Genomic DNA, 55,315 nt, shown 5'->3' with positions numbered 1-55,315 from the left:
CCCGATGGCGTGCTCGCTCATCGAAGCGGCATGTTCCGGATTGTCGCGCACCGCCAAAAGGCCGCCATGCACCTTGGGGTGGAGGGTCTTGACGCGGCCATCCATCATTTCGGGAAAGCCGGTGAGGTCGGCAATCTCGCGCACCGGCAGGCCGGCCTCGGCGATCAGGCGCTGGGTGCCGCCAGTGGACACCAGTTCCACCCCCGCTTCGGCAAGGCCCGAGGCAAACTCGACCATGCCGGATTTGTCGAACACCGATAGCAGCGCCCGGCCGATCTTATGTGTGTTGCCCGCGTCCATCGGTTTTGCCCCTATATCTGGTGTTTGCCGGGTGCTCGCTAGCATGAAGCGCCCGCATGCGCCAACCGCCTGTCAGTTCTGGCGGGTGAAGATCCAGGCGATCTCCGTGCCAGCAGCGGCCTGTGCCTCGAGCACGAGTTGGCGTGTACGCACCAAGCCCAAGGAGGCAGACTGGCGCACGGAATCGTCTTCGTAAAGGCTCGCGCCTTCCCACAAAAAGCTCCACACTTCGCCATTGGGGAGAACAAGCCGCGCAACGCTTTCTTCCGAAACCCGGTGCACCACCGTGCCGGGCCCGAGATGAAAGCGCAGGCAGAGCACGCCACTGGGCGTGCCCTGCGCAATCAGGCGATCCTGGCCGACCAGGGTTTCGCCATCCCCAATCAAGGTGATCTGGCGTTCGATGTCGACCCCGAAGCGGCGGCGATAACCGGCCGTGGTGAGGGTGAGCGCGTTTTCCGCCAGTTCCAGCTTTGGCTTGGGAAGGGGCCCGCGACGGCCGACGGCACCGGATGGTTCGGGATCCTGGCCGTCAATGGTCGGGCCCGAATGGGCAACGGCTTGCCGGAACGAAGCTTCGCCGCCGGGCAGATCGGCAGGAGCTGGGCCGCAATTGCCCACCAGCAGCGCGTTGCCGGTCGAGAACTCGAAGGCCAGCGGGCTGCGATGCGCCTGGGCGGCAAAGTCCGGTGCAGGCGCGGGACCGGTATCGGCCACCAGAACCGCGTCGCCGGCGCGCAAAATGCCGTAGCCGCCGAGCAGCATGCTGCGCCGCCGCAGCGGCGGGCCGTCGGATTGCACGGCGATCAGGATGTCGTGGGGCAGCTGGCCGCAGCCCTGGAAATAAGCCGGCTCGCCCGTGCCCAGGGTCAGGGCATCAAGGCACATATGCATGCGATCGATCTGAGCGGCCAATTCGGCCGTAGCTTCGGTCTTGGGGCCCAGGGGCGCGCGGCGCACGCTTGAAAGCTCCACCAGCAATTGCAGCTGAAGCCGACTATTACGCGAGCGATGCAGCCCGTCCCGGTCGAGCTGTTCGGCCAAAAGCGCGTTGAGCCGCCGCAGCCGCGCGGCCAGATCGGTGCTGCCCTCGGCATCGCAGGCGGCGGCGCCCAAAAGCGCAATGCCCGCAAACAGCGCATCAACCGGATCGCTCGCCAGCCCTTCGCGCACCTTGAGGCTCTGGATCTGGGCGCCAAGGGCGCGCTGGATAGTGCGGGACTGCTCGGGGGTGGCGCCATCGAGCAGCATATTGAGGTGGCGCAGCCAATTGAGCACGCGCTGCGCGCAGATCGTGGGAGCCCAGCTCGGGCGGGCAAAGCCGCCATCGCGCTCGATCCAGTCCAGCACCAGGGTGCGGGCGAAAAACCGCTCGCCGGGGTCGCGCAGGTCACGGAAATGGCGCAGCCAGGAAAAGCTCTGCAGGTTCTGCCACCATTCCAGGTGCTCGGGCGGCTCGGCAAAGGGCGAGGTGCCGCCGGTCTGCACCAGCTTGGAGGCCAGCAGATAACGCCCCGCCATCATATCGCGTACGGCCTCCGCATCGGCCGGACGCAGTTCGGGCAGGTTGCCGCTCCAGCTATTGTCGGCCAGGCTGCGCCAGGTCCAGCGCACAGCCGGAAGCGTGACAACACGGTCGGCCAGCCCAAGAGCCGCACGGCGGGCGTGATGAACCAGTGGAATCACGGCGGGGCGCTCCCTTGTGGCAGGGAGCGATATGGGTCCGCCGGGGCGGCTAATGGCTGCAACGAGTTCATGCCTCAAAGGCGCTAGGTGATTTGCGCGACTTTCCGGCGGCCATTCTAGGAGCGGCGGCGGAATCGCGCCACGAAGAAACCGTCCATTCCCCCGTTTTGCGCGCCTGGTGCCATGCCCGGATGCGTGCGCACCGTTCCTTCTGACGTGATGGCTTGGGGCAAGCCAGGCAATTGCTCTGCTGTAACCGGCAGCAGTTCAAGTTCGGGCAGGTTGGCCAGCACCCATGCGGCCTGTGCTTCGCCTTCGTCAGGTTCGAGCGAGCAAACGCAATAGATCAGCACGCCGCCGGGCGCGAGGCACTTGGCGGCATTGCGCAGGAGATTGCGCTGCAAGCGGACGCGCCCGGCAATGTCGCTGAGCGAGCGGTGCCACAGCACTTCGGGGTGACGCCGGAAAGTGCCGGTCGCCGAACAGGGGGCATCGAGCACGATGCCGGCAAAGGGCTCTTCGGGCGCATAGGTGGTGGCATCGGCCACGACGGTTTGCGCGCTATAGTCGAGGCGCTCGAGATTGCCGGCGAGGCGCTCCATGCGTTTGGCATCGGCGTCGAGCGCGGTGACTGCATAGCCGGCCTTGACCAGCTGGGCGGTCTTGCCGCCCGGCGCGGCGCAAAGGTCGAGCACGCGCGAATTCGCGGGCAGGTCGAGCAGGCGCGCTGGGATCGCGGCGGCAGCATCCTGCACCCACCAGCGCCCGTCGCTATATCCTGGCAGGGCTTCCACCGGCTTGTCGCGCGCATCGATCCGCACGCTGTCGGCCATCAGGGGGACGGCGCCCAGCGCATCGCGCAGTTCGGGGTCGTCATGCTTGAGCGTCAGGTCCAGCGGTGCGCCGGCCAAAAGCGCGGCTTCAAAGGCAATGATGGCGTCTTCGCCATAGGCGGCCAGCCAGGTGTCGCCAAAGGTCTCGGGCAGCAGCAAATCGTCCGACAGCATGCTGAACTTGGCCGAATTGGCCTGCGCGGTGCGCAACACGGCATTCATCAGCCCGGCCAGGTGGCGCGCCTTGGGATCACGCTTGACCGCCTCGACCGCAAGAAACAGCGCGCTATGGGCGCCCAGATCGGGCAGGAAAATCAGTTGCGCGACCGACAGGCGCAGCACGGCTTCGAAGGTGCCTGATTTGCCCGGCATGCCCTTGTCGAGCAGGGCATGGAGAATGAAGTTGAGCTGGCCGTGGCGGCGCAGCGCCGTGGTAATCAGCCGGTTGGCGAGAGCGCGGTCGCGCCCGTCAGCCAGATCGGCAGGGCCCAGGGGCGCGAAATGTTCGCCCGCGAGCACGCCCCGCAGGCGCTGCGCGGCAACGAGGCGAAGCTTGAGGCCGGCCGGTTCAGGTTTGTGCGTCTTGATTTGTTTTATCCCCAGGGGCCGCGATCACCGGGATTGTCCCGGCCGGCCGACGGCGCGCGCCAGGTGGCACCGCCAGGCGCCGGACGGCGTGGCGAAGCCGACCAGGGCCCGCGCGCCGGCCGGGGGTCCTTATCAACCACCTGAAGCTGCGCTGCAAGCTGCTGGAGCGGGGCAATGCGGTTGCCCGTATCGGGGTGGGTGGAGAAGAGATTGTCCATGCGCTGCCCGGACAGGGGATTGATGATATACATATGGGCCATCGCGGGGTTGCGTTCGGCTTGAACATTGACCTGCCGCCCGGCAAGGGTGGCGATCTTGGCCAGCGCCGAAGCCAGCGCCAGGGGATCGCCCGAAATGGCGGCGCCATCCTTGTCGGCCTCGTATTCGCGGGTGCGGCTCACCGCCATCTGCACGATCATCGCCGCAACCGGCGCCAGGAACACCATCAAGAGCGCGCCGATGCCGCCCAGCGGATTGTCGCGATTATTGCCGCCGCCGAAAAACAGGCCGAACTGGGCCAGGGCCGAAATGGCGCCGGCAAAGGTGGCGGTGATGGTCATGGTCAGGGTATCGCGCGAGCGGATATGGGCCAGCTCATGGGCGACCACGGCAGCGACTTCGCGGGTATCGAGTTGCTGCAGGAGGCCCGTGGACACCGCCACGGCCGCATTCTGCGGATTGCGCCCGGTGGCAAAGGCATTGGGCTGGTCGGTCTGGATCACATAAACAGCGGGAGTGGGGATGCCGGCCTTTTGCGAGAGGATGTCGACCATCTCATAGAGTTGAGGCACCTGGCTGCGCTCCACCGGAACGGCGTTCTGCATGCGCAGCACCATTTTGTCGGAGTTCCAGTAGCTGAACAGATTGGTCAGCAGCGCAAAGCCAAAGGCCATCATCATGCCCGAGCTGCCACCAATGAAATAGCCGACCACCATGAACAGCGCCGTCAGCGCCGCCAGCAGGCCAAAGGTGCGAAGCGTGTTGTACATGGTGCCTCTTGGGTTTGCGTGTCTGGCCAATTATGTTGGGTGCGATCCGGTTGCATGCAAGGCGCCGGGGCCCAAGCCTTGGGAGAAGCGCAATGAACGACAATGAGCCAAATGCCCCAGAGCCGTCCGCGACTGCCCCCGAGCCCGCGCCGCGCCCGCCCCTGTCTCCTGCCGCGCAACGGGCTCTGGCGGAAGCCGAAGCGCGCCGCGCCGAGATCGACCGCCTTGCGGCCCAGAACCCGGCCGAAAAAGGCGGCCGCGGCGGCCTCGAGCCGGTGCGCTACGGGGACTGGGAGATCAAGGGTTTAACCAGCGATTTTTGAGGGTGCTTTCCTGAGGTTCAAACGCTTGGGTATGGCGGCACGATAGTGCGCTTCACCACGACCCCCTCCCTCGATCCCTCCCTCCCCCGTGAGGGGAGGGCCGGGCGACTTCTATCGCGGAGGGCGCTTCGCGACGGATGCAGAACCCTAAACTTTACCCCCGTGCAGCCGCGATCGCCGGCAGCAGTTCCTGTTCGAGGCTGGTGGGGGTCAGGGGGCCGACATGCTTGAAGGTAATGACCCCTTGCGGGTTGACCACAAAAGTTTCGGGCACGCCATAAACACCCCAATCGATCGAGACGCGCCGGTCGCGGTCGGCGCCGACCGCATCATAGGGATTGCCCAGTTCGGCCAGAAAGGCGCGGGCATTTTCGGGGGCGTCGGCCTGGTTGATGCCAAAGAGCCGGATATCGCCACTGTCCTTGAGGCTGGTCAGCAGCGGGTGCTCGGCGCGGCAAGGGATGCACCAGGAGGCAAACACATTGACCACCGTGACCCCGCCGGTGAGGTTTTCGGTGGCAAAGCCGGGCACGCCGAGGTCCGGCACCGCTTCGAGGGCGAAGCTCGGCGCGGGTTTGTCGATCAGCACCGAGCGCACCAGCGAAGGGTCGCGGTTCATGGTGCTGGCGAAGATCGCGACGAGACCGGCGAGCAGCAGCAGCGGCAGGGCAAACAGGAGGAAGCGCATCAGGCGGCCGGCTCGGCCGAGCGGCGACGGATGCCACGCGCTTCGAGGTCCTTGAGCCGCTGCTCGGTGCGGCGGGCGTCCCAGAGGGTCCAGCCGATCAGCGCGGCCACGACAAGCGCAACACCAAGATAGGCGCAAACGATAAAGAGCGCGTGGGGTCCCAGATCGATCATGCGTCTGCCGCTCCCTGGGCTGCCCGGCGCTCGAGCGTAGCGACGCGCCGGCGCTTGATCTCGGTGTGCATGGCCTTGAGCTGGAGCGTGATGAACAGCAGCGTAAAGGCAAAGAACATCACGAAGAGCGGCGTCAGGATGGACGGCGGCATGCGCGGCCCGTCGGCGCGAAAGACGCTGGCGGGTTGATGGAGCGTCGACCACCAATCCACCGAGAACTTGATAATGGGTATATTGACCGCACCCACGAGGGTGAAGACGGCAATCACCCGGGCGCCGCGCAGCTGGTCGTCAAAGGCGCGCCAGAGCGCAATAATGCCGAGATAGATGAACAGCAGGACCAGCGTCGAGGTCATGCGCCCGTCCCATTCCCAGAACGTACCCCAGGTCGGGCGGCCCCAGAGCGAGCCGGTAAAGAGCGCCAGCGCTGTAAAGCAGGCGCCCAGGGGCGCGGCGGTCTTCATCGCCACATCGGCCAGCGGGTGGCGCCAGACCAGGGTGCCCAGCGCCGAAACGGCCATGGTCGCGTAAACGAATTGGCTCAGCCATGCGGTGGGCACATGCACATACATGATGCGCACGGTGTCGCCCATCTGGTAGTCCTGGGGCGAGTTGAACAAGGCGAACCACAGCCCAACCAGGAACAGGAGCGCGGTGGCCACGGTGAGTGGCCAGAGCAGCGGGCGCGTCCAGGCGACGAACTGCCCGGGATGGGCAATCCGGTTCCACCAGCGCTGTTTGGGTGCGGTTGCAAGCGTCATGGGGCTCAACTAATCCTCGCTCGCACTTATCGCAAGACCCGCAGCAAAGGGCGCAGTGGCGCAGGCGATGAGGCTAATCGCCGCGAGAAACAGCAAGGCGCTGCCGGATTGATCCGGTCCAGGCCCAGCCGGAATGGCGCCAACGCCAAAGATCAGCACCGGCACCGAAAGGGGCGCGATGAGGATCGGGGCCAGCAAACCGCCCCGGCCGATCCCCACCGTTATCGCCGCGCCGATAGCACCAAAAGCGGCAAGCGCCGGCGTGCCCACCAGCAGCGACAGCAGGGTGCGCCAAAAGCTCGCAAGGTCCATAGATAACAAGATTGCCAGCAGCGGGCTGGCAAGAAGCAGCGGCAAGGCCGCGAGCAGCCAGTGCGCCAGCAGCTTGGCGGCGATGATCGCCGGCATAGGGAGCGCCGCCTGACGCAAGAGCAGCAGGGTGCCATCCTCATGGTCGGGCCGGAACAGCCGATCGAGCCCGAGCAGCATGGACAAGAACGCCGCGATCCAGATCATGCCCGGCGCAAGCCGGGCGAGCAGCGCCTGGTCGGGACCAACGGCAAAGGGCACAACGACGCCCACGATTACAAAAAAGAGGACGAGCGTCAGCACATCGCCACCCCCGCGCAGAGCGAGGCGCAGGTCGCGCCCGAGCGCCGCCGCAAAACCGCTCATCGGCTCGGCTCCAGGGTCAGGGTGGTGATCCGCGTGGGATCGGCGAGGGCGAGTTCGTCATGGGTGGCGGCCACGACAATGCCGCCGCTTTGCAGTTGCGCATCGATAAGGCCGGCAACCAATGCCTGACCCTGCCGGTCGAGCGCGGCGGTGGGTTCATCAAGGAGCCACAGCGGGCGCGGCGAGACCAGCAGCCGGGCCAGCGCCAGGCGCCGCCCCTGCCCGGCCGACAGATAGCCGGCATCGAGCCGGGCCAGGGCGCCCAGGCCCACCTGTTCCAGCGCATCGGGCACCGGCAGGCCATCGCCGCCGTTCAGCGCGGCCCAGAACTGCAGGTTTTCTTCGACGCTCAGCCGCGGCTTGACCGCGTTGCGGTGGCCGCAGAAATGGAGAAATGGCCCCTCGTCGGGATCAACGCCGTCGAGCGCAAGGCTGCCCGCTATGGGCGCTACTACGCCCGCGAGCGTCAGCAGCAGCGTCGTCTTGCCCGCGCCATTGGGTCCGCGCAGCAGCAGCGCCGTGCCCGGTTCGGCCAAGAGGTCCAAAGGCTGGCCAAGGGGCGTGCCGCCCCGTCCGCATTGAAGGCCTTGGGCGCGCAGATGCAGGGCTGGAAACACTTGCCGAGGGGACATGGCCCCATCTCGTATTGAACTAAAGGCGGCACTGGCAAGGGTAATCTTTGTTGGATATAAGCCCTCTAGATTGGAGTCATTCCAGGAAAGGCGACGTCTTTGGGCGGTTGCCCGGCCCGTTGGCCGCACGCCCCGCGTTCGCCGCAACGCTAGATGACAGGGCGGAACACCGTGACCTCACTGAACAGCTTCAACGCCAAATCGACCCTTGAGGTCGGCGGCAAGCGCTACACCTATTATTCCATCGCCGAAGCCGAAAAGAACGGGCTGGAGGGCGTTTCCGCGTTGCCCCATTCCATGAAAGTGGTCCTGGAAAACCTGCTGCGCTTCGAAGATGACCGCACCGTCACCAAGGCCGATATCCTGGCTGTGGCCGAATGGCTCAAGACGCGCAGCACCGAGCACGAGATTTCCTATCGCCCGGCGCGCGTGCTGATGCAGGACTTCACCGGCGTTCCGGCCGTGGTGGATCTGGCCGCGATGCGCGATGCGACCGCCAAGCTCGGCGCCAATCCGCAAAAGATCAATCCGCTGGTGCCCGTCGATCTCGTGATCGATCACTCGGTGATGGTCGACAGCTTTGGCACGCCGATGGCCTTCGAGCAGAATGTCGAGCTCGAATATGAACGCAATGGCGAACGCTACGAGTTCCTGCGCTGGGGCCAGTCGGCCTTCGACAATTTCCGCGTCGTGCCCCCCGGCACCGGCATCTGCCACCAGGTCAATCTCGAATATCTCGCCCAGACCGTGTGGACCCGCGAAGAGAACGGCGAGATCGTCGCTTATCCCGATACGCTGGTGGGTACCGATTCCCACACCACCATGGTCAATGGCATGGCTGTGCTGGGCTGGGGCGTGGGCGGCATCGAGGCCGAGGCAGCGATGCTCGGCCAGCCCATCACCATGATGATCCCCGAAGTCGTGGGCTTCAAGCTTACGGGCAAGATCAACGAGGGCATCACCGCCACCGACCTCGTGCTGACCGTCACCGAAATGCTGCGCAAGAAGGGCGTGGTCGGCAAGTTCGTCGAGTTCTATGGCCCGGGTCTCGACTACCTCAGCCTCGAAGACCAGGCGACCATTGCCAATATGGCCCCTGAATATGGCGCCACCTGCGGCTACTTCCCCGTCGATGCCGATACGCTGAAATACCTCACCACTTCGGGCCGCGACCCGCAGCGCGTGGCGCTGGTTGAGGCCTATAGCAAGGCCCAGGGCATGTTCCGCGACACCAATTCGCCCGATCCGGTGTTCACCTCGACCCTCGAGCTCGATCTTTCCACCGTCGTGCCCTCGATCTCGGGTCCCAAGCGCCCGCAAGACCGTATCGTTCTGACCAATGCCAAGCAGGCCTTTATCGAAGGGCTGCCCAAGGAATTCGGCAAGACCGAGGACACCCGCGTTCCCGTGGAAGGCGAAGAGTTCAGCATCGGGCATGGTGATGTGGTGATCGCCGCCATCACCTCTTGCACCAATACCTCCAACCCATCGGTGCTGGTGGCTGCCGGTCTCGTTGCCCGCAAGGCACGCGCCCTCGGCCTCAACTCCAAGCCTTGGGTCAAGACCTCGCTGGCCCCCGGCTCGCAGGTGGTGACCGACTACCTCACCGCCGCGAACCTTCAGGCCGATCTTGATGCCCTTGGGTTCAACCTTGTCGGCTATGGCTGCACCACCTGCATCGGCAATTCGGGCCCGCTGCCGGCCGCCATCTCCAAGGCGATCCAGACCGGCGACGTGGTGGCTGCGTCGGTGCTGTCGGGTAATCGCAATTTCGAAGGCCGCGTCAATTCGGATGTGAAGGCGAACTTCCTCGCTTCCCCGCCGCTCGTTGTGGCCTATGCCATTGCCGGCTCGATGAATGTCGACATCACCACTGAGCCGCTGGGCATCGGCTCGAACGGCCAGCCGGTTTATCTGCGCGATATCTGGCCCACCAATCACGAGATCGCCGAGATCGTGCGCACCCATGTGACGCCTGAAATGTTCAAGCGGCGCTATTCGGATGTGTTCAAGGGCGACGACAACTGGCAGGCCATCGCCATCGAAGGCGGCGAAACCTATGGCTGGAACAGCTCCTCGACCTATGTGCAGAACCCGCCCTATTTCGAAGACATGGACATGACCCCCAAGCCGGTGACCGATATCAACGGCGCGCGGGTGCTGGCCCTGTTCCTTGACTCGATCACCACCGACCACATCTCCCCGGCCGGCTCGTTCAAGCCCTCCACCCCGGCGGGCCAATATCTGCAGGAGCACCAGGTCGCCCCGCGCGATTTCAACTCCTATGGCGCCCGGCGCGGCAACCATGAGGTGATGATGCGCGGCACTTTTGCCAATATCCGCATCAAGAACCAGATGCTGCCGGGCGTTGAAGGTGGCTTCACCAAGGGTCCCGATGGCTCGCAGATGCCGATCTATGATGCGGCCATGGCCTATCAGGGCCAGGGCACGCCGCTCGTGATCTTTGCGGGTAAGGAATATGGCACGGGCTCATCGCGCGACTGGGCGGCCAAGGGCACCAATCTCTTGGGCGTTAAAGCCGTGATCGCGCAGAGCTTCGAGCGTATTCACCGCTCCAACCTTGTGGGCATGGGCGTGATCCCGCTGCAGTTCAAGGACGGCGAGAGCTGGCAGACGCTGGGGCTCGACGGCACCGAAACCATCGACATCGTCGGGGTGGAAAACCTGGCTCCCCGTGCTATTGTGCCGGTCAAGATCACCCGCGCCGACGGCACAAGCTTTATCATCGAAACCCGTTGCCGCATCGATACGGCCAACGAGCTCGATTACTACAAGAATGGCGGCATCCTGCACTATGTGCTGCGCAGCCTCGTGGCCGCATAAGGGTTCATTCCCGCGCCAGATAATTCTTGATGGCGGCCCTTGGGGGCCGCCATTTTCGTTTGCTGCTGACAGGGTTTGTCGCAAGGGGCTGCGAGGGTTCCGCCATACGCAAATGGAGTGGAAAAAATGATCGATCATCTGGGCATTGTCACCGGGCAGTTCGAGCCGATGCTGGCTTTTTACAAGGCAGCATTGGCTCCGCTCGGCTATAGCCAGCAAGCGGCCTATCCCGGGGTTGCGGGGCTGGGCGGAACGGGCGAACCCGCCGATCTGTGGCTGACCGCAGCCGACGGCGCGATGCCGGTCCATGTCGCCCTACGCAGCCCCGACCGCGCGACCGTGGATGCATTCCATGCCGCCGCTCTCGCCGCAGGTGGCCGCGACAATGGTGGCCCGGGGCTCCGGCCCAATTACGGTCCCGATTATTATGCCGCCTTTGTGCTCGATCCCGACGGCAATAACCTGGAGCTGGTCTGCCACGCTCCCGCCTAAGGTTAACCGAGCCGGTATTTGTCACCCCGTTTTGACTGGCGGGCCAACCAATCTGTGGCTTACAACTTGGGGATGGTTCCTCCTTGCACCCCCGCCGTAATCATGGCGATGATCGCACTTCTGGCCATGGCCCCCTCTAGCCAGGCCGAAAGCCTGCGCGAGCGGCCCAAGGCTGTGGTTGAATTGTTTACCAGCCAGGGCTGCTCGTCCTGCCCGCCGGCCGATGCGCTGCTGTCGAGCCTGGGCCGAGACGAGGACGTGATCGCCCTCGCCTTTCATGTCGATTATTGGGATTATGTGGGCTGGAAGGACACTTTCGGCAATCCGGCCAATTCCGACCGGCAGCGCGCCTATGCCAAGAGTTGGGGCACGCCGCGCATCTACACGCCGCAGATGGTGGTCAACGGCAAGCAGGATGTGGTGGGCTCGCGCCGCGCCGAAGTGCATAGCGCCATTCGCTCGGCCAGCCTGACCCTGCCGGTGGATATCGAAAGCGATGCCGGCATGCTCGAGGTCGAGATCGGCCCTCGTGCCGGAACCGCCGATGCAGTGGTTTGGCTCGTCACCTATCTGCGCCAGGCGCAGGTGCAGATCGAGCGCGGCGAAAACGCGGGCAAGGCGATGAGCTATACCCAGGTGGTCACCGGCCGACACATGCTGGGCATGTGGGAAGGCAAGGCTGGCGCTCGTTTCAAACTGCCATTGGCCGAACTTGCCGCCGAAGCGGGCGACGGCATCGCCGTGATCGTGCAGGAAGACCGCAATGGGCTGCCAGGAGCCATTCTGGGCGCTGCGTCCTACGAGCGCTGACCCCCAAACAAATCTCCCGCCGCTGGAAACCAGGGACGGGAGAAGTTGACTGCTCTTTGGAGGAACTGGTGGCGGCGTTCTTCGGGGGGCTCGGTCGGCCAGCCACCAGCCTTGGGGCAACGATGACACTGTCGCGGTGCAATGGGGCAGCCAAAGGGAAGCAGTGTGGCCTAAATGGGGTATTTTGGCCTAGGGCGATGGCGGTGCCGTGAAGCGCTTGCATCGCCGGTCGAATGCCGCGATCATGACGGTTCTGCAACAAGGAGTGCGAGGCCAAGCGTGCAAGCGCGTGTTCCAAACAGCAAGCCGGTGAAGCTCGAATTGGTGCATCAGGCCGAGGCGCCGCCCAGTCCGCAGCCCAGCAAGGTCCCAGCCATTGTTGCCTTTGACCGCAAGGAACTGGCGCTGATCCTGTCGGTTTATGGCCGCAAGGTCGGGCAGGGCGAGTGGCGAGATTACGCCATGGACTTCCTGCGCGAGCGGGCAGTGTTTTCGGTATATGCCCGCGTGTCCGAGCGACCACTTTACCTGATCGAGAAAACCCCGCGCTTGCGCAATCGCCAGGGGCAATATGCCGTTACCAACCAGCAGGGCCGCATTTTGAAGCGCGGCCACGAACTGGCGCAGGTGCTCCGCGTGCTCGATCCGCAACTGGCGGTGGTGGGTTAACCGCCTGTTGCCGGTCCGGCGGACTGCAGCCGCGCCTCAGCGGGTGTTGCTCAGGCTCATCGGTTTAACAAGCTGCCTGATTAAAGCGCCAGTTGCAGGTGCACGATGTCGTGCCAGCGGTCGAATTTGAGGCCAACCGCTTCGTAATACCCGACGCGGTGGAAGCCAAATCTCTCGTGGATGCCGACCGAGTTGGCCGTATCGGCGGTGATCACCGCCAGCATCTGCTTGAAGCCAAAGGCCCGCGACTGCGTCAGAAGCTCGCTCAGCATTGCCTTGCCGATGCCGCGCCCGGTTTCGGCAGGATCGAGATAAAGCGAATCCTCGCAGGTGAAGCGATAGGCCGCGCGGGGCCGATAAAAGCTGGCATAGGCATAGCCGATGGGCTTGCCCGCGCGCTCGGCGATGATCACCGGATGACCCAAGCGCAAGAGGCCCGCATATTTCTCGGCGATGGCCGTTTCGTCGGGCGCTTCGGTATCAAAGGTAATGGCGGTGTGATCGACATAATGTCGGTAGATGCGGGTGATCGCGGGCACATCGGACCACTCGAACGGGCGCAGGCGGAAGTCGGACACGATACGTCAACTCGACAAAGCAAAGGGACCGCAGCCTTTATGACTGCGGTCCCCAAACAGTGTCCATCGAAATCCGCGGCCCAGGGCCGCGGGTCGGAATTATTCGCGGTTGCCGAACAGGCGGAGCAGCATCATGAACAGGTTGATGAAGTCCAGATACAGCGAGAGCGCACCCATGATGGCGTTCTTGGCGAGCGTGTCGGCACCATGGTGCTCGGCATAGCTTTCTTTGATCTTCTGGGTGTCATAGGCGGTCAGGCCCACAAAGATCAGCACGCCGACAGCGGAGATGATGAACTCCATCATGCTCGACTGCATGAAGATGTTGACGATCGAGGCGATGATCAGGCCGATCAGGCCCATCATCAGGAAAGAGCCCATCGCCGTCAGGTCACGCTTGGTGGTGTAGCCATAAAGGCTCATCGTGCCAAAGGTTGCCGCGGTGATGAAGAACACCTTGGCGATCGAAGCGTCGGTGTAAACCAGGAAGATCGAGCTCATCGACAGGCCCATGATCGCCGAGAAGGCCCAGAAAGTGGCCTGGGCGGCGGGCACGGAGAGCTTGTTGATGCCAAAGCTCAGCACCATCACGAAGGCGAGGGGCGCGAGCATCACGACCCACTGCAGCGGGCTGGCATAAAGCAGGTAACCCCACTGGGTCACATACTGGCCATTGGCCAGTTGGGCCACGGCGGCATCTGGATTGGTGGTGATGGCAGCGGCGGCAGCAAACCAGGCCGCAAGGCCAGTTACCACCAGGCCAATGCCCATGTAATTGTAGACGCGCAGCATGTAACTGCGCAGGCCCTCGTCGATGGCTAAGGCCGAGCCGGCCCGCGCATTCAGGGTCTGACGGTCATATTCAGCCATATGCACTATCCTTTCACTGACGGATAAGGCGGTTTCCTCCCGCCGAGGGCGTTGTTGGGCGCCACTTGATCGGTAATATGGATGGGGGAGAAGTCCTTTACAACCCTGTTCGCCCAGCCGCGACGATTCGACTGCCCCTCTCAGGCAGTTATGCTAGGCTGGCTGCGATTGTCTTGCCTGCCCGCGGGCAAAGGAGGCCTCATGCCCCGGCTGTTTACTGGCCTTGAAGTTCCCGGCGATATCGCCTTTGCCCTGTCGCTCAAGCGCGGCGGCCTCAGCGGCGCGCGCTGGATCGATGCCGAGAATTACCACATCACCCTGCGCTTCATCGGTGATGTGGATCATGGCACCGCCAATGAAGTCGCCGACAGCCTCGACCGGTTGAGCCAGTCTCTGAGTTTTCCGGTGCGGCTGACCCATCTGGGTGCCTTTGGGGGGGCCAAGCCGCGCGCGCTTTATGCCGCAGTTGAGCCCAGCGAGGCGCTCAGCCGCCTGCAGGCGGCCCAGGAGCGGGTGCTGCAGCGCGCCGGCCTTCCCGCCGAGGGCCGCAAATTCGTGCCCCATATAACCTTGGCCAGGTTGCGCGGCTCGGCGCCCGAGGAGGTGGCCCGCTTTATCGCCGAGGCCGGGCGCTTCGAGCCGCTTGAATTCACGCCCAGGCGCTTTGTGCTGTTTTCCAGCCGTGACTCGGTGGGTGGCGGCCCCTATGTGGTCGAGCAAAGTTATTCGCTCGAAGCGTGAGCCGCTCACGGCAGTGTTAACGCGAGCTTGACCCTTTACCTGCAAAGCACGTCATTGCCGCTGCCCCGCGCCTTTTTAGCGTCACGATTGCCGCTCACTTGATGGCTAGCGCTGGGGCGTGGCGGCGCTTGACACCTTAGTAACCATGTGGGGCTTAAGCTTGCGAGCAGCAAATCCCACTAGATGCGTACCTTCAAAGATGAGGAAGATTTGGCGATGACGTTGAAAACCGGTAGCCTTGTGTTTGGGCTCGCGGTCGGCGCGGTCATGGCTCTGGCCCCTGTCGCGCAGGCGCAGCAGGCAACCGAGCTCGGCAGTTTCAATGCCTGGACCGCCTGGCAGGCGACCGATGCTTCGGGGGTGCTCTGCTATATCTCGGCCGCGCCGCAATCGAGCGAGCCCGCCGGTGTTAATCGCGACCCCGTTCACTTCATGATCATTCACCGTAAGGGCATGGGCACCAAGAACGAGGTGCAGACCATTATCGGCTACCCCTTCAACAGCAGTGACGCCAAGGCTAGCGCTTCGATTGATGGCAAGTCCTATCCGATGGTCACCGAGGGCTCGGCGGCCTGGCTGGCTTCGACCGGCGACGAAGGCGGGTTTGTCCAGGCCTTCAAGGGCGGCACTAAGCTGCAGGTGCGCGGAACCTCCCAGCGCGGCACCAACACGATCGACACCTATTCGCTTTCGGGCGCCACGGCGGCGATGAACGCCATCGACGCAGCCTGCGCCTGATCGGGGCTGGACCCCGCTCGAGCAATCCTCCTATCCGGGCGAGGTGCCGCGTCGCGGCCCTCGTCCTTCCTGTGTTTGATGAGGCCCCTTATGGTTTCGCGCTTTGTTTCGCTTGTGGTCGTGGCCAGCCTGCTTTCGGTTGGCAGCGCTGCAGCCCAGTCGGTGCGGCTGCTCGGTGATTTCCGGGACTGGTCGAGCTATGCAGCGTCCGATGGGGCCGGGCCGGTCTGCTTTGCCATGACCAAGCCCACCACCGTGACCCCCACGCCCGATGGCTATACGCAGGCCTATCTCTACCTCACCAGCCGGCCCGGCGAAAATGTCGCCAGCGAGTTCAATCTGGTTGCCGGCTTCACCTTCCAGCCCGATAGCGGCGCGACCGTCACGGTGAATGGGCAGACCTTCAATCTCTTTACCCAGAACGATGCCGCCTGGCTCGACGATGCCGGGCAAAGCGATGCGCTCGCCAGCGCCATCCGGGCCGGCTCGAGCCTGGTCGTTGAAGGCACCACCAGTGCCGGCATCAAGGTGGCGCAAACCTTCTCGCTCGCCGGCTCCACCGCTGCCACCCAGGCCGTCTCCGCCGAATGCTGAGGGATTGAGCAAGCTCGTCCGCAATGAACAGCGCAAGCTGACCGCCACTTACATGAATGGCGTACCCATGGCGCTGGTGGGGATTGGTGCTTTGGCGCCGATCGTGGCGCTGGCGCAATCGTCCAGTGGCTCGCCCACTGCAGCCTTCGTGGTGGTTGGTTGTTTCATCAGCAGTTTGGGCTTACATTGGCTGGCAAGACGCCATCTGAAAGGACTGGAAGAATGATTGAGTGGGGAGTTGTTGCCAACTTTGCCGTCGTCATCATTGCCGCCTTCTCGGTTGCTCTCACGGCTTCGCTGTTTGATCGCCCCACCCAGGGCAAGGATCATCCCGCGCCTGGCGAATAGCAGCCCCTCAGCACCTCCCGGGCCCGTGACTTTGCGCCGGCGCGCCCCATATGCTATTGGCCACCTGATCCCGCACCTTCCGGACCTTTGCCCCCATGAGCATTGCGCTTAATCTTGACCATTCGTCTGCCGTGCGTTCGCCGGTCGCCAGCCGGCCTTCGCTGATCGGCCTGGGCAAGCCGCAGCTCGCCGAGGCATTGGTGGGCGCGGGCATTGCCGAGCGCGAAAGCAAGATGCGCGCGAGCCAGTTGTGGAACTGGCTTTATGTGAACGGGGTCACCGATTTCGAGCGCATGACCAATGTCGCCAAACCGGTGCGCCAGCTGCTGGCCGACAAGTTCATCCTTGATCGCCCCGAGATCGTTTCCGAGCAGGTTTCGAGCGATGGCACCCGCAAATGGCTGTTCCGCTTCCGCGATCCCGCCAATCCGCTCTATCCACCCGTCGAGGTGGAAACCGTTTATATCCCCGAGCAGGACCGCGGCACGCTTTGCGTTTCCTCCCAGGTCGGGTGCACGCTTACCTGCTCGTTCTGCCATACCGGCACGCAAAAGCTTGTCCGGAATCTCACCGCCGGGGAAATTCTCGGGCAGGTGCTGATGGCCCGCGAGCGGCTGGGCGATTTCCCCGGCGGCAGCCGCCCCGATGATGGCGGTCTTGTTCCGGCTGACGGGAGCCGTGCCATCACCAATATCGTGATGATGGGCATGGGCGAGCCGCTTTATAATTACGAGAACGTCAAGCAGGCCCTGCTGATCGCGTCGGCGGGCGACGGCATGAGCCTGTCCAAGCGCCGCATTACCCTTTCGACCTCTGGCGTCGTGCCCTTTATCGAGCCCACCGGGCGCGAGATCGACGTGATGCTTGCCATCTCCCTGCACGCCACCAACAATGATTTGCGCGATGTGCTCGTGCCCATCAACAAGAAGTGGCCCATCGAAGAACTGCTCGAGGCCTGCCGCAATTATCCGGGCCTCTCCAATGCCCGCCGCATCACCTTTGAATATGTGATGCTCGATGGCATCAATGACAGCGATGCCGAGGCGCGCGAACTGGTGCGGTTGCTGGCGGGCATTCCTGCCAAGATCAACCTCATCCCGTTCAATCCCTGGCCCGGCTCGAACTATGGCACCTCGCCTTCCTCGCGGATCGAGCGCTTTGCCGATATCGTCAACAAGGCCGGCTATGCCAGCCCCGTGCGCACGCCCCGCGGGCGCGACATCTTTGCTGCCTGCGGCCAGCTCAAGAGCGAAAGCGAGCGCTTGAGCCGCAAGGATCGCGAAGCGCTCGCCGGCTAAGGGAGCAGCGATGGGCGGCGATCCGGCATTGATCCCCGAGTTGTCCGTCGCCGATCTCTCGCGCAGTCTGCGCTTTTACTGCGAGCTCCTGGGCTTTGCCGTTCGCTACGAGCGGCCCGCCGAAGGCTTTGCCATGCTGGAGCGGGAAGGGGCCCTTCTCATGCTCGACCAACTCGGCTTGGCTCGAGACTGGAAGACGGGGTCGCTCGAGCCTCCCTTCGGGCGCGGCATCAACTTACAGATCCGCGTCAGCGCCCTTGATCCCGTGCTCGAGCACCTTGCGGCGGCCGGCGTCGCGTTGTTCCTGCCCGTTGAAACCAAGATCTATCAGGCGGGCAGCGGCGTGGTGCGGCAACGCCAGTTCTGTGTGCAGGATCCGGACGGGTATCTGCTGCGCTTCGCCGAAATCGGCTGATGCCAAGACCATCGCAACGGCGCATCGATGCGGCCATCGCGGCAGCGGAGCGCTTGGCCGCGGCGAGGGCGCCTTTGATCTGCCCCCTGTGCGAACGCCCCATCCCGCCCGAAGCCAAATCCAGCCGCCATCATCTGACGCCGCGCCTCAAGGGCGGTACCCATTTGGGTACGGTGCAGCTGCACCAGATCTGCCACAGCGCCATTCACGCGCGGTTTTCCGAAACCGAGCTGGCGAGCAAGCTCAACGACGTCGAGGCGCTGCGGGCCGATCGGGAACTGGCCGAGTTCATTGCGTGGGTGCAAACCAAGCGGCCCGACTTCCACGCCCCCACTCGCATGACGCGGGAGCGGCGCGCCAGCCGCAAGCCGCGCGACTAGTTCTATTTGCGCAAGATCACCCACACGGCGTGGATCAGGCCGGGGAAATAACCCAACAGCGTTAGCAGGATATTGAGCCAGAACTGCAGCCCGAGCCCCACCTGAAGAAAGACGCCGACCGGTGGAATGATCACCGACAGGATAATGCGCAGAACGTCCATGCCTTGCCCTCTTGTTTTGCCGGGCTAACGAACAAACGCGGCCAGCCGTTCCTAGCGGCGCCCTTCGGCAAGGAGGATGGTCAGGGCAAAACCGGTGAACACCGCCGCAAAGCTCCAGTTGAGCGCGCGCTGCACTAGCTTGTTGGTCGCGAGCAGGCCCGCCATGCGCTCGGCCGCCAGCACCATGGCAATGGCCACCGGAATGGAAACCAGGATGAATTCGCCCCCCAGGAAAAACAGCTTGCCGGGCGCGGCCGGATCGTGCCGGTCGACGAACTGGGGCAGGAAGGTCACGAAGAACAGCACCACTTTGGGATTGAGCAGATTGATCCCGATCCCGGTGGCATAGCTTTCGCGCAGCGTTGGCGTCCGGGCCGCCCGTTCGGCCAGGCGCAGCCCGCCTCCATGCATCACCGCGCCATAGGCCAGCCACAATAGGTAAAGGGCGCCAGCGATCTTGAGCACGAGAAATGCCGTCGGCGCCGCCACGATCAGCACCGAAATGCCAAAAGCGGCCAAGCCCGTATGCACCAGGATGCCGCTCATCGCCCCCGCTGCCGTGGCAAAGCCATGCCCACGCCCGTAATTGATGGCGCGCGACATCTGTAGCGCCATGTCTGGTCCGGGCGTGATCGCCAGCACGAAAGCCGCCAGCGCAAAGGCGAGCAGCACGGAAAGATCGGGAACAAAGGCGGGCATAGGGGTGCTCAAGAAATTCGGCCCGGACAATTGCATGCCCGGCCCGGGCTGAATAGGGTGCGCCCGATTTGTGGCGCCAGCTGGCGCCAACCCCCAAGCGCAAGAACCAAAGTTATGGCAAAAGACATCAAGAAGGTCGTGCTCGCCTATTCGGGCGGCCTGGATACCTCCATCATCCTCAAATGGCTGCAGGAAACCTATAACTGCGAAGTGGTGACCTTCACCGCGGATCTCGGGCAGGGCGAAGAGCTTGAGCCGGCGCGCCGGAAAGCCGAGATGTTCGGCATCAAGGATATCCGCATTGAGGACCTGCGCGAGGAATTCGTGCGCGACTTCGTGTTTCCCATGTTCCGCGCCAACGCGGTGTATGAGGGTCAGTATCTGCTGGGCACCTCCATTGCCCGCCCGCTGATCGCCAAGCGCCTGGTTGAAATCGCCCAGGAAACCGGCGCCGATGCCATCTCCCATGGCGCCACAGGCAAGGGCAATGACCAGGTGCGGTTCGAATTGACCGCCAATGCGCTCGACCCTTCGATCAAGGTGATCGCTCCCTGGCGCGAATGGGACCTGCGCAGCCGCACCCAGCTGCTTGATTATGCCGAGCGCAACCAGATCCCGGTGTCCAAGGACAAGCGGGGCGAGGCCCCGTTCTCGGTTGACGCCAATCTGCTGCACACCTCCTCGGAAGGCATGGTGCTGGAAGATCCCGGCGTGCCTTATCCCGATTATGTGCCCCAGCGCACGGTTGATCCCGAACAGGCCCCCAACGAGCCCGAGATCATCACCATCGGCTACGAAAGGGGCGATCCGGTTTCGGTCAATGGCGAAAAGCTGTCGCCGGCCGCGCTGCTGACCAAGCTCAATGAGCTCGGTGGCAAGCATGGCATTGGCCGACTTGACCTCGTCGAGAACCGCTTTGTCGGCATGAAGTCGCGCGGGCTTTATGAAACCCCCGGCGGCACCATCATGCTGGTGGCCCATCGCGGCATTGAATCGATCACCCTCGATCGCGGCGAAGCTCACCTCAAGGACGAGCTGATGCCCAAATATGCCGAGCTCATCTACAACGGCTTCTGGTTCTCCCCCGAGCGCGAGATGCTGCAGGCCATGATCGACAAGAGCCAGGACTATGTGTCGGGCGAAGTCACGGTGAAGCTCTACAAGGGCAGCGCCAATGTGATTGCGCGCACATCGCCCAACTCGCTTTACTCCATGGACCTCGTCACCTTCGAGGAAGGCGCGGTCGCTTATGACCACCATGATGCCGAGGGCTTCATCCGCCTCAACGGCTTGCGGCTCAAGACTTGGGCGGCGCGCAATCGCAAGGCGGAGCGCCCATAAGCCTTCCGCGTTAATCGGGCCTTAAGAGCCGACCTCTAGCGTTAGTCCGTTGTGCGCAAAGCACCGCGGAAGGGGTCGGCTCGTGCGGGCATTGGACGCTGGAAGTTTGAGCGAGATGTCCGGGGCGCTGCTGCTGGATGCGGCGCTCCAAAGCATGCCCTATGGATTTTGCGTGTGGAGCCCCCAATTTCGCCTGGTGCTGTGGAACCAGCATTATTGCGAAATCTATGGTTTTGAGCCCGAGCACCTCCAGGTCGGCATGACGCTCAAGGCGGTGGTGGGGATCTCGTCGAGCCTGGGCAATCACCCCGACCAGACCCCCGAGGCCTTTTACGCGGCCTATGCCGGCGAATTGCTGGCCAATCGCGACGGCGCGCGCCATAAAAGCCAGGAAGCAGTGCGGGGCGGGCGCATCATCGAAACCGCCCATGTGTTCAATCCGGCGCTGGGCTGGGTGATCACCCATGAGGACGTGACCGAGGAAATCGCGCGTACCGAAGTGATGCAAAAGCGCGGACGCGAGCTCGAGCGCCAGAACATCCGGCTCGACGCGGCGGTCAACAATATTTCCCAGGGCCTGTGCATGTGCGACGCCCAGGGGCGCCTCGTGATCTGCAACGAGCCCTATCAGCGCATCTACAATCTGCCCGAGGCGCTGGTGCGGCCCGGCACCCAGCTCGAAGAAATTTTGGGCCACCTGTTCGATAGCGGCATGAGTTCGGGCACGTCCCGGCAGCAATATATCGCCTGGCGCCGCGACATCATCGCGCGCGGCGAATACGGCAAGAACGTGCATGAATTCAACGGCCGCGTCATCATGATGCAGCACCATCCGATGAAGGATGGCGGTTGGGTGTCGAGCCACGAAGACATCACCGAGCAGCGCCAGATCGAGGCGCGCATCCGCTATCTCGCCCGCCATGACGCCCTGACCGATCTGCCCAACCGGGTGCAGTTCCTCGAGGAAATGGCCAATGCGGAAGCCGCGATCGGGCGCGGCGAACAGGCGGCGGTGCTGTATATCGATCTCGACCACTTCAAGGGTGTCAACGACACGCTGGGCCATGCGGTGGGCGACGAGCTGATCCGGGAAGCCGGGATGCGCTTGTGGCGCACGACGCGCGACAACGACCTGCTGGCCCGTCTGGGTGGCGACGAATTTGCCTTGCTGCTGCGCTCGGTGTCGAGCGAGGCCGATGCCGCCAAGGTGGCCAACCGCATCGTCAAGGCAATGGCGGCGCCCTTCACCATTGGAGAGCACCAGATCGATATCAGCGCCTCGGTTGGGATCGCCATGGCGCCCCAGGATGGGGTGAACACCGATACCCTGGTCAAGCATGCCGATATGGCGCTCTACAAGGCCAAGGCGGATGGCCGCTCCACCTTCCACTTCTTTGAAACGGGTATGGACGAGGAGTTGCAGCAGCGCCGCAGCATCGAGGCGGGCCTACGGGCCGCCCTGGCGCGTGACGAGCTGCGCCTCGTCTTCCAGCCTTTGCTCGATCTGGAGCAAAACAAGATCGGCTGCGTCGAGGCCCTGTTGCGCTGGGATTGCGCGGAGCGCTCGATTTCTCCCGCCGAGTTCATCCCCATTGCCGAGGAAACCGGCCTCATCGTGCCCCTGGGCGAATGGGTGCTGCGCGAGGCCTGCCGCACGGCCACCACCTGGCCCGACGGGGTGCGCGTTGCAGTGAACCTGTCAACCGTCCAGTTCCGCAACAAGGAGTTGGTGAGCGTAATCCGCTCGGCCCTTGCCGATGCGGGCCTGCCCGCGAGCCGCCTCGAGCTCGAAATCACCGAATCGCTGCTGCTCGCCGACAACGAATCCACCCTGCGGGCGCTGCATCAGCTGCGCGCCATGGGTGTGCGCATCTCCATGGACGATTTCGGCATCGGCTATTCCTCGCTTTCCTATCTGCGCTCCTTCCCCTTCGACAAGATCAAGATCGACCGCTCCTTCATGCGCGATCTGACCACCCGCAGCGACAATCTGGCTATCATCCGCGCGGTGATCGGGCTGGGGCAGAGCCTCGGGATGACCACCACGGCCGAAGGGGTGGAAACCCCCGAACAGCTCGAACTGGTGCGCGCCCTGGGTTGCTCGGAAGTGCAGGGGTTCCTGTTTTCCCCGCCCCTGGCCCCGGCCGTGCTCGAGCTGATGCTTATTCGGCAAGTCGAGCACACCCGATTGCTGCGCGCGGCCTCCTGAGCGCCGCTGGTGAGCGGTGGCGTTATCGCGCTGTCATAACTTGAGGCTAAGGGTGCACGGATGAGCCGAGCCGACGCCCCCACCGCCCCGCCTGCCGGCACGCCGGGCGAGGTTTTCGCCGCCTTTTTAGCCCTGGGACTGACCTCCTTTGGCGGCCCCATCGCCCATCTCGGCTATTTCCGCGACGAACTTGTCGCCCGCCGCGGCTGGGTGGATGAGCATGGCTATGCCCAGCTCGTAGCCTTGGGGCAGCTCCTGCCGGGGCCGGCCTCCAGCCAGGTCGGTTTTGCCCTGGGCGTGGTGCGCGCCGGCTGGCTCGGCGGGCTGGCAGCTTTTGTTGGCTTCACCCTGCCATCGGCCCTCCTGATGCTGGCCTTCTTTGCCGGCCTTCTTGCCCTTCAGGGACCAGCCCTGTCTGGGGCGCTCCATGGCCTTGAATTGGTGGCGGTGGCTGTTGTGGCCCAAGCCGTCTGGGGCATGCGCGGGGCGCTCCTCACCACGCCCTCCCGCCTTGGCGTGGCTGCCCTGGCGCTGGTGTTGCTGGCGCTGGTGCCCGGTATTGCCGGGCAGCTTTTGGTGATGAGCCTTGGCGCGCTTTGTGGCCTTCTGCTGGGCTGGGGCAACACCAGCGGTACCAGCGCTTCCGTGCCTGCCGGAGCCTTGTCGATGCGTATGGGCATCGCGCTCCTTGCCGCCTTCGCCCTGCTGCTCCTTGGTCTGCCGCTGCTCGCCGCTGCGGGGGTGGGCGGCTTTGCCGTGCAGTTCCTTGATGCCTTTTATCGCACCGGCGCCCTGGTGTTCGGGGGCGGGCATGTGGTGCTGCCCTTGCTGGAAGACAGCGTGGTGGCGCCCGGCTGGGTGTCGCCGCCAACCTTTCTGGCCGGCTATGCCGCCGCCCAGGCGGTGCCGGGGCCGCTGTTTGCCTTTGCCACCTTCCTTGGCGCTGCCGCCGCCCCGTCCGGCTACACGCTGCTGGGTGCGCTCGGCGCAACGCTCGCCATCTTCGCGCCCGGCTTGCTGCTGATGGGGGCAGCCTTGCCGTTGTGGCGCCGCCTAGCCGCTGTTCCCGCCGTCGCCCACCTGATTGGGGGCGCCAATGTGGCGGTGGTGGCGCTGCTGGCTGCCGCCTTGTTTGATCCCGTGGCCACATTGGCCCTGCGCACCCCCTTGGATTATGCCCTCGCCGTAACCATCTATTTACTACTCGCGGTCGGTCGCGTGCCGCCCTGGATTTTGGTCGGCGCGACCGCGCTTGGTGGATGCCTTTTGGCCCTTGTGTGACGCGGTGCATTGCCGCCCTGCAGTCACAGGGATTGTCCGATGGCGCTAAAACCTGTAATAGCCGCGACAAAAGCGCCGGTCCTGCCTGTTAGCGGGTGGCGTTGTTGTTTTCCTTCATGGTTCAACTCGTTGTCGCCGCGTGGCGGTTTGTGGGCGTGAATCATGCATTCAAAGGCTCCGCCCCTAATGTCCTTGCGCAATATCGCCATCATCGCTCACGTTGACCATGGCAAGACCACCCTGATCGACGTGCTGCTCAAGCAGTCCGGCTCGTTCCGCGAAAACGAACGCGTCGAAGAGCGCGCCATGGACAGCAATGACATCGAGCGCGAACGTGGCATCACCATTCTCGCCAAGGTGACCTCGCTGCTCTGGAAAGACACCCGCATCAATATCGTGGACACCCCCGGCCACGCCGATTTCGGCGGCGAAGTCGAGCGTATCCTCTCCATGGTCGATGGTGTCGTGATCCTCGTCGATGCCGCCGAAGGCCCGATGCCCCAGACCAAGTTCGTGCTTGGCAAGGCGCTGGCCCAGGGCCTGCGTCCCATCGTGGCCATCAACAAGATCGACAAGTCGGACGAGCGGCACCTCGAAGTGCTCGAAGAAATCTTTGATCTCTTCATCGCCCTCGACGCAACGCCCGAACAGCTCGACTTCCCGATCCTTTATGGCGCTGCCAAGCAGGGCTGGATGAGTGCCGATCCCGCCGGTCCCAAGGAAAGCCTCGCGCCGCTGCTCGACAAGGTCATCGAGCATGTGCCCGAGCCCAAGGTCGAAACCGGTCCGTTCCGCATGCTGGTCACCACCATCGAGCGCAATGCCTTTCTCGGCCGCATCCTGACCGGCCGCATCTTTTCGGGCTCGGTCAAGGCCGGCGATCCCATCCATACGCTCAGCCGCGAAGGCAAGATCGTCGAAAAGGGTCGCGTTTCCAAGGTGCTGGCCTTCCGTGGCCTCGAGCGCACCCCCGTGGATGTGGGCGAAGCTGGCGACATCGTCGCCATTGCCGGTCTCGAAACCTCGACCGTTGCCGACACCATTTCCTCGCCGACCAATATGGAGCCGATCGCCTCCAAGCCGATCGATCCGCCGACCCTGTCGGTCACCTTCCGCATCAATGACGGCCCACTGGCCGGCCGCGAAGGCGACAAGGTGCAGTCCCGCGTGATCCGCGAACGCCTGATGCGCGAAGCCGAAGGCAATGTCGCCATCAAGGTGACGCCGGGCGATGACAATGACAGCTTCGACGTGGCTGGCCGCGGCGAATTGCAGCTGGCCGTTTTGATCGAAAACATGCGCCGCGAGGGCTTCGAGCTGACCATCGGCCGCCCTAAAGTGCTGATGAAGGAAGAAAACGGCGTCAAGCTGGAGCCGATCGAGGAAGTCATCATCGACGTCGATGACGAGCACACCGGCACGGTCGTCCAGAAGATGACCGAGCGGAAGGGCGAGCTGGTCGAAATGCGCGCTTCGGGCGTTGGCCGTACGCGTATTCGTCTCCTGGTGCCAACCCGCTCGCTGATCGGCTACCAGCCTGAATTGCTGAGCGATACCCGCGGCACGGCCATCTTCAACCGGCTGTTCCACTCCTTTGCCCCGTTCAAGGGCGAACTGCCCGGCCGTCGCACCGGCGTGCTGATCTCCAATGGCACCGGCCAGTCCGTCGCCTTTGCGCTGTGGAACCTCGAAGATCGCGGCCCGATCATGATCGATGCTGGCGTCGACATCTATGAAGGCATGATCATCGGTGAGCACAGCCGCGACAACGACCTTGAAGTGAACGCACTCAAGGGCAAGCAGCTGACCAATATCCGCACCACCTCCAAGGATGAGGCGGTTCGCCTGACCACGCCCAAGAAGCTTACCCTGGAGCAGTCGCTCGGCTATATCGCCGAAGACGAATATGTCGAGGTGACCCCCAAGTCGATCCGCCTGCGCAAGATCTGGCTCGATCCCAATGATCGCAAGCGCGCGCTGCGCTCCAAGGCCGGTTAAAAACACTAGGGGCTCCGTTGGAAACAACGGGGCCCTTACCCTTTTTTGGCGTTTTGCGGTAATGGTGCGCCCCATCGGAGACGGAGTGAATCATGAGCGAGTGGATCATCGGCACCATTACCCAATGGAGCTATCTGGGGATCTTTCTCCTGATGGTGGCCGAGAACGTCTTTCCGCCCATTCCCTCCGAGCTGATCATGCCCTTTGCGGGTTATGTGGCCGCCAGTGGCGAGCTTAATGGCTGGGGCGTGCTGCTCGCCGGCGTGCTGGGGTCGCTCGCGGGCACGTCGGTCTGGTATTTCGCAGCCCGCCTTTTGGGCCTGCATCGCTTCACCCTGCTTTGCAATCGCCTTGGGCGCATCGCCACGGTCAGCGAAGACGATATCGACAAGGCCGTGCACTGGTTCGACCGCCATGGCATCTGGGCGATCCTGGTTGGGCGCTTGATCCCCGCCATCCGCACCCTCATTTCCGTGCCGGCCGGTCTTGCTGCCATGCCCTTTGGCCGCTTCATCACCGTTTCGGCGATCGGCACCGTGCTTTGGACCGGGCTCCTGACCGCCTCGGGCTATCTGCTCCACGAAGGCTATGAGGCGGTGGAAGCCTGGGTCGATCCGGTCTCAACCGGCGTCGTGATCCTTGCCGTCGTCATCTATCTCTATCGCTTCGCCACCTGGAAGCCGATCAAGGATATCGGCTAGAACAGGCGCCCGGCCAGAAGCCGGACGCCGTTTGGCTGTTTAAAGCAGTTCAGCGGGCACCTTGCCGCCATTGTCGGCGAGCTTCTGGATCACCGCCTTGTGCAGCCAGATATTCATGGCCGCGCTGTCCTCGGTGCTGCCGGTGTAGTTGAGCTCCTGGGCCAATTCCTTGCGCGCGGCAAGGCTGCTGTCGATACCTAGAGCTTTCATCAAATCGACAATGGATTTGCGCCAGTCCAGCGTTTGGCCGCTCTTGGCCACCGCGGCATCAAGGATCGCAGCCACGTCGACCTGCGCCCCGCTGCTGGCGCCAGTCGCCGCCGGGGCCGCTGCAGCATTGCCCTGGGCGGCTGGTGCTGTTGGCACCGGCGAGGAAGCTGCGGCCGGCGACGCGGCAGCGCCGGCCGGCTGGCGGCTTGGAGCTGGTGCGGCCGGGGCAGCGCTTGGGGATGCCTGCGCGGGGGCCTGCGCGACGATTGTGGGCTGCGCCTCGTGCTTGCCGAAGATCTTGTCCTTGATGTCGCTGAAAAAACCCATTGCTTGGTTCCTGTTTGTTGTTGGAGCCACTCAACGTCTCGGGCGCAACCCTGTTCCGGGGATCGTCGCTGCCAGCCTTGCATGGGCACTCTTGCCGGAGCGGCGCCGAAGCCCTAGATAGCGCCTAGTTATTTCGCGAAGGATCATCCGCTCATGGCCGCCGTCCTCGATGTCATCATGGTTGTCCTCCAGCTCTACTGGTGGGTCGTGCTGATCATGATCATCATGAGCTGGCTGATTTCCTTCAACGTCATCAACACCCGCAACGAGTTCGTCGCGGCGGTCTGGCGCATGGTCAACCAGCTGACCGAGCCGGTGCTGCGCCCGATCCGCAACATGCTGCCCAATTTCTCGGGCCTCGATATCAGCCCGATCGTGCTGTTCCTGATCATCTTCTTTATCCAGCAGGTGATCCTGCGCTACGGCTATCCCAACGTCGTTTGAGCCAACGCTCCCCTGGCGGATCGATGCCGCCGGGCTGACCCTACTGGTGCGCGTGCTGCCCAATGCCGGGCGCACCGCCCTCGACGAAATCATGGTGCTGGGTGATGGGCGCGCGGCCCTCAAGCTGCGCGTTGCTGCCATCCCCGACAAGAACAAGGCCAATGACGCGGTGATCGGCCTGCTTGCCGGAGTGCTGGGCGTATCTCGGTCGGCCATTCGCATCACCTCAGGCACCACCGCGCGCCTCAAGACCCTGCGCATCACTGGCAACGGTCCCGCACTTGCTGCGAGCCTCGCTGCCGCCCTGTAGCAAGGCCGCGACAAAACATCGCATTAGCGATTGCCTTGCCGCCCATTCCCCCGCATCATCGCCGTGGAGGGGGTTCGTGGAGGAGCCGGCTCCGCCGATTGGAGGATCGGCGCACCGGGAGCGGATCCCTCAAGGCATTGAGGGGACTTGTGCATGACTTTAGCTTTGTGGCTGATCGTCGTTTGTGGCGGTCTGAGTGTTGTTTATGGCGTGATCACCACGCGTACCCTGTTGGCCGCCGATCCCGGATCGGCGCGCATGCAGGAAATCTCGGCTGCCGTGCGTGAAGGCGCCTCGGCCTATCTCAAGCGGCAATACACCACCATCGCCATTGTCGGCGTGGTGATCTTCATCGCCGCCTGGCTGTTGCTGGGCACCTATGCGGCCATCGGCTTTTTGCTGGGCGCCGTGTTGTCCGGCGCCGCCGGCTTTATCGGCATGAATGTTTCGGTGCGCGCCAATGTGCGCGTCGCCCAGGCCGCCACGACTTCGCTCGCCCGCGGGCTCGATCTGGCCTTCAAATCGGGTGCCGTCACCGGCATGCTGGTCGCGGGGCTGGGGCTCCTCGGCATTACCGTCTACTTCCTGCTGCTGACCGGCATCGGCTATGCGCCCACCAGCCGCACCGTGATCGATGCCTTGGTGGCGCTGAGCTTTGGCGCTTCCCTGATCTCGATCTTTGCGCGCCTGGGCGGCGGCATCTTCACCAAGGGCGCCGATGTGGGCGGCGACATGGTGGGCAAGGTCGAGGCCGGCATCCCCGAGGATGATCCGCGCAACCCAGCCACCATCGCCGACAATGTGGGCGACAATGTCGGCGATTGCGCCGGCATGGCCGCCGATCTGTTTGAAACCTATGTGGTCACCATCGTCGCCACCATGGTGCTCGCCGCCATCATCCTGCCCGAAGCGCTCAAGCTTGCCGGCATGGTGCTGCCGCTCGCCATTGGCGGCGCCTGCGTTTTGACCTCGATCGCCGGCACGTTTGCGGTCAAGCTCGGGGCCAGCAACAACATCATGGGCGCGCTTTACAAGGGCATCATCGCCACCGGCGTGCTGTCCCTGATCGTGCTCGTGCCCGTGCTCTGGATGATCTTTGGCGACATGAACCTTCTGATCGAAGCCAGCGACAAGGTCTTTACCCCCTGGTCGCTGTTCTGGTGCGGGGTGACGGGCCTGGCCATCACCGGGCTCATCATCGTCATCACCGAATATTACACCGGCACCGGTCGGCGCCCGGTCAATTCCATCGCCGAAGCCTCCGTCACCGGCCACGGCACCAATGTGATCCAGGGCCTTGCGGTGTCGCTCGAATCCACCGCGCTGCCTGCGCTGGTGATCATTGCCGGCATCATCATCACCTACTCGCTGGCAGGCCTCTTCGGCATTGCCGTCGCCGTGGCTACCATGCTGGCGCTGGCCGGCATTGTCGTCGCGCTCGATGCCTTTGGCCCGGTCACCGACAATGCCGGCGGCATCGCCGAAATGGCGGGCTTGCCGGCCGAAGTCAGGCACAACACCGACGCACTCGATGCCGTGGGCAATACCACCAAGGCCGTCACCAAAGGCTATGCCATCGGCTCGGCCGGGCTTGGCGCCTTGGTACTCTTTGCCGCCTATACCCAGGACCTGATCTACTTCTCGGCCCTGCCCGATGCCCCCGCGATCTTCCAGGGCATGGGCACGCTCACCTTCTCGCTCGCGGACCCCTATGTGGTGGTGGGCCTGCTCTTTGGTGGCCTGCTGCCGTTCCTCTTTGGTGGCATGTCGATGACGGCGGTGGGGCGCGCCGCCCAATCGGTCGTGGTGGAAGTGCGCCGCCAGTTCAAGGCCGATCCCGGCATCATGGCCGGCACTTCCAAGCCTGATTATGCCCGCGCCGTGGATATGCTGACCAAAGCCGCCATCCGCGAAATGATCGTGCCGTCGCTGCTCCCGGTGCTGTCGCCCATTGTGGTGTTCTTCCTGATCAACTGGATCGCTGGTCCCGCCGCCGGCTTTTCCGCCCTCGGGGCCATGCTGATGGGCGTGATCGTCACCGGGCTCTTTGTCGCCATCTCCATGACCGCCGGCGGCGGCGCCTGGGATAATGCCAAAAAGAGTTTTGAGGACGGCTTCACTGACTCCCACGGCGTCGTGCACCACAAGGGCAGCGACGCCCACAAGGCCTCCGTCACCGGCGACACTGTCGGCGATCCCTACAAGGACACGGCTGGCCCCGCCGTCAATCCGATGATCAAGATCACCAATATCGTCGCCCTGCTACTGCTCGCCGTCCTAGCGCACTGGGGCTAGCAAGGCATCCGCCTCGACCGAAACTCAAGAAGGCCCGGGTGTTTCCCGGGCCTTCTTGCCATCAGCAGGGAACCCGAAGCCCCCTTGCCCCCGGAAAACACCGACTGATCCTTTCGAGCTAAACGGAGGGACCCCCAACAAAATCGCCGCAGAATTGTCGAACTCGGGCCGTTCTGTGCGTCGCAAGAGCAAGTGTCATCCAGATCAGGACAACATCATGCGAAAACTCATAGCCGGCCTGTTTTACTCCGTGGATGGCGTCGCCGAAGCGCCCGACCAGTTTCAATTCGATAGCTTTGACGACGAACTGGGCACCCTGATGGACCAGACCATCAGCAGCATCGACGCGGTGTTGATGGGCCGCGTCGGCTTTGAGCAATGGGCCGGCTATTGGCCCAATGCCAGCCAGGACCTCGATTTTGCCGAGTTCATCAATGGCGTGCCCAAATATGTCGCCTCCGAAACCCTGACCCCGCCGCTTGCTTGGAGCAATGCCGAGCTGATCGAGGGGGACCTCCTCGATTTCGTACGCCGGCTCAAGAACCAGCCCGGCGGCGATATCGCCGCCATGGGCGGGTTGTCGCTGGTGCGCCAATTGCTGCTCGCGGGCCTCATGGACGAGCTGGTGCTGATCATGCACCCGGTGATTGCCGGCAAGGGGCGGCACCTGTTCGGCCCCGATGATCCGACCACCCGCCTCGAGCTCAAGAATATGGAGCGCACCAGCAAGGGCAATGCCATCCTCACCTATAGCCGGCGCGCCGATTAGGCGGTCGATGGGGCAAGGGCTGGATCTTGGTGTTCCAGTGCCGCGATGATCTTGCCGATTGCGGCAAAGAACGCCGCCTGTTCGGCGCTGGAAAGGCTCGCCAGGGCCAGAGCATTGATCGTGTGCACCACCCGCTCCACCTCGGGCAGCAGGGCCAGCCCGGAAGGGGTCAGCACGACGAGCGCGCTGCGCCGGTCCCCCGGGTCGGGCCGGCGGCTGATGAAGCCGTCGCGCTCCATGCGGTTGAGCGTTGCGGCCATTGTCGGTTGCTCCACGGCCGCGCGGCGCGCCAGTTCCTTTTGCGTCAGCGTTCCCCCGTCGCCCAGGGCGAACATCACCGGCATATAGGCGGGCGCAATGCCTGTGGGCTGCAACTGGCGGTCCAGTTCGCGCGCAAACAGTCGCGCGGCCCAGTTGGCGAGGTACCCCGCCGAAGTTTCACGGCTCAGTGCCATTTACATAGCTTGCTATCTTTGTTCATAGTATGCTATGTATAGGCGGTCCCTCCAGCTGGCACAAGGATCACTCCCATGTCGCTCAAGAGTACGCCGCGTCGTTATGGCACTATCGCCATCCTCATCCACTGGATCACCGCGGCGGCCATCGCCGTCATGCTGGGTACCGGCCTGTCTGCCAGCAATGCCAGTGATCCGGCGACCGAAGCGGCCTTGCTGCGCTTTCATGCCATTGTCGGGGTTTGCATCGCCGTGCTGACCGTGTTCCGCATTGTCTGGTGGGTGTTCTTCGATCGCCGGCCCGAGGACGGCGCCAGCCCCTCGCGGCTCGAGCACCTGGCGGCGCGCAGCGTGCACTATGGGCTTTACCTGGTGATCCTTGTCATGGTCGCGAGCGGCATGGGCACCCTGATCACAACCGGCGGTAATCTGGTGCTGTTTGGCGGCGGCGGTGCCTTGCCCGATTTTGCCCTGGCACCACCCTTTACCGTGCATGCCATTGTGGCACGGCTGCTGCTGATCCTGGCGCTTGGGCACATCGCCGCCGCGCTTTACCACCAGTTCATCCGCCGCGACAATTTGCTGGCCCGCATGGGGCTCGGGCGCTAGAGCCGGGCGAGCTGGGGCAGGGCCGTTTTGGGCCGGGTCAGCGCCTCCGCGATCACGGCCACGCAGTCCTGTGGGCTCATGCTGCCCGTGTCCACTTCCCCATCATAGATGCCGGGCTGGTGCACCGCCTCCTGCCAGCGCAGCACCGGTGCGGGAACACCTGGTCCCGCGGCATAGAACCCGTTTTGCGGATCGGCATTGCGGCGCGCCATGATCGTCTCGATCGGGCAGCGCACGCCTATAAGCAGTGCATCGAGCCCCGCTAGCTGCCGCGCCGAACGCGGCAGGATCCCGAGGGGTGCCGAATAGCCGTCGTGGTGCCCGACATCCGCAACCACATCAAAGCCATCGCGGGCATGGGCGGCGATCGTGGCGTAAAGCGCGTGATAAAGCCGGACCACCACCGGCTCGAGATCGGGCCGCTCACCGCCCGGCCGCAACCCAATTCCGGGCCGCAGCACTTCGGGCAGGGTGGCGTTCTGGCCATCCACCCCTAGATTGATCCACTGCCCGGGCAGGCTGTCCTGCATGGCCCGGGCGATGCTTGATTTACCCGAGCGCGGCGCGCCATTGAGGATGACGACCCGGCCGCTCATTGCCGCTTGCCGGGAATATCCTGCCCATTCTGGTGCAGCACGAGACCGGTGACCTGCTCCTCGGCATCGAGCTCGAAGCTGATCTGGGCGTCGACCACGGTGTAAAAGAACTCGGTTTCGCTTTGCGGCAGCACTTCCAGCCGCTCTTGCCCGCTCGCCTGCACGAACAGCCGCCCCCCTTCGCTCGTGACCACCAGGTCAAATTCGGGCCCTAGCCGATAAGTGCCGGCATAGCGCGGCAGTAGCCCTGGATCGATGCTGACCGGCACTCGCCCCTCTGGTTGTGGCGCCAGCGGCAGGCTGGGCTCGAGCAGGTGAAAGCCCAAATCCTCGATCCCGGTTTGCGTCACCGCATTGGCCAGCACCACCGCGCCCGCTTTGCTTTCGGGCGCATAGCCGATGAAGCTGTTGAAGCCCCCCGTGATGCCATTGTGCCAGATCAGTGGGCCGGTTGGGCCATTAAGCACCATCCAGCCCAGCCCAATCCGCATATTGGGCGAACCAGCCGGTCGCTGCTCAGCGAGCATCAGCGCGAAGGCTGGAGCGAGATCGGTCACCACAGCGCCGCTGGCGGCTTGGACGAAGCGAGTGAGATCGGCGGCGGTGGAGCAATAACCACCCGCCGGGGCAAACACGTCAAAGCCCCAATGGGGTACCGCATTGCCGGCCCGGTCATGCCCGGTGGCAAACCGCCCGGGATCGACGGGCACAAGGCCAGTCTCGGTCATGCCCAAGGGCTCAAGAATGCGCTCGTGCACAAGATCGGCGTAGGGTTTCCCCCCGGTATGCTCGAGCGCCAGTCCGAGGAGCGCCGCCCCAGTATTGGAATATTCAAATTGGCTGCCCGGTTCCCGGAGCAGCGTGTAGCCCGTCAGAAACGCCAGCAGCTGTTCGGCGCTGTAGCCGCGATATGGATCGGCGGGATCTGCCACGCCCAGATCGGGGGGAATGGCGGGCAGGCCCGCACTGTGCGTCGCAAGATCAAACAGGGTAATCTCGCGGCCGGCAAGGCTGGGTACCGCCGTGCCGGCCGGCAGGTAGTTGGCAACGGGTGCATGAAGGCTCACCGCGCCATCGAGCACAAGTTGCGCCAGCAGCAGATTGGTGAAGAGCTTGCTGATCGAGCCGATCTCGAAGATCGTCGTTTCGCTTACCGGCGCGCCGCCCTCGGCAACAACGCCATGGCCGGCAAATTGGACCTCGCCATTGTGCAGCCGGGCCGTCGCAATACCCTTGCCTTGCCCGGCGCGATCGAGCCGATCAGCTAAAGCCGCAGCGATGTCGGGCGAGGAGGATGATGCTGTCTGGGCCAGCGCCGGGGTGGCGCAAAGGCCCAGGGTAAGCAGCGTTGCAGTTCGACGATTCATCGGGGCCCTCGCAGGTGCATTGCTCGAAGGCTGCACCCGCGTTGCGGCCAAGATGGGGCAGGGCCTATTGGGCGCCCTTGGCCATCTCGATGGAATCGAGAATCACCTTGCGCGCATCGGCCAGATTGCCGATCCGGTCGATCTTGGCCCATTTGCCGGGCTCGAGATCCTTGTAGTGCGTGAAGAAGTGCTTCACCCGCTCAAGCTGGATTTCCGGGAAATCCTCGATATCGAGGATGTTGTCATACATGCGCGTCAGCTTGGACACGGGCACCGCGATGATCTTTTCATCCTGCCCGCCATCGTCTTCCATGAACAACACGCCAACCGGGCGCGAGCGCACCACGGCGCCGGGCACCAGCGGGCGCGAATTCATCACGATCACATCGAGCGGGTCGCCATCGCCACACAGCGTATGGGGCACAAAGCCGTAATTGCCGGGATAGCGCATCGGGGTGTAGAGGAACCGGTCCACGAACAACGCGCCCGAGGCCTTGTCGATTTCGTACTTGATCGGCTCGCCGCCCAAAGGCACTTCGATGATCACATTGAGGTCTTCGGGCGGGTTCTTGCCGATTGGAATGGCGTCGATGTTCATTGGGCGTTCAGCCTTGGTTCATCTGGGTGGCGAAAAGGTGGCGGCCTTGTTGCCCAGAACCGCCAGCAAAAGCAAGCCTCTTGCCTGTAGTGGCTTATTTCACCACCAAAACCGGCACTTTGGCGCGCGCCAGCACCTCGGCCGCCTGGCTGCCCAGCAATAATCGCCCTAGTCCCCGCCGCCCATGCGAGCCCATCACGATCAGATCACTTCCCTGCTGCTCGGCCGTTTCGATGATGCCGTCAGCCGCTAGATGGTCGGGCAGGTGCAGCGTTTCGGCAGCTATTCCAAAGGCTTGCGCCTGCTCCTGCGCCGCCGCCAGCACCTTGCCGGCACGTTCGCGATAGCCATCCTCGAGCTGGGTGATCAGCGGCCCCGCATCAATCTGGCCAAATCCACCCGTGCCCCCAACCATGGTCGTCACCGGGTCGGTTACGGTCAAAACGGTCACCTTTCCGCCACTGCCCTTGCCTAGGTTGAGCGCCGCAGCGAGGGCCTTGTCGCCCAGTTCGGAGCCGTCGGTGGCGATGAGGATGTTGTTGAACATCGGCGTTTCTCCCTGTGATGGAATGGCTTGCAACGGTTTTGTAGCAGAAACACAAAGGTGGCGAATTTGATCTCGATCAGAATGGCAGGGCTATTTTGCCTCGGTGCGGCATTGGGGGCCAGTGCCTTGGCGACCCCCGCCCTGGCCCAATCGGGTTTCAACAGCGCCTATACCGATCTGGATCTGAACGAGTGCCTCGTGCTTGACGCCGACGATTTCGGCGCCAGCTGGGCCTGCCCCGGCTATAAAGGCTTTCCGCTCAAGGTCATGGAAGGGGACCTGCGCTTTTCCCTGGCCTATGGCTTTGGCGACAACAACGAGAACGGCGCCCAAACCCTGCCGCCCTTCAACCGCCTCGGCCCCAAGCTGGAATGGCGGCTGTCCAACGCCTCCGGCCGCTGGCTGCCTATCGCGACCATCGTGCGCTACCACACTGCCGATGCCGAAACGGGCGAAGACAGCAACGAGATCCTGGTGGTTAGCCAGATTGCCGAAGGCAATTCCTGTCACATCGCCTATGTGGACGCCTTGGCTAATCCCGATGCCAACGAGTTGGCGCGTGCCGCCGCCGACCAGGCTGGCGAGTTCGATTGTGCGCTTGATGAAGCCAAAACCATCGGCACCTTCAAGGCCTGGTAGCTCAAGAGGATCGAGATTTGCCGATCTGGTTGCGCAGCACGGTGCGTTCGCGCGAAGGTACGCCGATCAACTCGGCAATGCGCCAGACCATGTTGTCCTCAAGTTCGTGATTCTTGCCATCGGCAAACACCACTTCCCACATCATGCGGATGATGGCGATGCGATCCTCGAGCTCCAGCGCGGTCAGGGCCGAGGTAAAGCGGTAGAAATCCACCGCCTCGGCATCGCGCATGGCGCCTTGCCGCACCAGTTTATCCACAGCCGCTTCATCGAGTTGGTAGTGGCTCATCAGCGCAGTCTTGATGGCCTGCTGCTCTTCGGGCTTCATCTGCCCGTCCACCGATGCCAGATGCACCAGGAGGGCTGCTGCCGCCAGTTGCGGATCATGCTCGTCCATTGCCGTTTCCGGTTTTGCAAACAAGCGAGTAAGGGCGTCGAACATGCAAAACCTCTGCCGGCATCTGGCCTTTCGGCGTAAGAGGAAAGCGCTAAGGCGCGGTTAGCGTTCCATCCTTCATTGCGAGGGCGGTGGATGGCAAAGGTTAACCTTTTCCCCAACCCCGCAAAAAGACTCGGCTTGACTCCGGAACCCGGTCCGTAGTGTTCTTGTTTTGTTCTGAACCAAGAACCGAAAGCCCCATGAGCGACCTTGACCGCCAAACGCGCCTTGCGGCGCTGCGCACCCGTATTGCCGATCTCGAACGCCGCCCGGCCCTGGCCGAAACGGCGGCACCGGGAGCGATGGCGGGCGGCTTTCCCCTGGCTGGCCCGGGGGTGGTGCATGAAGTGTTCGCCGATGAACGGCGCAATGGCGGCGCTGTGCTGGGGTTTGCGCTGGGGCAGGCGCGGGGATTGCTGGGGGGCACCCGCCAAGCAGTGGTTTATCTGCAGATGACGGCCGATGCTCAGGAAATGGGCCTGCCCTATGGCAGCGGGCTGCAGTTTTTCGGCTTTGATGCGGCTGACCTGGTGCTGATCCGGCCTGCCAATATCGCCGAATTGCTGTGGGCAGCTGAGGAAGCGCTGGGCTGCGGAGCGGTAGCGGCCGTGGTCGCCGACGTCGCGGGCCAGGCCAAGATTCTCGATTTCACCGCCAGCCGGCGCCTCAGCATGCGGGCCCAAAGCGGCGGGGCATCGGTGTTTCTGCTGCGCTATGGGCGCTGGCGCGAATCGAGCGCCGCGCAGTTGCGCTGGCACCTGGCGCCCCTGTTGAGCGCCCCCACCCCCTTTGATGCCCGTGCCCCAGGGGCGAGCCGCTGGAGCGCCCGGCTGGAAAAGGGCGCGCTTGGGCAAGGCCATGGCGGCGAATGGATCCTGGAGTGGACAGAAAATGGCTTTCGAGCAGAGCAAACAGCCCGCCCCGGTGTGGATGGAACAACGGGGAGCACGCCGCTTCCTGGCACTTTACCTGCCCGATTGGGCGACCGACTATCTCAAGCGGGCTGACCGGCAACTCCAGTCACCCCTCGCGCTGTTTGAGCGCATCAAGGGGGGCATGCGGCTGGCAGCGGTGGATCGGGAAGCGGCGGCGGCCGGGCTCAGCCCGGGCCAGAACCTGGCCGATGCGCGCGCGCTGGTGCCCGATCTGCACACGCTGCCTATCGGCCGGCCGCTCCTGGAAGCCGCCTTTGCCGATTTTGCTGATTGGCATTCCAATGCCAGCCCGCTGGTCGCGGTGCTGCCCGACATGAGCCCCTTTGGCGATCTGGTGCTCGATATCACCGGAGTATCGCATCTGTTTGGCGGCGAGGAAGCGATGCTTGCGACCCTGCTCAAGCGGCTGGCGGTTCTGGGCTATCGGGTCCAGGGCGCGGTGGCCTCCACCGTGGGCGCAGCCTGGGCTGTTGCCCATTTTGCCGCCAACCAGGTGGTGGCTGCGGCCGATACCGAGCGGGTCCTGGCGCATCTGCCGGTCGCCGCGCTTCGCCTCAGCCCGATCCAGATTGCCGGGCTCAATGCCATGGGGCTCAAGCAGGTAGGGCAGGTGCGCGGGCGCGAGCGCAAGGCCCTGCAGGCCCGGTTCGGCTTGTCGCTGCTGACCCGGCTCGACCAAGCCTATGGCGCACTCGAAGAACGTCCCGTGCCCCGCCTGCCCCTGGCTGAACGCTATGCCGAGCGCCGCTTTGCCGACCCGATCGGCTTGATGGACGATGTGCTGATGTGTGCCCATGACCTGGCGGTGCAGATTGGGCTGCGGCTCGAAAGCGAAGGGCTGGGTGCGCAAAGCTTTCATCTGTTCCTCTATCGGGTGGACCACAAGGTGATGTGCCTGTCGGTCAATGCGGCCCGGGCCACGCGAGACCCTGCCCATATTGCGCGTCTTTTCGCCCATCGCTCCGAGCGGCTGGGCGGAGATTACGATGCGGGGTTTGGCATTGATGCGATCCGGCTTGCTGCCAGCTCGGTGTCCCCGCTCGATGCCGTGCAGGTGGGCGCCTTTGCCGCTGCCGACGGGGCACAGGATCTGGACCGGCTTTATGACCGCATGGCTAGCCGCCTGGGGGCGCTGGCGGTGCTGCGCACCAAATTCAGCAATACCCATATTCCCGAGCGGGCCGTGCGGCTTGAGCCGGTGATCGCCCGCACCCCCGACGATCCCGAAGCGCTGCCCGATCCCGGCCGGGCGCGGCCTCTGCGGCTCCTGCCGATGCCCGAGCCCATCACCATCACCGCCGCCCAGGTGCCCGATGGTCCTCCCGCCGGCATGATCTGGCGGCGGGTGGGGTACCAGTTCATCAAGACCTCGGGGCCCGAGCGCCTGGCGGCCGAATGGTGGCGCAGCGGCCAGCGCCTGCAATTGGTGCCATCGCAGGGACAGGGGAGCAAGCCGGGGCAGGCTCAGCCCTATCTACCCCAATTGGTGCGCTTTGATCCCGAAGCGCAAACGCGCGATTATTTCATTGCCGAGGATGATGGCGGGCGCCGGTTCTGGCTCTATCGGCAGGGCTTTTATGGCGGCGCCACGGGGCCCTCCTGGTTTCTGCACGGGTTCTTTTCATGAACGAGGTGCTGTCATTCCCCCGTGCGGGGAGCGGGCGGGAGCAGCCGCCGGCGCCGCAATTTGCGGAACTGGTGAGCACCAGCAATTTCTCGTTTCTGCGCAGCGGTTCGCACCCTGAAGAGTTGGTATCAGCCGCCATCCACTATGGCATGACCGGGCTCGGGCTATGCGATCGCAACAGCTTTGCCGGCGTGGTGCGCGGCTACATGGTGGCGCGAGACATGGGGCCGCAGGCGCCCGGCTTTCGTTATCTCGTAGGCGTGCGGCTGGTGTTCAGCGATGGCACGCCCGACATCATCGCCTATCCCAGTGACCGGCAGGCTTATGGCCGCCTGTGCCAGCTGCTGACGCGGGGCAATGGGCGGGGGGAAAAGGGCGCTCCGGTGCTCTATCTCGCCGATCTTCTGGAAATGAACGAGCTAGGGGAAAAGCCGGCGGCGGGGCAGCTCCTTATTCTCATGCCCGATGAAAGCGACTGGGAGCTGACCGAGTGTACGCTGCAAACCCTGGCCGGGCAGGCCAAGGGGCGGGTGTGGGTTGCTGCCGCCCCCCGCTACGCCGGCTCCGATCGGGCCCGGTTCAACCGCATTGCCGAGATGGGGCACCGGCATGGCGTGCCCATGCTCGCCACCAATGACGTTTTATACCACGAGCCCAACCGGCGGATGGTGCAGGATGTGGTCAGCTGCATCCGTCAGCACCTGACCCTTGAAACCGCCGGCAGGCGGCTCGAAGCTAATGCCGAACGCCATCTCAAGCCCGGCCGGGAAATGGCAAGGCTGTTTACCGAACATCCCGATGCCCTCCGGCAAACCCAGCTGCTGATGGACCGGATTGGCTTTTCGCTCGACCAGCTCAAATACAACTATCCCGAGGAAACGGTCGGCAATGGGGAAACCGCCCAGCAGACCCTTGAGCGCTTGACCTGGGCCGGCGCAGCCAGGCGCTTTCCCGATGGGGTGCCCGACGAGGTCAAGCGCATGATCTGGAGCGAATTGTGCCTGATCGCCTATAAGCGCTACGCGGCCTATTTCCTGACGGTCCATGACATCGTGATGTTTGCCCGCTACGAGCGCAAGATCCTGTGCCAGGGGCGCGGTTCGGCGGCCAATTCCACCGTCTGCTTTTGCCTTGAGATCACCGAGGTCAATCCGGTCACCGGCAATCTGGTGTTCGGGCGCTTCATTTCCACCGAGCGCGACGAGCCGCCCGATATCGACGTCGACTTCGAGCATGAGCGGCGCGAAGAGGTGATGCAATATGTTTACCAGAAATATGGGGGCAAGCGCACCGGCCTGACCGCCAATGTGATTTCCTATCGCTCCAAGAGCGCCATGCGCGAAGCCGCCAAGGTGTTCGGGGTTGCCGAGGATACGGTGGCTGCGCTCAACCAGATGCAATGGGGCTGGGGTGCCCCTTTCGATCTGCGCGAAGTCGAGCGGATCGGCATGCATCCCGATGATCCCGTGCTCGCCCAATTGTTCGAGGTGACCAAGGTTCTGCATGGCTTTCCACGCCATCTGAGCCAGCATGTGGGTGGGTTCGTCATCACCCGGGACTCGCTGGAAAGTCTGGTGCCGATCAGCAAATCGGCCATGGAAAGCCGCACCATCATTGAGTGGAACAAGGACGATATCGATGCTTTGGGCATTCTCAAGGTCGATATTTTGGCCTTGGGTATGCTGTCCTGCCTGCGGCGCGGTTTTGAGCTGATGCATCGCCACTACGATCAGGAGATCCGGCTGGTGGATCTCCTGGCCGAAGAAACCGATGCCGATCAATCTAAGAAGGCGCGGGTTTATGCCATGACCCACCGCGCCGACACGATCGGGGTGTTCCAGATCGAAAGCCGGGCGCAGATGTCCATGCTGCCGCGGATGCGGCCGCAAAGATTTTATGACCTTGTGATCGAGGTGGCCATCGTGCGGCCAGGGCCAATCCAGGGTGGCATGGTGCATCCCTATCTGCGGCGCCGGCTGGGCAATGAGGAGGTCACCTATCCCAAGCCCGAGCTCAAGGCCGTGCTGGGGCGCACCCTCGGCATTCCCTTATTTCAGGAGCAGGCCATGCAGATCGCCGTGGTCGGGGCGGGCTTTTCGGCTGGGAAGGCCGACCAGTTGCGCCGGGCCATGGCCGCGTGGCGACGCACCGGCCAGATCGCGCAATTTGGCGAGGAGTTCATCGCCGGGATGCTCGCCAATGGCTATGAGCTGGAGTTCGCCAAAAGCTGCTTTGCGCAAATCCAGGGTTTCGCCGAATATGGCTTTCCCGAAAGCCATGCGGCTTCGTTCGCGCTGCTGGTTTATGCCTCCTGCTGGCTCAAATGCCATTATCCCGATGTGTTTGCCTGCGCACTGCTCAACAGCCAACCCATGGGCTTTTATGCCCCGTCGCAGATTATCCGCGATGCGGTCGAGCATGGGGTAGAGGTGCGGCCCGTCGATATCAATCACTCCGACCTCGAGCATGTGCTGGAAGGCGATAGCCGCCCTGCATCCGAGCATCTTTGGGCGCAACACGCCGACATGGCGGACGATATCCGCTCTACCCATGCCATCCGGCTGGGGCTGTCGGCGATCAAGGGGCTCAAGGAGGATCACGCCAATCGGCTCGTCGCGCGACGCGGGCGGGGCTATGATTCCGTGCGCGATCTATGGCTGCGCACCGGGCTGCCGGTGGCAAGCCTCGAGATCCTGGCTCAGGCGGATGCTTTTGGCTCGTTGGGCCTGTCGCGCCGCGATGCGGCCTGGGCGGTAAAAGGGCTGACGGCCACTGCCGGCGCCGAAACGCTGCCCTTGTTTGCCGCCACCCCAGGGGCGCAATCGCTCGGCGAAGGAGAAGCCGATGCGGGCCTGCCGCCGATGCCGCCCGGCGAAGAGGTGATCCATGATTATCGCCACCTCAGCTTCTCGCTAAAAGGCCACCCGGTGCATTTTGCCCGGCCGCAGCTAGAAAGGCGCGGCGTGGTCAAGGCCAGCGCCTTGCTGGGGCTTTCCCCCGGCCGGCAAGTGGAGGTGGCGGGTCTGGTGCTGGTGCGCCAGCGGCCGGGCACTGCGCAGGGAGTGATCTTTGCTACCCTCGAGGATGAAACCGGCGTGGCCAATATAATCGTGTGGCCAAAAGTGTTTGAAGCCAATCGGCGCGTGGTGCTGGGTGCGCGCATGCTGGCGGTTAAGGGCGAGCTGCAGCGGGAGGGTCTCGTGATCCATATTGTTGCCCGACAGCTGACGGACCTGACACCAACCCTCTTGGACATTGCCGATGGTCATCCCTTGGGCGATGCCGTGTTGGCGCGTGCGGACGAAGGGCGCACCGGCACCCCGGGCAGCCGGGGACCGGAACGAGACCAGTTGCGCCACGAAGATACAGCCCGCCGCCACGCCCATGCGGCCTTGCCCAGCGGACGCAATTTTCACTAGGCGGGTCGTTCCTGAAAAAGCTCGCAAGCGGCTTTCCGGTATCGCTCTCGGTAATTTACGTATTGAGGACACGATCTCAAGCCCTCCTTAACCTCGATAAGGTTTGATTGGCCGATCACGAACCGGAGACAGGTGTGTTCACCCCCGCGCATAAATCAATGCCGGCGCTCGATTACGTATCGACCGTCAAGTCTGTCTATAAGGACAGGCGCGCGATGATTTACGGCACGCTGGCCAGCGCTGTCGGCGCGGCCACGACCGCGCTGAAAACCGGATCTCCGCTGCTTTGGGGCATCACCGTCATTTTCCTGTTGATCGCCGTCTTTCGATTTATCGACATGACGCAGTTCAAGCAGGCCGATATCGGTCCAGAGGATGTCGACGCGGCCTATCAGTGGGAAGTGCGCGCTACGCTCTGGGGCGCTTTCGCCGCGCTTGTTTATGGCTCCTGGTGTTTCTTCAGCTTCGTCTTTGTTGATGATCCCGTCGCGGAGATCATCAGCATGGTCACTACCACTGGTTGCATGGTGGGCATTGTTACGCGAAATTTCGGGCTGGACCGGCTCCTCACCCTGCAACTGGTTATTGCCTGCACCCTGATGTGCGCCGGGTTGCTGCTCGGGGGGGATATCTACCACCAGGTTCTTGGCGTCCTGATGCTGCCCATGCTGCTCAGCATGCGCGTATTGGCGCGCGATGTCCGCTTGATCCTCCTTAGCGCGGTTCACCAGCGGGTTGAGGCCTCCCGCCTCGCCATTGAGCTCGATACCGCGCTCGATACGATGCAGCATGGCCTGTGCATGCTTGATAGCCGGGGCTTTATCTCAGTCACTAATGATTATGCCGAAAAGATCTTCCAGGCGCTGGTGCCGGGAGAATGGGGCGGCCGGTGCTTTTCCGACAGCATCGCGCAGGCCGAAGCCCACGATACCCTGTCGCACCCGGATGCGCAGAATCTGCTCGACTGCGTTGCCCGGGGTAGTGGCAAGACTGTCCTGAAGCTCGAAACCGGTGAGTTCATCGAAGTTACGGTCAGTTCACGGCGCGAACAAAAGGTGCTGCTGTTCGAAAACATCACCGCGCGCGTGGAGGCGGCCGAGCGGATCAACTTCATGGCGCATTTCGACAGCCTTACCGGTTTGCCGAACCGGGGGCACTTCGCCGAACTGGTGGAAGCCGATCTGGTGCAGCGCCGCACCACGCGCGCCTTTGGCGAGATCGTGCTGATGATCGTGGACATCGACGACTTCAAGCATGTGAACGATACGATGGGTCACCTGATCGGGGACCGCCTGCTGGTGGAGGTGTCCCACCGCCTCGACACCTTGATGGGGGTGGATTGCCTTGTCGGCCGCTTTGGCGGGGATGAGTTCCTGGTTTATCGCGGCGATGTCACCCAGGCAGAGGCAGCGCGCGATGCCGAAGCCATCGTTGCCGTGTTCAAGCCGCCATTCAACATCATGGGCCAGGTTATCGCTGTCAATGTCAGCGTTGGCCTCGTGGTTGAGGACGCCATGGCCGAGGGGCTGGATTCGCTGATGACCAAGGCCGATCTTGCGCTCTACAAGGCCAAGGGCTCGGGCAAGTCGCAGGTGCAGTGCTTCCAGGAAGAAATGGACGTGGATTACCGGTATCGCCAGCGCCTCAAGACCGATCTGCGCCATGCCCTTGATACCGACGCGCTGTCCCTGGTGTTCCAGCCGATCGTTGATATCCAAACCCAGCGCGTGGTCAGCTGCGAAGCGCTGGCGCGCTGGCACCATCCCGAACTCGGACCCATTTCCCCAGCCATTTTTATCCCAATGGCCGAAGAAACCGGCTTGATCTCCGATATCAGCCGCTGGGTGTTGACGACCGCTACGCGCGAATGCCGCTCCTGGCCCGAAGATGTCAGCGTTTCGGTGAACATCTCGGCTCGCGATTTCCGCAATGCCGATGTCGGTGACATGGTCGAGGAGGCGCTGCGCAGTTCCGGCCTGGCACCGCACCGGCTGGAAGTCGAGGTAACCGAAACCGCGCTGATCGAGGAGCGGGACGCGGCCACCAAGATCCTGAGTGGATTGGCGACCAAGGGAATCGGCATTGCGCTTGATGATTTCGGCACCGGCTATTCGTCGCTAAGCTATCTGCAGGCGCTGCCGTTCACCAAGCTTAAGATCGATCGCAGCTTCGTCATGAACATCGCCGCCGATGCGCGGGCCCTCAAGCTCCTGTCCAATGTGGCCCAACTGGGCAAGGACAACAATCTGGTGATCACTGCCGAAGGCGTGGAAACCGAGGACCAGTTGGAGCTGGTTTCCCAGCATACTTGCGTGGATCAAATCCAGGGCTTCCTGTTTGGCGCGCCGCTCCCGCGGCGCGAGATTGCCGAGTTGATCGGCCGCATGCGCATGGCGCAAAGCTTCCCTGCGAAAATCGTCAAAACGGTTAATTCTCGGTAAACGCCCGCCCCTCCGGCGTTTTTGCCGGCGGCAGAAAATTTCCCTCGCCAGAAACGCCGCCAGACCCCGCAGTTCCCCTGTTTTCAACATGACTAACAAGTGATTAACTTGTGTCGGGTGTAAGGGGTGATGTGATGAGTGCGGTAGTCACACCCGTTGCTGGGGGCACTTCCCGTTTTGCGGAAGCGCTTGTCGATCTCTTGGACAGGGTCGAGTACCGGCGGGTGAGCGTAGAGGATCAGCTTGATCCAGTGTATCGGCTTCGTTACGAGGCCTATCGGCGGGAGGAATTCATCCCGTTCAACAGCCAGCAGGTGGTGCGCGACGAGTTCGACGAACTGCCCAATGTTTCCTGTTTCGGGGTGCTTATCGACGGGCGGCTGGTGAGTTCCATCCGCGTCCATCATCTGAGCCGAGACACCCCGGTTTCGCCATCACAATCGGTATTTCCTGACCTCCTCGATCCGTTGATTGCGGACGGGGTGCACATGGTGGATCCCGGCCGGTTCACCGCCGATCACGAAGCGACTCTAGCTTATCCGGCCTTGCCCTTTCTGGCCCTGAGGATCGGGGTGATGGCCGCGCGCCATTATGGCGCTCGCTATTGCCTGTCCTCGGTGAGGCCCGAACACTCCGCCTTTTACCGAAGGGTGTTCAACTCCACGCAGTGGGGCGAGGCTCGGTATTATCACGGGCTGCGCTTCCCGATGGTGCTGATGGTGGCCGATGTGCCGGTGATTTATCCGCCGCTGTTGGAGCGATACCCGTTCTTCATGTCCACCGAAGAAGAGCGGCAGGCGCTGTTCGGCTCGCCCAGCGGCTCGGTAAAGCTGGTCGCTCCCAGCGCCCGCATGGCCCGGCGCATTGCCCAACTCGGCGGCTCAGACGAAGGGGAGCTGTGAGAACCGGGCCCTTGTGGTGCACACAGCCGGGCTAAACTCGCGCACGGGGGAGGGGCGTGTGGTTCCAGACCGATGTCTCAAGCGTCCGGACCCGCCAGGGAGTCTGCGGCAGAGCGGTTACCGGGTTCGCTCAGCCAAGCTCCCGCATCACGTCACCAATCCACGCCAAATTGTCTTGGCGCAGGAAGCCCCAGTTGTAGAAGGCGACTTCTTCAACGCCGCTGTTGCGGAGCGCCTGCACAGCGCCGAGGAATTCGGTTTTGCTCGCAAGGTCGGGATAGGAGGGGCGCAGGATGCCGCGCAGCTTGCCCGCGCCCCTGAGGCGTCGCTGGAGATCGAAAAGGTCGGCGGAAACCCGCTCGGCCGATGCTTCATAAAAGCACGCCTCGATGATTCCAGCCGTTTGCGCCAGCGCGGGCAAATCGCTGCCCTCGTACCAGGCTCCGGCGGTCGGCCGGGCAACAGAGGGGATCACCGAAACCGTTGCATCGGCTCTGACGGCGTCCCGAATTTCACCGACCAAGGAGGTTACGACGCCGCAACGGAAATCCAGAAAGCTCTGGAGCTCGAAGTCTCCCGCCAGGTCGGCTCGCCAGAAGGCTTCCGCCATGTCGGCGGGATAATCGATGCCGCTTTCCAGATAAGCCTCGATGTCGCTGGCAATTTGAGCCTTGAGCCGGCGCGCATCGATGCCGGCTCGCTCAGCGTCGGCGAGGCAATGCTGGCAAAAGCAAAGCCCGAGCAGGTTTTCGAGCCAGGCATTGGACTTCAGGAGGGCAAATTCGTGGTGAAAGCCATGGGCATAAGGCGTCCAGCCGGGTGCTTCGAGGGAAATGCCCGATACCGGATAGCGCTCGGTTACGTCGCTCGCGAGAGCAACAGCATAGGCGCGTGCGTCCGGAGCTGATGGGCAGAGATTGTAGAAATAGGGATCGCCAAAGGCGTTGCGCACGACACTTTCCGGGTGGGCCATCCCCAGCCGCGTATTGTGCAACAGCACCAGCCACACATTGGTAGCCATATCCGAGCGCGTCAGTTCACCAAGGACATCGCCCTCGGCGAGCAGGGAGTTTGCCAGCGGCTGAATTGTGCCATAGCGTGCCGGATCGGCATGGAAATAAACTGTGCCATCCTCGGGAAAATACACCTTGCCCCTGGTGCCACGCGGCCGCAGGAACTTGCCGGCATGATAACTACCGGCCACTGTTACGGTGTCGAGCCCCAGCCGCCGGAATTCGTCAACGGCCGCGGGAACACCAGCCTCCTGGAGGTCCCAGGCATAGGTATAGATGGCTTTGTAGCTCATCGGCGGACCTCGACAGGAATGGCAGGTTAGAGCGCTGGTGCGCTTGGCCGAAACGGCCGGGATGCAGCAATCTGTAACAAACCTACTTTCGTCGTCAAGCAACCGCCGCGAAGGGCCACCTATTCATTCGGTGGCAATGACGAATTTGCCCAAAGAGCTGAGGATAGTTGTAAGTTTCTTACATAAAAGGGCGGCGGGGCACTCGGAATGCACCGAGCGCCCAGTTGAGGCCTCAGGAAGCGATCTGGTGGATGCGCACACCCGGAACCACTTGCTGGGCAATGTCGCAGAGGTGGCGGTGGTGGGTCAGATAGATCACTTGCCCCACAATGGCCATTTGGGCAAAGAGCCGAAACACTTCTTCCGAGCGCGGCTCGTCAAAGGTTTCCATGATGTCGTCGGCGATGAACGGCACAGAAGGGCGCACGGCAGCGAACTCGGCATATCCTGCAAGGCGCAAGGCCAAGTAGAGCTGGAACCGGGTGCCTTTGGACATATCGGTGGCGAGCTTGGAGCCGCCGCCGCGCGCGAGCCCAATGAGCGCTTCCCCGTCCTTTTCAGCGCGGGTGGTGAGGCCCGTATATTCGTTGCGGGTAATCAGCTGGAATGCCTGGGACGCGCGTTGCATCATGGAAGAGCGGTGCTGTTCGCGGTAGGCATGCAAGGCGTGCTCGGCCACAAGCCCTCCCGCGCGGAGGCGCACAAAGCGCAAGGCGAGCTCCTCGATCTGGAGCAACAAGGTGCGCCGTTCCGCTTCGATCCGGGCAACCGCGTCATCGCCGCCAACTGCGGCGAGTCGTTCCTGCGCCATTGATCTTTCAGCGAACAGCATCCGCCGCCGCTCGTCCAAATCCTCAAGCCTGGCGGCAAGCACCGCCGCCGTTTCGTCCAGCGCCGTACGGTCAATATCGGCAAGCCTGTTCAATGCCGTTTCAAGGCTCGACACGTTCATCTCGCCGACAATGCGGGCTGCAAGCTTGGCTTGCTCATGTTCGAGCCGGTCGCGCTCGGCGCACTGCGCCAGGGCTGCCGCTACCCCGGCCAGGTCCTCGGCGGCAAAGAACTCGAGCAGTTCGCCTTTCTTGGCCTCGCAGACCCGCAGCTCTTGCGCCAGGGACCCCAACTCGGCCTGCAGCGCTTCGAGTTCGCCAGCCTTTTCCATGCGGCGTTGCAGGCTCTGGCGGGCTTGGCGGCTCCTTTGGGCAAGGGCTCCAGCCAGTTGCGGGGCTTGTGCAGGCTCGAACGTCTCCTTCAGCTCGTTGTGCAGTTCCGCCACTCGCTCGCGAAAGGCAGCCTGATCGCGCTCCATGGCAGCGATACGATGCTCGGTTTCCTCTCGGTGGCGCAGTTCTGCACCAAGCTCCGCCAAGGCGTCCAGAATTGCCCGCACTGCGCCGGTACTGGGGGCCTGGTCGGCAAACCAGGTTTCTTCCACCGTTCGGTCCCAGCGGTTCTGCCAGTCTGCTTGCTTGCCCAAAGCTGCGTCTCGAACGCGGCGGCGCGCCAGCAGTTCGCGCTCACGCTCACGCAGCAGTTTGTCCGCGCTTTCGCTTGCCGCCTGAGCGGAGGCGACGGCGTTCAAAGCGTTCTCGGCGCTTTGCAGCAGCGCGGGCACACTCAACGCGCTTGTGTCGGCGCCAGTGGCGGTCAGCGCTTGGGCAAGCTCGTCCCGTTCACGGGTAAGTTCAGCGCGCGTGTCGCTGAGCGCGGCGGTTGCGCCGTCCAGCGTCGCCAGCGCAGCGCGAGCGCGCTCGACCCCCGTGCGCCAATTGTCGATGTCGTCCAGCAATTGGCGTGTGGCGGTGTCGGCGAGTTGATCCAGGTCAGCGGGCAGGCTGGCGCGGGGGGCCGAGCGCAGCGTTTCGAGTTCTGCTGCCGCTTCCTCCAGCTGTGCTTCTTCCTGGGCCAGGCGCGCCTCGGTGGAAGTGAGTTCAGCCGAAAGGCTGCGCATCTCCACCGTAGCCTGCGCGTTGGCGATGCGGGCGTCAGTCATTTGGTCGGCGGCCGTCATGGTAGCCGCAAATTGCAGAGCGCTGTCGCGGTCGAGTTGCTCCAGATGGCGGCCCCAGGCGGCATCGCGTTCGGCCCGCAGGTTTGCAGCCTCGGTATCGTCGATCGCTCCGGCAGCCCGCAAATGCTTGATGCGATTAAGCTGTTCAGTTTGGCGCGCCAGCAGTTCCCGCTGGTTCTCCCGGTGCCTTGTTGCGCGTGCCTCCGCTTCGCTGATGCCGCTCCGCCATTGGCTGATTTGCGCGACTGTTGGCAATGTGAGGCCAGCCAGATCATCAGCAGTGCCGGACCAGGGCAGCAAGGCAGCCATCGCGCCATCGAACTCCCGTTGCAGCCGCGGGAGCTCTCTGGCATGGATCCGCTCACGGGCGCTAAGGTCGCTTTGGCGCGCGGCGGCGATGCCGGCTTGCAGATTGGCTAGAGTCGATGGATCTAAGCTTGGCCGCTTGGCAAGCAAGGCTTGTTGCTCCTGCTCGGCCGCCTCGAAGGCAAGTTGAGCTGCGGTGACTTCCTGCTCGGCCGTCGCGAGCAGCGCGTCGATACCGGAGCGCTGCTCGATCAGGTCGCGCAGGGTTCCGGCAACCGGCGCCGGGATGAGGAGGGCGCGGGCGTCGGCTTGGTCCGCCCGCCCAAGTGAGCGGGTAATGGCGGAGATGCGGGCCTGTTGCTCCAGCAAGGTCTGGCGCCGCTTAGGCAAGTCGTCTTCGGCGGTGCGAAAGCGGGCCGCGGCATCGGCAAGTGCCTCGATGGGCTCGGCGAGAGCCAGCACGGCCCCGTCCACTGCAATGGCCTCGATCTCGGCACGAAGGCGCTTGGCGCGGCCTTCCAGTTCGGCATTGCGCGTTTGAAGCCGGGTTTCATCGTGCATCAGGCCTGGCAGTTCCTGGCCCCAATGGGCGGGCGGGCGGGGAAGATCCTCCAACTTGGCGAGCGTCTCGGTCAGGCGAGCGTGATCCTGGGCGAGGGGGAATGCGCGTGCAATGCGGCTTAGAGCTTCATGCTCAGCCCGGGCGCGCCCAAGTTCACTGCTGATCTCTTCGTACGCCCTGGTCGCCCGGTCCAGTTCGGCGACAAGGGCGTTGTGGGCGGAAGCCTGCACATCAATCTGGTCCCGCTTCGTTTTCAGCTCGGCAAGTTGGCGCTTGTGGACGGCAATCTGGGTGGAGCTGGCGCTTTTGCGGTAAATCCCGTCCGCTTCCGCCTTGAGGCCTTCAAGAATGCGGCCGATATCGGCAAGGCCCGTGCTCGCCGAAAACAGCAGCTCTCCCAGATCGCCCCGGCTTTCCAGAATGGCGTTGCCGCCATCTTCGAGGGTTTGATCATCGAGCGAGAACATCATCCGATAGGCGTCGCGGGTAAGGCCCGCTAGGGGCGTGCTCAGCAGCGCCTCGGTGACAGGCTGGCCCCGGTTGTCGCGCAGCGAATTGGCGCGCCCCTTGACGCGGCGAAGGGCGTGATTTTCGTCGTTGAATTCCAAAACCCCCCCAATTTCCATGGACGGATAGGGGTGGAGAAAATTGTAGCGGCTGCGCTCCTCGATGCCGAACAGCAGGTCGAGATAGGCCGAAAGCGAGGTGGATTTCCCCGCTTCATTGAGCCCATAGATGATGTGCAGGTCGGGCGTTCCGGGCTCATGAGCGCCGAAATCCAGCGAAAAATCGGTGAACTTGCCATAGCGAAGCAGATCGAGCCGGCGCAGGCGCATTAATCGGCCCCGGCTTCGCTTTGACGCAAACGGGCGACCACGTCCTCACTGCCTTCGCTCAGCACCTGATCGATAAAGGCTTCGAAACCTGCTTCGTCATCGCCGGCAAAGCGCCGCGCTTCGGGTGGCAAGCTGTCGCGCACATCCTTGACCAGTTGCCGGAGGGTTTCGCGGACGCTGTGCTGGCCGATGCTTTGGGTGCGCATGAGGTCACCCAGTTCGAGCACGGGATCGGCCGAAGGACGGATTTCGGCTGTGTTTGGGGAGGTGGTGGCCAGCTCGATCTTTTCGATCCAGGTTTGACCAAGTCCCTCGAGGCGCTGCTCAATTTCGGTGAGGAGCAAGTCGCGATCGCGGCGCATGCGCCAGCTCAGGGGCGTTTCACCAGCCAGCTTGAGGCGCAGCACCAGATGGGGCGCTGCGGTGGCGGCGCGTAAGGCGGCGACGCTGCTTTCAAGCGCGTCGATGACTTCGCGCCAGGATTGCTGGCCCGAAAGATCAACCGCGAGCCGCTCGAACTGGGCGATGCTGGTTAGCCGCTCCTCGACTGTTACCGAGCGATCATCGGCGATGGTCACCAGCGATACGGTTTTAGGGCCAGCCTCGTTGATGTCGCGGCCCTGGGGCATTCCGGGCATGATGACATGCCGGTCGCCGGGGTGATGGGCGCGGGCGTGGACATGGCCTAAGGCCCAGTAATCAAAGCCCCATTCCTGCAGGTCGGCGAGGCTGCAGGGGGCGTAGTTGTCGTGGCCCGGGGCGCCGGCGAGGCTGGTATGCATGATGCCGATATGGGCGGTGTCGGGGGAGGGGGCGCGGAACTTCGGCAGCAGGCTTTCGGGGGCGTGCGGACGCGAAAAGCTCAATCCATGCAATGAGATATCGAGGGCGCCGCGGCGCAGGGTGATTGTTTCGGCGCGGCTGCCGAAGATCTTGACGCTGTCGGGCAGGATCAGTTCCTGGGTGATCTTGGACAGTGCGTCGTGGTTGCCGCGGACGATGAAGACCGCGATGTCGGCTTCGTGCAGGCGGCCAAGTTGGGTGGCGATGAAGCGGGCGGTCTTCATCGAGGTCTGGTCGCCGTCATAAAGATCGCCCGCGATCACGAGGGCGTCGACCGCTTCGGCAAGGCAAAGATCGACAATGGAAACAAGCGCTTGGCGGGTCGCGTCGCCGACCAGTTGCCCCAGATCGGCATTGCGTAATGCCAGGGAGCGGAGGGGGGAATCGAGGTGAATATCGGCGGTGTGGACGAAGCGGAAGGGCATGAAAGGGAGCTCGTCGGAGGGGCGCGGCGCGTGGGCACTATACTTAACAATGTCATGCCAGAGGGGGGAGGTATATCGCAAGCGCGTGGGATGGGCGGATTTAGAACAAGGGAAATGCGGCAGCACGATAGCGTTGCAAACCTTCCTGCCGCGGTTCCGCCACAAAGATGAACGGACTATGAACGGGTCAATCGCGGGAACAAAGTGGAGCTTGGCTCCATTGGGTGAGCACGCCCAAGCAGGGAGCCAAGGTCATGAGTTTTCCACCCATCGATCCCAGCCCGACCGCGCCTGATCCGGGGCCGGTGCCGCCGATCTTTCCGCGCCCGATCGATGATGCGCCAAAAGAAGGTGACCTGCCGGTGCCCGATCCAACCAATCCCAATGACAATCCGGAGCCTGGGCCTACCATGCCGCCGGAGCGCTCGCCATTTCCGGACAGTGCCGGCGGGTGAAGATCGCGACCTTCAACGTCAACGGCATCAATGGACGGCTTGCCGTGCTGCTGCGCTGGCTCGAGGAAGCGGCGCCCGATGTGGTGTGCCTGCAAGAACTCAAGGCGCCAGATGAGCGGTTCCCCCGCAAGGAAATCGAACAGGCAGGCTATGGCGCCATCTGGCTGGGCCAAAAAAGCTGGAACGGGGTGGCGCTGCTGGCGCGGGGCACCGAGCCGGTGGAAACCCGGCGTGGACTCGTGGCCGATGCCGAAGATCAGCACAGCCGTTACATCGAGGGGGCGGTCAATGGCGTGCTGGTGGGCTGCCTTTACCTGCCCAATGGCAATCCGGCGCCGGGGCCGAAATGGGACTATAAATTGCGCTGGTTCGAGCGCTTTTCCCGACATGCAGGCGAGCTGATCGCAGCCGATATCCCCGCCGTGCTGGCGGGGGACTATAATGTGATGCCCACCGAACTCGATGTGTACAAGCCCGAGCGCTGGACCAAGGACGCGCTGTTTCGCCCCGAAGTGCGCGCCGCCTATCAGGGCCTGCTCGAGCAGGGCTGGACCGATGCCCTGCGCACCATGCATCCGGGCGAGCGGATCTATACGTTCTGGGATTATTTCCGCAACGCCTATGAGCGCGATGCCGGCTTGCGGCTCGACCATCTGCTGGTGGCGCCAGCCCTGGCCGACCGGCTGGAAGACGCCGGCGTTGATCGGAACGTGCGCGGCTGGGACAAGGCGAGCGACCATGCGCCAACCTGGATCGTGCTGCGCTAGGCGTTTCGGAGGGCTAAGGGGGCACAGCCATGAGCCAGGAACTGCTGATCTTCATCGTGATAGGTTTTTGCGCCCAGATTGTTGACGGGGCGCTGGGCATGGCCTTTGGCGTGATCTGCACCACGGCCCTGCTGTCTATCGGCCTGCCGCCGGCAGCGGCAAGCGCGCTGACGCATGTGACCGAAATCTTCACCACCGCCGCTTCGGGCGCCTCGCATGCCTATCATCGCAATGTGGACTGGAAACTGGTGGCCTGGCTGGCGCCGGCGGGCATGATCGGCGGTGCGATCGGCGCCTATCTGCTGTCCAGCATCGATGCGAGTTTCATGGAGCCGCTGGTGTCGATCTATCTGATCGGCTTTGGGTTCTACATTCTCTACAAGGCGTTCCGTCAATTCCAGCCGCGCCAGGTGAGCGACAAGCTGGTGCCCGGGATCGGGCTGGGGGGCGGGCTGCTCGACGCCATGGGCGGGGGCGGCTGGGGGCCGATCGTCACCTCGTCGCTGGTGGGGCGGGGGCATGATCCCAAAAAGGTCATCGGCTCCACCAGCCTGTCGGAATTTTTGGTGACGGTGACGATCTCGCTCACCTTTGTTTTGACGCTGGGCTGGACCCAGTTCAACGCCGCTATCGGCCTCATCATTGGCGGCGTGCTGGCGGCGCCGATCGGCGCCCTCCTCGTCAAACGCCTGCCACTGCGCCCGTTGATGGTGGGCGTGGGAGCGGTGATCATCGGGACGTCGGTGTATCGGTTTTTGTAGGCGTCTGGCCGTAAACAGCCGGCGAACGGTGCTTTCGCGGCTGGGTGCTTGACCCGATGCGGTGCGCGGCTTCCCCTTGCGGCGACGGCGAGGACCGTTGGGGGAGCAGCAAAGTGGCGGCAGGGGTGATGCGGGCGGCGGTGGTGCGGGCGCCGGGCGGGGCCGAGGTGTTGAGGATCGAGGAGCGGCCGATCCCCCAAGCCAAGGACGGCGAGGTTTTGATCCGCGTCCGCGCGTTTGGCGTCAACCGGTCCGAGCTTTACACAAGGCAGGGCCATTCGCCGGGCGTTTCCTTCCCCCGCATTCTGGGGATCGAAGCGGTGGGGGAAGTGGCCGAGGCTCCCGGCGGCGATTTGCGCGTTGGAGAGCGCGTCGCTACCGTCATGGGTGGCATGGGGCGGCAGTTCGATGGCGGCTATGCGCAATATTGCGTTGTTCCGGCCCGCCAGGTGCGGCGGGTCGAGACCTATTTGCCCTGGGAAGTGCTGGGGGCGCTGCCCGAAATGGGGCAAACGGCCTGGGGCGCGTTGTTCAAGGGGCTGCGCCTGCAGCAAGGCGAGCGGCTGTTGATCCGCGGCGGCACCACGTCGGTGGGGCTCACCGCCGCGAGCCTTGCCGCGCGGTTCGGAGCGGAGGTGATCGCCACCACAAGGCGCGAGGACCGGCGCGACCTGCTCGAGCGCTTCGGGACCCACCAGGTGATGATCGATGACGGCGAGATCGCCCCGGCCATTCGCGCCCAGTGGCCCGAGGGGGTGCACAAGGTGCTCGAATTGGTGGGCACGACAACGCTGCGCGATTCGCTGGCCTGCGCCGCCGAAGGGGGCATTGTGTGCTCAACCGGCTTGGTGGGCGACGCCTGGACGCTGCCCAATTTCGAGCCGATGATCGACGTTCCCCATCTGGTTGGTTTGTCGACCTATGCCGGTCGGGTGGAGGAATTTTTGGAGATGCCGCTCAATGAGATGGCGGAGGACGTGGCGGCCGGGAGACTGCTGCTGCCGCTCGGACCCCGGTTTACGCTTGAGCAGATCGCTGAAGCGCATCGCTGCATGGAGGAAAACCGGGCGGGCGGGAAAGTCGTGGTGGTGACCTGAGGGGGCGTCGCAGGGGCGCCGTGGCCGGCTATCATCAGGTGGGGAAGTGGTGCCGCTTGCGTGACTCGAACACGCGACCCCATCATTACGAATGATGTGCTCTACCAACTGAGCACTGCTTAGCGGACCTGCTGAACCCTTGATCTGCCTCAATTTCTTGAAGTTAGCATCTCGTTCTTTCCGTCACAACAGCTGGCTGTGT

The 55,315-nt window shown here is 63.5% G+C and carries 56 protein-coding genes (1 of these 56 cut by a window edge); 33 read left to right on the top strand and 23 right to left on the bottom strand.

Annotated features, from left to right (window positions below; genetic code table 11):
• The 4 genes from purH to htpX form a co-directional block, all read right to left on the bottom strand.
• Positions 1-300 carry the start of a bifunctional phosphoribosylaminoimidazolecarboxamide formyltransferase/IMP cyclohydrolase gene (purH, locus tag HRQ64_RS00275; protein WP_248307143.1) on the bottom strand. Its footprint begins 1,293 nt before the window's first position, so the window shows 300 of its 1,593 coding nt (coding positions 1-300); it begins with the start codon at positions 298-300; its stop codon lies off the left edge, out of view.
• Between the two features lie 72 nt (positions 301-372).
• Positions 373-1,986, bottom strand: coding sequence for a heparinase II/III family protein (locus HRQ64_RS00270; RefSeq protein ID WP_172121559.1), 1,614 nt, complete (start codon positions 1,984-1,986; stop codon positions 373-375).
• Between the two features lie 116 nt (positions 1,987-2,102).
• On the bottom strand, positions 2,103-3,338 hold the full coding sequence (locus tag HRQ64_RS00265; protein ID WP_172121558.1) for an RsmB/NOP family class I SAM-dependent RNA methyltransferase: 1,236 nt from the start codon (positions 3,336-3,338) through the stop codon (positions 2,103-2,105).
• A gap of 74 nt (positions 3,339-3,412) precedes the next feature.
• A complete protein-coding gene (gene htpX, locus HRQ64_RS00260) occupies positions 3,413-4,396 on the bottom strand; it encodes a zinc metalloprotease HtpX (protein ID WP_172121557.1) in 984 nt (327 codons plus the stop codon).
• A 92-nt stretch (positions 4,397-4,488) separates the two neighbouring features.
• Between htpX and HRQ64_RS00255 the strand changes: the two genes are divergently transcribed.
• Positions 4,489-4,719, top strand: coding sequence for a DUF1674 domain-containing protein (locus HRQ64_RS00255; RefSeq protein ID WP_172121556.1), 231 nt, complete (start codon positions 4,489-4,491; stop codon positions 4,717-4,719).
• A gap of 154 nt (positions 4,720-4,873) precedes the next feature.
• Here HRQ64_RS00255 and HRQ64_RS00250 read toward each other — a convergent pair whose 3' ends face one another.
• Genes HRQ64_RS00250 through ccmA form a run of 5 tightly spaced genes read right to left on the bottom strand, consistent with a single transcriptional unit; the run spans position 4,874 to position 7,648 of the window.
• Complete coding sequence (locus tag HRQ64_RS00250) at positions 4,874-5,407, bottom strand: DsbE family thiol:disulfide interchange protein (protein ID WP_172121555.1); 534 nt, start codon at positions 5,405-5,407, stop codon at positions 4,874-4,876.
• Entirely contained in the window at positions 5,407-5,580 is a 174-nt protein-coding gene (gene ccmD / locus HRQ64_RS00245) for a heme exporter protein CcmD (protein ID WP_172121554.1), read from the bottom strand. The genes HRQ64_RS00250 and ccmD overlap by 1 nt, the downstream gene beginning before the upstream one ends.
• Positions 5,577-6,341 carry a heme ABC transporter permease gene (locus tag HRQ64_RS00240; protein ID WP_172121553.1) on the bottom strand — a complete coding sequence of 255 codons (765 nt, stop codon included), beginning with the start codon at positions 6,339-6,341 and terminating at the stop codon, positions 5,577-5,579. The genes ccmD and HRQ64_RS00240 overlap by 4 nt, the downstream gene beginning before the upstream one ends.
• Positions 6,342-6,350: 9 nt before the next feature.
• The gene (gene ccmB, locus HRQ64_RS00235; RefSeq protein WP_172121552.1) at positions 6,351-7,016 is read right to left on the bottom strand and encodes a heme exporter protein CcmB; all 666 of its coding nucleotides are present in this window, start codon (positions 7,014-7,016) and stop codon (positions 6,351-6,353) included.
• Positions 7,013-7,648: a heme ABC exporter ATP-binding protein CcmA gene (ccmA, locus tag HRQ64_RS00230; protein WP_248307142.1), complete on the bottom strand. Its 636-nt coding sequence runs from the start codon at positions 7,646-7,648 to the stop codon at positions 7,013-7,015. The genes ccmB and ccmA overlap by 4 nt, the downstream gene beginning before the upstream one ends.
• Before the next feature lie 153 nt (positions 7,649-7,801).
• Between ccmA and acnA the strand changes: the two genes are divergently transcribed.
• From acnA to HRQ64_RS00210, 4 genes are all read left to right on the top strand, one after another.
• A complete protein-coding gene (gene acnA, locus HRQ64_RS00225; protein ID WP_172121551.1) occupies positions 7,802-10,492 on the top strand; it encodes an aconitate hydratase AcnA in 2,691 nt (896 codons plus the stop codon).
• Between the two features lie 126 nt (positions 10,493-10,618).
• Positions 10,619-10,984 carry a VOC family protein gene (locus HRQ64_RS00220; protein ID WP_127754743.1) on the top strand — a complete coding sequence of 122 codons (366 nt, stop codon included), beginning with the start codon at positions 10,619-10,621 and terminating at the stop codon, positions 10,982-10,984.
• Positions 10,985-11,086: 102 nt separating this feature from the next.
• A complete protein-coding gene (locus HRQ64_RS00215; RefSeq protein ID WP_172121550.1) occupies positions 11,087-11,794 on the top strand; it encodes a DUF1223 domain-containing protein in 708 nt (235 codons plus the stop codon).
• A gap of 321 nt (positions 11,795-12,115) precedes the next feature.
• Entirely contained in the window at positions 12,116-12,463 is a 348-nt protein-coding gene (locus HRQ64_RS00210) for a DUF2794 domain-containing protein (protein WP_248307176.1), read from the top strand.
• Positions 12,464-12,543: 80 nt separating this feature from the next.
• Here HRQ64_RS00210 and HRQ64_RS00205 read toward each other — a convergent pair whose 3' ends face one another.
• Together HRQ64_RS00205 and HRQ64_RS00200 are read right to left on the bottom strand one after the other, a co-directional pair.
• On the bottom strand, positions 12,544-13,041 hold the full coding sequence (locus HRQ64_RS00205; protein WP_172121548.1) for a GNAT family N-acetyltransferase: 498 nt from the start codon (positions 13,039-13,041) through the stop codon (positions 12,544-12,546).
• Positions 13,042-13,140: 99 nt separating this feature from the next.
• Positions 13,141-13,911 (bottom strand): Bax inhibitor-1/YccA family protein, encoded by a 771-nt coding sequence (locus HRQ64_RS00200; protein ID WP_127754739.1) that lies wholly within the window; start codon positions 13,909-13,911, stop codon positions 13,141-13,143.
• A gap of 201 nt (positions 13,912-14,112) precedes the next feature.
• On the opposite strand from HRQ64_RS00200, the gene thpR reads away from it, so the two are divergent.
• The 8 genes from thpR (at position 14,113) to HRQ64_RS00165 (ending at position 18,425) form a co-directional block, all read left to right on the top strand.
• A complete protein-coding gene (gene thpR, locus HRQ64_RS00195) occupies positions 14,113-14,652 on the top strand; it encodes an RNA 2',3'-cyclic phosphodiesterase (protein ID WP_127754738.1) in 540 nt (179 codons plus the stop codon).
• 216 nt (positions 14,653-14,868) lie between these two features.
• A complete protein-coding gene (locus tag HRQ64_RS00190) occupies positions 14,869-15,390 on the top strand; it encodes an invasion associated locus B family protein (protein WP_172121547.1) in 522 nt (173 codons plus the stop codon).
• A 90-nt stretch (positions 15,391-15,480) separates the two neighbouring features.
• Complete coding sequence (locus HRQ64_RS00185; protein WP_172121546.1) at positions 15,481-15,984, top strand: invasion associated locus B family protein; 504 nt, start codon at positions 15,481-15,483, stop codon at positions 15,982-15,984.
• 4 nt (positions 15,985-15,988) lie between these two features.
• Positions 15,989-16,210: an amino acid transporter gene (locus tag HRQ64_RS00180; protein WP_172121545.1), complete on the top strand. Its 222-nt coding sequence runs from the start codon at positions 15,989-15,991 to the stop codon at positions 16,208-16,210.
• Entirely contained in the window at positions 16,207-16,332 is a 126-nt protein-coding gene (locus tag HRQ64_RS20315) for a hypothetical protein (RefSeq protein ID WP_282567565.1), read from the top strand. The genes HRQ64_RS00180 and HRQ64_RS20315 overlap by 4 nt, the downstream gene beginning before the upstream one ends.
• A gap of 95 nt (positions 16,333-16,427) precedes the next feature.
• Positions 16,428-17,630 (top strand): 23S rRNA (adenine(2503)-C(2))-methyltransferase RlmN, encoded by a 1,203-nt coding sequence (rlmN, locus tag HRQ64_RS00175; protein ID WP_172121544.1) that lies wholly within the window; start codon positions 16,428-16,430, stop codon positions 17,628-17,630.
• 10 nt (positions 17,631-17,640) lie between these two features.
• A complete protein-coding gene (locus tag HRQ64_RS00170; protein WP_172121543.1) occupies positions 17,641-18,045 on the top strand; it encodes a VOC family protein in 405 nt (134 codons plus the stop codon).
• Positions 18,045-18,425, top strand: a complete 381-nt coding sequence (locus HRQ64_RS00165) for a restriction endonuclease (protein WP_172121542.1) — start codon at positions 18,045-18,047, stop codon at positions 18,423-18,425. Before HRQ64_RS00170 ends, HRQ64_RS00165 begins: the two co-directional genes overlap by 1 nt.
• Positions 18,426-18,427: 2 nt before the next feature.
• On the opposite strand, the gene HRQ64_RS00160 is transcribed toward HRQ64_RS00165, so the two are convergent.
• A complete protein-coding gene (locus HRQ64_RS00160) occupies positions 18,428-18,586 on the bottom strand; it encodes a YqaE/Pmp3 family membrane protein (protein ID WP_072343446.1) in 159 nt (52 codons plus the stop codon).
• Between the two features lie 51 nt (positions 18,587-18,637).
• Entirely contained in the window at positions 18,638-19,285 is a 648-nt protein-coding gene (locus tag HRQ64_RS00155) for a LysE family translocator (RefSeq protein WP_172121541.1), read from the bottom strand.
• Between the two features lie 114 nt (positions 19,286-19,399).
• Between HRQ64_RS00155 and HRQ64_RS00150 the strand changes: the two genes are divergently transcribed.
• The 5 genes from HRQ64_RS00150 to HRQ64_RS00130 all read left to right on the top strand — a co-directional run bounded on the left by HRQ64_RS00150 (position 19,400) and on the right by HRQ64_RS00130 (position 26,815).
• Positions 19,400-20,626, top strand: coding sequence for an argininosuccinate synthase (locus HRQ64_RS00150; RefSeq protein WP_172121540.1), 1,227 nt, complete (start codon positions 19,400-19,402; stop codon positions 20,624-20,626).
• 115 nt (positions 20,627-20,741) lie between these two features.
• Positions 20,742-22,835 carry an EAL domain-containing protein gene (locus tag HRQ64_RS00145; protein WP_248307174.1) on the top strand — a complete coding sequence of 698 codons (2,094 nt, stop codon included), beginning with the start codon at positions 20,742-20,744 and terminating at the stop codon, positions 22,833-22,835.
• A 60-nt stretch (positions 22,836-22,895) separates the two neighbouring features.
• On the top strand, positions 22,896-24,116 hold the full coding sequence (gene chrA / locus HRQ64_RS00140) for a chromate efflux transporter (protein ID WP_172121538.1): 1,221 nt from the start codon (positions 22,896-22,898) through the stop codon (positions 24,114-24,116).
• A 186-nt stretch (positions 24,117-24,302) separates the two neighbouring features.
• The gene (gene typA, locus HRQ64_RS00135) at positions 24,303-26,114 is read left to right on the top strand and encodes a translational GTPase TypA (RefSeq protein ID WP_127754726.1); all 1,812 of its coding nucleotides are present in this window, start codon (positions 24,303-24,305) and stop codon (positions 26,112-26,114) included.
• Between the two features lie 92 nt (positions 26,115-26,206).
• Positions 26,207-26,815: a DedA family protein gene (locus HRQ64_RS00130; RefSeq protein ID WP_172121537.1), complete on the top strand. Its 609-nt coding sequence runs from the start codon at positions 26,207-26,209 to the stop codon at positions 26,813-26,815.
• A gap of 39 nt (positions 26,816-26,854) precedes the next feature.
• On the opposite strand, the gene HRQ64_RS00125 is transcribed toward HRQ64_RS00130, so the two are convergent.
• Positions 26,855-27,352: a DUF3597 domain-containing protein gene (locus tag HRQ64_RS00125; protein WP_172121536.1), complete on the bottom strand. Its 498-nt coding sequence runs from the start codon at positions 27,350-27,352 to the stop codon at positions 26,855-26,857.
• 153 nt (positions 27,353-27,505) lie between these two features.
• On the opposite strand from HRQ64_RS00125, the gene HRQ64_RS00120 reads away from it, so the two are divergent.
• The 4 genes from HRQ64_RS00120 (at position 27,506) to HRQ64_RS00105 (ending at position 31,170) form a co-directional block, all read left to right on the top strand.
• Entirely contained in the window at positions 27,506-27,796 is a 291-nt protein-coding gene (locus HRQ64_RS00120) for a YggT family protein (RefSeq protein ID WP_127754723.1), read from the top strand.
• The gene (locus tag HRQ64_RS00115; RefSeq protein ID WP_349236725.1) at positions 27,780-28,106 is read left to right on the top strand and encodes a DUF167 family protein; all 327 of its coding nucleotides are present in this window, start codon (positions 27,780-27,782) and stop codon (positions 28,104-28,106) included. Before HRQ64_RS00120 ends, HRQ64_RS00115 begins: the two co-directional genes overlap by 17 nt.
• Positions 28,107-28,259: 153 nt before the next feature.
• Positions 28,260-30,401: a sodium-translocating pyrophosphatase gene (locus HRQ64_RS00110; RefSeq protein ID WP_172121535.1), complete on the top strand. Its 2,142-nt coding sequence runs from the start codon at positions 28,260-28,262 to the stop codon at positions 30,399-30,401.
• A 217-nt stretch (positions 30,402-30,618) separates the two neighbouring features.
• Positions 30,619-31,170: a dihydrofolate reductase family protein gene (locus tag HRQ64_RS00105; protein WP_172121534.1), complete on the top strand. Its 552-nt coding sequence runs from the start codon at positions 30,619-30,621 to the stop codon at positions 31,168-31,170.
• On the opposite strand, the gene HRQ64_RS00100 is transcribed toward HRQ64_RS00105, so the two are convergent.
• Positions 31,167-31,625, bottom strand: a complete 459-nt coding sequence (locus HRQ64_RS00100) for a MarR family transcriptional regulator (protein ID WP_172121533.1) — start codon at positions 31,623-31,625, stop codon at positions 31,167-31,169. The two genes, HRQ64_RS00105 and HRQ64_RS00100, sit on opposite strands and share 4 nt — an antisense overlap.
• Positions 31,626-31,700: 75 nt before the next feature.
• Here HRQ64_RS00100 and HRQ64_RS00095 point away from each other — a divergent pair, with 75 nt between their 5' ends.
• A complete protein-coding gene (locus HRQ64_RS00095; protein ID WP_172121532.1) occupies positions 31,701-32,234 on the top strand; it encodes a cytochrome b in 534 nt (177 codons plus the stop codon).
• Here the strand turns inward: HRQ64_RS00095 and HRQ64_RS00090 are convergent.
• From HRQ64_RS00090 to HRQ64_RS00075, 4 genes are all read right to left on the bottom strand, one after another.
• On the bottom strand, positions 32,231-32,830 hold the full coding sequence (locus HRQ64_RS00090; protein WP_172121531.1) for a chloramphenicol phosphotransferase: 600 nt from the start codon (positions 32,828-32,830) through the stop codon (positions 32,231-32,233). The two genes, HRQ64_RS00095 and HRQ64_RS00090, sit on opposite strands and share 4 nt — an antisense overlap.
• Positions 32,827-34,197 (bottom strand): serine hydrolase, encoded by a 1,371-nt coding sequence (locus HRQ64_RS00085; RefSeq protein ID WP_172121530.1) that lies wholly within the window; start codon positions 34,195-34,197, stop codon positions 32,827-32,829. Before HRQ64_RS00085 ends, HRQ64_RS00090 begins: the two co-directional genes overlap by 4 nt.
• 64 nt (positions 34,198-34,261) lie before the next feature.
• Complete coding sequence (gene ppa, locus HRQ64_RS00080) at positions 34,262-34,795, bottom strand: inorganic diphosphatase (RefSeq protein WP_127754715.1); 534 nt, start codon at positions 34,793-34,795, stop codon at positions 34,262-34,264.
• A gap of 94 nt (positions 34,796-34,889) precedes the next feature.
• Entirely contained in the window at positions 34,890-35,342 is a 453-nt protein-coding gene (locus HRQ64_RS00075; protein WP_172121529.1) for a universal stress protein, read from the bottom strand.
• A gap of 66 nt (positions 35,343-35,408) precedes the next feature.
• Between HRQ64_RS00075 and HRQ64_RS00070 the strand changes: the two genes are divergently transcribed.
• A complete protein-coding gene (locus tag HRQ64_RS00070) occupies positions 35,409-35,981 on the top strand; it encodes a hypothetical protein (RefSeq protein WP_172121528.1) in 573 nt (190 codons plus the stop codon).
• Position 35,982: 1 nt separating this feature from the next.
• On the opposite strand, the gene HRQ64_RS00065 is transcribed toward HRQ64_RS00070, so the two are convergent.
• The gene (locus HRQ64_RS00065; protein ID WP_172121527.1) at positions 35,983-36,378 is read right to left on the bottom strand and encodes a TerB family tellurite resistance protein; all 396 of its coding nucleotides are present in this window, start codon (positions 36,376-36,378) and stop codon (positions 35,983-35,985) included.
• Positions 36,379-36,620: 242 nt separating this feature from the next.
• Between HRQ64_RS00065 and HRQ64_RS00060 the strand changes: the two genes are divergently transcribed.
• The 5 genes from HRQ64_RS00060 to HRQ64_RS00040 all read left to right on the top strand — a co-directional run bounded on the left by HRQ64_RS00060 (position 36,621) and on the right by HRQ64_RS00040 (position 45,744).
• Positions 36,621-37,427, top strand: a complete 807-nt coding sequence (locus tag HRQ64_RS00060; RefSeq protein ID WP_172121526.1) for a hypothetical protein — start codon at positions 36,621-36,623, stop codon at positions 37,425-37,427.
• Positions 37,312-38,982 carry a DNA polymerase Y family protein gene (locus HRQ64_RS00055; RefSeq protein ID WP_172121525.1) on the top strand — a complete coding sequence of 557 codons (1,671 nt, stop codon included), beginning with the start codon at positions 37,312-37,314 and terminating at the stop codon, positions 38,980-38,982. The genes HRQ64_RS00060 and HRQ64_RS00055 overlap by 116 nt, the downstream gene beginning before the upstream one ends.
• The gene (locus HRQ64_RS00050) at positions 38,979-42,401 is read left to right on the top strand and encodes an error-prone DNA polymerase (RefSeq protein WP_172121524.1); all 3,423 of its coding nucleotides are present in this window, start codon (positions 38,979-38,981) and stop codon (positions 42,399-42,401) included. The genes HRQ64_RS00055 and HRQ64_RS00050 overlap by 4 nt, the downstream gene beginning before the upstream one ends.
• Before the next feature lie 134 nt (positions 42,402-42,535).
• Positions 42,536-44,842: an EAL domain-containing protein gene (locus tag HRQ64_RS20415; RefSeq protein WP_172121523.1), complete on the top strand. Its 2,307-nt coding sequence runs from the start codon at positions 42,536-42,538 to the stop codon at positions 44,840-44,842.
• A 134-nt stretch (positions 44,843-44,976) separates the two neighbouring features.
• Positions 44,977-45,744: a hypothetical protein gene (locus tag HRQ64_RS00040; protein ID WP_172121522.1), complete on the top strand. Its 768-nt coding sequence runs from the start codon at positions 44,977-44,979 to the stop codon at positions 45,742-45,744.
• A gap of 130 nt (positions 45,745-45,874) precedes the next feature.
• On the opposite strand, the gene HRQ64_RS00035 is transcribed toward HRQ64_RS00040, so the two are convergent.
• The 3 genes from HRQ64_RS00035 to HRQ64_RS00025 all read right to left on the bottom strand — a co-directional run bounded on the left by HRQ64_RS00035 (position 45,875) and on the right by HRQ64_RS00025 (position 52,033).
• Positions 45,875-47,050, bottom strand: coding sequence for a hypothetical protein (locus tag HRQ64_RS00035; RefSeq protein ID WP_172121521.1), 1,176 nt, complete (start codon positions 47,048-47,050; stop codon positions 45,875-45,877).
• A gap of 232 nt (positions 47,051-47,282) precedes the next feature.
• Entirely contained in the window at positions 47,283-50,765 is a 3,483-nt protein-coding gene (locus tag HRQ64_RS00030) for an AAA family ATPase (protein ID WP_172121520.1), read from the bottom strand.
• Positions 50,765-52,033 (bottom strand): DNA repair exonuclease, encoded by a 1,269-nt coding sequence (locus HRQ64_RS00025; RefSeq protein ID WP_172121519.1) that lies wholly within the window; start codon positions 52,031-52,033, stop codon positions 50,765-50,767. Before HRQ64_RS00025 ends, HRQ64_RS00030 begins: the two co-directional genes overlap by 1 nt.
• A 254-nt stretch (positions 52,034-52,287) precedes the next feature.
• Between HRQ64_RS00025 and HRQ64_RS00020 the strand changes: the two genes are divergently transcribed.
• From HRQ64_RS00020 to HRQ64_RS00005, 4 genes are all read left to right on the top strand, one after another.
• The gene (locus HRQ64_RS00020) at positions 52,288-52,488 is read left to right on the top strand and encodes a hypothetical protein (RefSeq protein ID WP_172121518.1); all 201 of its coding nucleotides are present in this window, start codon (positions 52,288-52,290) and stop codon (positions 52,486-52,488) included.
• The gene (gene xth, locus HRQ64_RS00015; RefSeq protein WP_172121517.1) at positions 52,485-53,255 is read left to right on the top strand and encodes an exodeoxyribonuclease III; all 771 of its coding nucleotides are present in this window, start codon (positions 52,485-52,487) and stop codon (positions 53,253-53,255) included. Before HRQ64_RS00020 ends, xth begins: the two co-directional genes overlap by 4 nt.
• A gap of 29 nt (positions 53,256-53,284) precedes the next feature.
• On the top strand, positions 53,285-54,016 hold the full coding sequence (locus tag HRQ64_RS00010) for a sulfite exporter TauE/SafE family protein (RefSeq protein ID WP_172121516.1): 732 nt from the start codon (positions 53,285-53,287) through the stop codon (positions 54,014-54,016).
• 113 nt (positions 54,017-54,129) lie between these two features.
• Positions 54,130-55,113, top strand: coding sequence for a zinc-binding alcohol dehydrogenase family protein (locus HRQ64_RS00005; RefSeq protein WP_349236649.1), 984 nt, complete (start codon positions 54,130-54,132; stop codon positions 55,111-55,113).
• The last annotated feature ends 202 nt before the right edge of the window (positions 55,114-55,315 follow it).

Origin of the sequence: Devosia sp. 919 (assembly GCF_013185965.1) — a bacterium.
Classification (GTDB): Bacteria; Pseudomonadota; Alphaproteobacteria; order Rhizobiales; family Devosiaceae; genus Devosia.
This window is presented reverse-complemented; position numbering and strand designations above follow the sequence as displayed.

Coding starts and splice junctions, on each gene's coding strand:
- HRQ64_RS00255 (WP_172121556.1), top strand. CDS start 4,489: ATGAACGACAATGAGCCAAATGCCCCAGAGCCGTCCGCGACTGCCCCC.
- HRQ64_RS00125 (WP_172121536.1), bottom strand. CDS start 27,352: ATGGGTTTTTTCAGCGACATCAAGGACAAGATCTTCGGCAAGCACGAG.
- HRQ64_RS00215 (WP_172121550.1), top strand. CDS start 11,087: ATGGCGATGATCGCACTTCTGGCCATGGCCCCCTCTAGCCAGGCCGAA.
- htpX (WP_172121557.1), bottom strand. CDS start 4,396: ATGTACAACACGCTTCGCACCTTTGGCCTGCTGGCGGCGCTGACGGCG.
- HRQ64_RS00110 (WP_172121535.1), top strand. CDS start 28,260: ATGACTTTAGCTTTGTGGCTGATCGTCGTTTGTGGCGGTCTGAGTGTT.
- HRQ64_RS00145 (WP_248307174.1), top strand. CDS start 20,742: ATGTCCGGGGCGCTGCTGCTGGATGCGGCGCTCCAAAGCATGCCCTAT.
- HRQ64_RS00100 (WP_172121533.1), bottom strand. CDS start 31,625: ATGGCACTGAGCCGTGAAACTTCGGCGGGGTACCTCGCCAACTGGGCC.
- HRQ64_RS00160 (WP_072343446.1), bottom strand. CDS start 18,586: ATGGACGTTCTGCGCATTATCCTGTCGGTGATCATTCCACCGGTCGGC.
- HRQ64_RS00095 (WP_172121532.1), top strand. CDS start 31,701: ATGTCGCTCAAGAGTACGCCGCGTCGTTATGGCACTATCGCCATCCTC.
- HRQ64_RS00150 (WP_172121540.1), top strand. CDS start 19,400: ATGGCAAAAGACATCAAGAAGGTCGTGCTCGCCTATTCGGGCGGCCTG.
- HRQ64_RS00075 (WP_172121529.1), bottom strand. CDS start 35,342: ATGTTCAACAACATCCTCATCGCCACCGACGGCTCCGAACTGGGCGAC.
- HRQ64_RS00035 (WP_172121521.1), bottom strand. CDS start 47,050: ATGAGCTACAAAGCCATCTATACCTATGCCTGGGACCTCCAGGAGGCT.
- ccmA (WP_248307142.1), bottom strand. CDS start 7,648: ATGTCCCCTCGGCAAGTGTTTCCAGCCCTGCATCTGCGCGCCCAAGGC.
- HRQ64_RS00185 (WP_172121546.1), top strand. CDS start 15,481: ATGGTTTCGCGCTTTGTTTCGCTTGTGGTCGTGGCCAGCCTGCTTTCG.
- ccmD (WP_172121554.1), bottom strand. CDS start 5,580: ATGATCGATCTGGGACCCCACGCGCTCTTTATCGTTTGCGCCTATCTT.
- rlmN (WP_172121544.1), top strand. CDS start 16,428: ATGAGCATTGCGCTTAATCTTGACCATTCGTCTGCCGTGCGTTCGCCG.
- HRQ64_RS00020 (WP_172121518.1), top strand. CDS start 52,288: ATGAGTTTTCCACCCATCGATCCCAGCCCGACCGCGCCTGATCCGGGG.
- ppa (WP_127754715.1), bottom strand. CDS start 34,795: ATGAACATCGACGCCATTCCAATCGGCAAGAACCCGCCCGAAGACCTC.
- HRQ64_RS00200 (WP_127754739.1), bottom strand. CDS start 13,911: ATGGCTGAATATGACCGTCAGACCCTGAATGCGCGGGCCGGCTCGGCC.
- HRQ64_RS00165 (WP_172121542.1), top strand. CDS start 18,045: ATGCCAAGACCATCGCAACGGCGCATCGATGCGGCCATCGCGGCAGCG.
- HRQ64_RS00055 (WP_172121525.1), top strand. CDS start 37,312: ATGGCTTTCGAGCAGAGCAAACAGCCCGCCCCGGTGTGGATGGAACAA.
- HRQ64_RS00220 (WP_127754743.1), top strand. CDS start 10,619: ATGATCGATCATCTGGGCATTGTCACCGGGCAGTTCGAGCCGATGCTG.
- typA (WP_127754726.1), top strand. CDS start 24,303: ATGTCCTTGCGCAATATCGCCATCATCGCTCACGTTGACCATGGCAAG.
- HRQ64_RS00060 (WP_172121526.1), top strand. CDS start 36,621: ATGAGCGACCTTGACCGCCAAACGCGCCTTGCGGCGCTGCGCACCCGT.
- ccmB (WP_172121552.1), bottom strand. CDS start 7,016: ATGAGCGGTTTTGCGGCGGCGCTCGGGCGCGACCTGCGCCTCGCTCTG.
- HRQ64_RS00240 (WP_172121553.1), bottom strand. CDS start 6,341: ATGACGCTTGCAACCGCACCCAAACAGCGCTGGTGGAACCGGATTGCC.
- HRQ64_RS00085 (WP_172121530.1), bottom strand. CDS start 34,197: ATGAATCGTCGAACTGCAACGCTGCTTACCCTGGGCCTTTGCGCCACC.
- HRQ64_RS00130 (WP_172121537.1), top strand. CDS start 26,207: ATGAGCGAGTGGATCATCGGCACCATTACCCAATGGAGCTATCTGGGG.
- HRQ64_RS00010 (WP_172121516.1), top strand. CDS start 53,285: ATGAGCCAGGAACTGCTGATCTTCATCGTGATAGGTTTTTGCGCCCAG.
- HRQ64_RS00155 (WP_172121541.1), bottom strand. CDS start 19,285: ATGCCCGCCTTTGTTCCCGATCTTTCCGTGCTGCTCGCCTTTGCGCTG.
- HRQ64_RS00030 (WP_172121520.1), bottom strand. CDS start 50,765: ATGCGCCTGCGCCGGCTCGATCTGCTTCGCTATGGCAAGTTCACCGAT.
- HRQ64_RS00120 (WP_127754723.1), top strand. CDS start 27,506: ATGGCCGCCGTCCTCGATGTCATCATGGTTGTCCTCCAGCTCTACTGG.
- chrA (WP_172121538.1), top strand. CDS start 22,896: ATGAGCCGAGCCGACGCCCCCACCGCCCCGCCTGCCGGCACGCCGGGC.
- HRQ64_RS00040 (WP_172121522.1), top strand. CDS start 44,977: ATGAGTGCGGTAGTCACACCCGTTGCTGGGGGCACTTCCCGTTTTGCG.
- HRQ64_RS20315 (WP_282567565.1), top strand. CDS start 16,207: ATGATTGAGTGGGGAGTTGTTGCCAACTTTGCCGTCGTCATCATTGCC.
- acnA (WP_172121551.1), top strand. CDS start 7,802: ATGACAGGGCGGAACACCGTGACCTCACTGAACAGCTTCAACGCCAAA.
- HRQ64_RS00170 (WP_172121543.1), top strand. CDS start 17,641: ATGGGCGGCGATCCGGCATTGATCCCCGAGTTGTCCGTCGCCGATCTC.
- HRQ64_RS00090 (WP_172121531.1), bottom strand. CDS start 32,830: ATGAGCGGCCGGGTCGTCATCCTCAATGGCGCGCCGCGCTCGGGTAAA.
- thpR (WP_127754738.1), top strand. CDS start 14,113: ATGCCCCGGCTGTTTACTGGCCTTGAAGTTCCCGGCGATATCGCCTTT.
- HRQ64_RS00065 (WP_172121527.1), bottom strand. CDS start 36,378: ATGGACGAGCATGATCCGCAACTGGCGGCAGCAGCCCTCCTGGTGCAT.
- HRQ64_RS00050 (WP_172121524.1), top strand. CDS start 38,979: ATGAACGAGGTGCTGTCATTCCCCCGTGCGGGGAGCGGGCGGGAGCAG.
- HRQ64_RS00250 (WP_172121555.1), bottom strand. CDS start 5,407: ATGCGCTTCCTCCTGTTTGCCCTGCCGCTGCTGCTGCTCGCCGGTCTC.
- HRQ64_RS00105 (WP_172121534.1), top strand. CDS start 30,619: ATGCGAAAACTCATAGCCGGCCTGTTTTACTCCGTGGATGGCGTCGCC.
- HRQ64_RS00190 (WP_172121547.1), top strand. CDS start 14,869: ATGACGTTGAAAACCGGTAGCCTTGTGTTTGGGCTCGCGGTCGGCGCG.
- HRQ64_RS00025 (WP_172121519.1), bottom strand. CDS start 52,033: ATGCCCTTCCGCTTCGTCCACACCGCCGATATTCACCTCGATTCCCCC.